42 protein-coding genes, 3 tRNA genes and 5 pseudogenes (1 of these 50 running past the window's edge) are annotated in these 57,671 nt (G+C 35.8%); 23 read left to right on the plus strand and 27 right to left on the minus strand.

All coding sequences use genetic code 11. From position 1 onward, the window contains the following. The first annotated feature begins 3 nt into the window (after positions 1-3). A pseudogene (locus JCM17102_RS26180) lies at positions 4-349 on the plus strand (lipocalin-like domain-containing protein). Between the two features lie 220 nt (positions 350-569). Here JCM17102_RS26180 and spt read toward each other — a convergent pair. After that, complete coding sequence (gene spt, locus JCM17102_RS04370) at positions 570-1,754, minus strand: serine palmitoyltransferase (protein WP_025074142.1); 1,185 nt, start codon at positions 1,752-1,754, stop codon at positions 570-572. Positions 1,755-1,972: 218 nt separating this feature from the next. Between spt and JCM17102_RS04375 the strand changes: the two genes are divergently transcribed. The 4 genes and pseudogenes from JCM17102_RS04375 to JCM17102_RS04390 all read left to right on the plus strand — a co-directional run bounded on the left by JCM17102_RS04375 (position 1,973) and on the right by JCM17102_RS04390 (position 7,200). Next, positions 1,973-2,998: a diacylglycerol/lipid kinase family protein gene (locus tag JCM17102_RS04375; RefSeq protein WP_025074143.1), complete on the plus strand. Its 1,026-nt coding sequence runs from the start codon at positions 1,973-1,975 to the stop codon at positions 2,996-2,998. Between the two features lie 109 nt (positions 2,999-3,107). Continuing rightward, positions 3,108-4,873: pseudogene (aspS, locus tag JCM17102_RS26185) on the plus strand (aspartate--tRNA ligase). A gap of 3 nt (positions 4,874-4,876) precedes the next feature. Continuing rightward, positions 4,877-6,814, plus strand: a complete 1,938-nt coding sequence (locus tag JCM17102_RS04385) for an LTA synthase family protein (RefSeq protein ID WP_025074144.1) — start codon at positions 4,877-4,879, stop codon at positions 6,812-6,814. Beyond that, complete coding sequence (locus JCM17102_RS04390) at positions 6,811-7,200, plus strand: GtrA family protein (RefSeq protein WP_025074145.1); 390 nt, start codon at positions 6,811-6,813, stop codon at positions 7,198-7,200. The genes JCM17102_RS04385 and JCM17102_RS04390 overlap by 4 nt, the downstream gene beginning before the upstream one ends. 9 nt (positions 7,201-7,209) lie before the next feature. On the opposite strand, the gene JCM17102_RS04395 is transcribed toward JCM17102_RS04390, so the two are convergent. The 3 genes from JCM17102_RS04395 to JCM17102_RS04405 are packed head-to-tail and all read right to left on the minus strand — an operon-like array spanning position 7,210 to position 9,779. Continuing rightward, positions 7,210-8,094 carry a carbon-nitrogen hydrolase gene (locus JCM17102_RS04395; protein WP_025074146.1) on the minus strand — a complete coding sequence of 295 codons (885 nt, stop codon included), beginning with the start codon at positions 8,092-8,094 and terminating at the stop codon, positions 7,210-7,212. Between the two features lie 8 nt (positions 8,095-8,102). Then, a complete protein-coding gene (locus JCM17102_RS04400; RefSeq protein ID WP_025074147.1) occupies positions 8,103-9,218 on the minus strand; it encodes an agmatine deiminase family protein in 1,116 nt (371 codons plus the stop codon). Positions 9,219-9,236: 18 nt separating this feature from the next. After that, positions 9,237-9,779, minus strand: coding sequence for a ferredoxin domain-containing protein (locus JCM17102_RS04405; protein WP_025074148.1), 543 nt, complete (start codon positions 9,777-9,779; stop codon positions 9,237-9,239). An 85-nt stretch (positions 9,780-9,864) separates the two neighbouring features. Here JCM17102_RS04405 and JCM17102_RS04410 point away from each other — a divergent pair, with 85 nt between their 5' ends. From JCM17102_RS04410 to JCM17102_RS04430, 4 genes are all read left to right on the plus strand, one after another. Continuing rightward, the gene (locus JCM17102_RS04410) at positions 9,865-10,485 is read left to right on the plus strand and encodes an ABC transporter ATP-binding protein (protein ID WP_025074149.1); all 621 of its coding nucleotides are present in this window, start codon (positions 9,865-9,867) and stop codon (positions 10,483-10,485) included. A 12-nt stretch (positions 10,486-10,497) separates the two neighbouring features. Further along, complete coding sequence (locus tag JCM17102_RS04415; RefSeq protein ID WP_025074150.1) at positions 10,498-11,292, plus strand: ABC transporter permease; 795 nt, start codon at positions 10,498-10,500, stop codon at positions 11,290-11,292. Continuing rightward, positions 11,289-11,561 (plus strand): hypothetical protein, encoded by a 273-nt coding sequence (locus tag JCM17102_RS04420; protein WP_025074151.1) that lies wholly within the window; start codon positions 11,289-11,291, stop codon positions 11,559-11,561. Before JCM17102_RS04415 ends, JCM17102_RS04420 begins: the two co-directional genes overlap by 4 nt. Before the next feature lie 756 nt (positions 11,562-12,317). Next, on the plus strand, positions 12,318-12,698 hold the full coding sequence (locus JCM17102_RS04430) for a VOC family protein (RefSeq protein WP_025074153.1): 381 nt from the start codon (positions 12,318-12,320) through the stop codon (positions 12,696-12,698). Between the two features lie 4 nt (positions 12,699-12,702). Here the strand turns inward: JCM17102_RS04430 and JCM17102_RS04435 are convergent, their stop codons facing one another. Continuing rightward, on the minus strand, positions 12,703-13,119 hold the full coding sequence (locus JCM17102_RS04435) for a DUF4891 domain-containing protein (protein ID WP_025074154.1): 417 nt from the start codon (positions 13,117-13,119) through the stop codon (positions 12,703-12,705). Between the two features lie 106 nt (positions 13,120-13,225). On the opposite strand from JCM17102_RS04435, the gene JCM17102_RS04440 reads away from it, so the two are divergent. The 5 genes and pseudogenes from JCM17102_RS04440 to JCM17102_RS04460 all read left to right on the plus strand — a co-directional run bounded on the left by JCM17102_RS04440 (position 13,226) and on the right by JCM17102_RS04460 (position 21,114). Beyond that, positions 13,226-14,320 (plus strand): Nif3-like dinuclear metal center hexameric protein, encoded by a 1,095-nt coding sequence (locus tag JCM17102_RS04440; protein WP_025074155.1) that lies wholly within the window; start codon positions 13,226-13,228, stop codon positions 14,318-14,320. 4 nt (positions 14,321-14,324) lie between these two features. Further along, a pseudogene (locus JCM17102_RS26190) lies at positions 14,325-15,160 on the plus strand (zinc ribbon domain-containing protein). A 139-nt stretch (positions 15,161-15,299) separates the two neighbouring features. Then, positions 15,300-16,697: an efflux transporter outer membrane subunit gene (locus JCM17102_RS04450; RefSeq protein WP_025074156.1), complete on the plus strand. Its 1,398-nt coding sequence runs from the start codon at positions 15,300-15,302 to the stop codon at positions 16,695-16,697. 35 nt (positions 16,698-16,732) lie between these two features. After that, a complete protein-coding gene (locus JCM17102_RS04455) occupies positions 16,733-17,866 on the plus strand; it encodes an efflux RND transporter periplasmic adaptor subunit (protein ID WP_025074157.1) in 1,134 nt (377 codons plus the stop codon). Between the two features lie 125 nt (positions 17,867-17,991). Next, positions 17,992-21,114 carry an efflux RND transporter permease subunit gene (locus JCM17102_RS04460; RefSeq protein ID WP_025074158.1) on the plus strand — a complete coding sequence of 1,041 codons (3,123 nt, stop codon included), beginning with the start codon at positions 17,992-17,994 and terminating at the stop codon, positions 21,112-21,114. Positions 21,115-21,210: 96 nt separating this feature from the next. Here the strand turns inward: JCM17102_RS04460 and JCM17102_RS04465 are convergent, their stop codons facing one another. Beyond that, positions 21,211-21,660 (minus strand): type I restriction enzyme HsdR N-terminal domain-containing protein, encoded by a 450-nt coding sequence (locus JCM17102_RS04465; protein WP_025074159.1) that lies wholly within the window; start codon positions 21,658-21,660, stop codon positions 21,211-21,213. Between the two features lie 63 nt (positions 21,661-21,723). Between JCM17102_RS04465 and JCM17102_RS04470 the strand changes: the two genes are divergently transcribed. The 5 genes from JCM17102_RS04470 to JCM17102_RS04490 all read left to right on the plus strand — a co-directional run bounded on the left by JCM17102_RS04470 (position 21,724) and on the right by JCM17102_RS04490 (position 26,987). After that, on the plus strand, positions 21,724-22,500 hold the full coding sequence (locus JCM17102_RS04470) for an AMP nucleosidase (RefSeq protein ID WP_025074160.1): 777 nt from the start codon (positions 21,724-21,726) through the stop codon (positions 22,498-22,500). 27 nt (positions 22,501-22,527) lie between these two features. Beyond that, entirely contained in the window at positions 22,528-23,547 is a 1,020-nt protein-coding gene (gene holA, locus JCM17102_RS04475; RefSeq protein ID WP_025074161.1) for a DNA polymerase III subunit delta, read from the plus strand. A gap of 1,217 nt (positions 23,548-24,764) precedes the next feature. Beyond that, on the plus strand, positions 24,765-25,235 hold the full coding sequence (locus JCM17102_RS04480) for a helix-turn-helix domain-containing protein (RefSeq protein WP_025074162.1): 471 nt from the start codon (positions 24,765-24,767) through the stop codon (positions 25,233-25,235). A 76-nt stretch (positions 25,236-25,311) separates the two neighbouring features. After that, entirely contained in the window at positions 25,312-26,088 is a 777-nt protein-coding gene (locus JCM17102_RS04485) for a dihydroorotate dehydrogenase electron transfer subunit (RefSeq protein ID WP_025074163.1), read from the plus strand. Further along, complete coding sequence (locus JCM17102_RS04490; RefSeq protein WP_025074164.1) at positions 26,076-26,987, plus strand: dihydroorotate dehydrogenase; 912 nt, start codon at positions 26,076-26,078, stop codon at positions 26,985-26,987. Before JCM17102_RS04485 ends, JCM17102_RS04490 begins: the two co-directional genes overlap by 13 nt. Before the next feature lie 217 nt (positions 26,988-27,204). On the opposite strand, the gene trmD is transcribed toward JCM17102_RS04490, so the two are convergent. After that, positions 27,205-27,882, minus strand: a complete 678-nt coding sequence (gene trmD, locus JCM17102_RS04495; protein ID WP_025074165.1) for a tRNA (guanosine(37)-N1)-methyltransferase TrmD — start codon at positions 27,880-27,882, stop codon at positions 27,205-27,207. A 74-nt stretch (positions 27,883-27,956) separates the two neighbouring features. Between trmD and ligA the strand changes: the two genes are divergently transcribed. Together ligA and dapA are read left to right on the plus strand one after the other, a co-directional pair. Continuing rightward, a complete protein-coding gene (gene ligA, locus JCM17102_RS04500; RefSeq protein WP_025074166.1) occupies positions 27,957-29,957 on the plus strand; it encodes an NAD-dependent DNA ligase LigA in 2,001 nt (666 codons plus the stop codon). 59 nt (positions 29,958-30,016) lie between these two features. Then, positions 30,017-30,911, plus strand: a pseudogene (dapA, locus tag JCM17102_RS26195) (4-hydroxy-tetrahydrodipicolinate synthase). Positions 30,912-31,398: 487 nt separating this feature from the next. On the opposite strand, the gene JCM17102_RS04510 reads toward dapA, so the two are convergent. The 6 genes from JCM17102_RS04510 to JCM17102_RS04535 all read right to left on the minus strand — a co-directional run bounded on the left by JCM17102_RS04510 (position 31,399) and on the right by JCM17102_RS04535 (position 38,922). Then, positions 31,399-31,472, minus strand: a tRNA-Arg gene (locus JCM17102_RS04510). Between the two features lie 22 nt (positions 31,473-31,494). Continuing rightward, positions 31,495-31,568, minus strand: a tRNA-Arg gene (locus JCM17102_RS04515). Positions 31,569-31,587: 19 nt separating this feature from the next. Continuing rightward, positions 31,588-31,661: transfer RNA gene (locus JCM17102_RS04520), tRNA-Arg, on the minus strand. Positions 31,662-31,739: 78 nt separating this feature from the next. Next, positions 31,740-34,046: a patatin-like phospholipase family protein gene (locus tag JCM17102_RS04525; RefSeq protein WP_025074167.1), complete on the minus strand. Its 2,307-nt coding sequence runs from the start codon at positions 34,044-34,046 to the stop codon at positions 31,740-31,742. Positions 34,047-34,207: 161 nt separating this feature from the next. Beyond that, complete coding sequence (gene htpG / locus JCM17102_RS04530; protein ID WP_025074168.1) at positions 34,208-36,253, minus strand: molecular chaperone HtpG; 2,046 nt, start codon at positions 36,251-36,253, stop codon at positions 34,208-34,210. Between the two features lie 140 nt (positions 36,254-36,393). Continuing rightward, positions 36,394-38,922: an ATP-dependent Clp protease ATP-binding subunit gene (locus tag JCM17102_RS04535; RefSeq protein WP_025074169.1), complete on the minus strand. Its 2,529-nt coding sequence runs from the start codon at positions 38,920-38,922 to the stop codon at positions 36,394-36,396. A gap of 406 nt (positions 38,923-39,328) precedes the next feature. Here JCM17102_RS04535 and gyrA point away from each other — a divergent pair. Both gyrA and JCM17102_RS04545 read left to right on the plus strand, forming a co-directional pair. Beyond that, positions 39,329-41,898 (plus strand): annotated as a pseudogene (gene gyrA / locus JCM17102_RS26200) (DNA gyrase subunit A). A gap of 32 nt (positions 41,899-41,930) precedes the next feature. Next, entirely contained in the window at positions 41,931-43,148 is a 1,218-nt protein-coding gene (locus JCM17102_RS04545; RefSeq protein ID WP_025074170.1) for a tetratricopeptide repeat protein, read from the plus strand. 181 nt (positions 43,149-43,329) lie between these two features. Here the strand turns inward: JCM17102_RS04545 and JCM17102_RS04550 are convergent, their stop codons facing one another. The 14 genes from JCM17102_RS04550 to ftsY all read right to left on the minus strand — a co-directional run. Continuing rightward, the gene (locus JCM17102_RS04550; protein WP_025074171.1) at positions 43,330-44,448 is read right to left on the minus strand and encodes a universal stress protein; all 1,119 of its coding nucleotides are present in this window, start codon (positions 44,446-44,448) and stop codon (positions 43,330-43,332) included. A 76-nt stretch (positions 44,449-44,524) separates the two neighbouring features. Then, a complete protein-coding gene (locus JCM17102_RS04555) occupies positions 44,525-44,815 on the minus strand; it encodes a hypothetical protein (protein WP_025074172.1) in 291 nt (96 codons plus the stop codon). 125 nt (positions 44,816-44,940) lie between these two features. Beyond that, positions 44,941-45,768 carry a tetratricopeptide repeat protein gene (locus JCM17102_RS04560; protein WP_025074173.1) on the minus strand — a complete coding sequence of 276 codons (828 nt, stop codon included), beginning with the start codon at positions 45,766-45,768 and terminating at the stop codon, positions 44,941-44,943. An 18-nt stretch (positions 45,769-45,786) separates the two neighbouring features. Continuing rightward, on the minus strand, positions 45,787-47,601 hold the full coding sequence (locus JCM17102_RS04565; protein WP_025074174.1) for a BatD family protein: 1,815 nt from the start codon (positions 47,599-47,601) through the stop codon (positions 45,787-45,789). Between the two features lie 32 nt (positions 47,602-47,633). Beyond that, the gene (locus tag JCM17102_RS04570; protein WP_025074175.1) at positions 47,634-48,356 is read right to left on the minus strand and encodes a tetratricopeptide repeat protein; all 723 of its coding nucleotides are present in this window, start codon (positions 48,354-48,356) and stop codon (positions 47,634-47,636) included. An 8-nt stretch (positions 48,357-48,364) separates the two neighbouring features. Further along, the gene (locus JCM17102_RS04575) at positions 48,365-49,396 is read right to left on the minus strand and encodes a VWA domain-containing protein (protein ID WP_025074176.1); all 1,032 of its coding nucleotides are present in this window, start codon (positions 49,394-49,396) and stop codon (positions 48,365-48,367) included. 47 nt (positions 49,397-49,443) lie between these two features. Beyond that, positions 49,444-50,427 carry a vWA domain-containing protein gene (locus tag JCM17102_RS04580; protein WP_025074177.1) on the minus strand — a complete coding sequence of 328 codons (984 nt, stop codon included), beginning with the start codon at positions 50,425-50,427 and terminating at the stop codon, positions 49,444-49,446. Between the two features lie 50 nt (positions 50,428-50,477). Further along, complete coding sequence (locus JCM17102_RS04585) at positions 50,478-51,554, minus strand: BatD family protein (RefSeq protein ID WP_025074178.1); 1,077 nt, start codon at positions 51,552-51,554, stop codon at positions 50,478-50,480. Positions 51,555-51,565: 11 nt separating this feature from the next. Next, positions 51,566-52,435: a DUF58 domain-containing protein gene (locus JCM17102_RS04590; protein ID WP_025074179.1), complete on the minus strand. Its 870-nt coding sequence runs from the start codon at positions 52,433-52,435 to the stop codon at positions 51,566-51,568. An 80-nt stretch (positions 52,436-52,515) separates the two neighbouring features. Further along, a complete protein-coding gene (locus JCM17102_RS04595; RefSeq protein ID WP_025074180.1) occupies positions 52,516-53,511 on the minus strand; it encodes an AAA family ATPase in 996 nt (331 codons plus the stop codon). Positions 53,512-53,747: 236 nt separating this feature from the next. Next, positions 53,748-55,133 (minus strand): HU family DNA-binding protein, encoded by a 1,386-nt coding sequence (locus tag JCM17102_RS04600; protein WP_025074181.1) that lies wholly within the window; start codon positions 55,131-55,133, stop codon positions 53,748-53,750. Between the two features lie 12 nt (positions 55,134-55,145). Beyond that, a complete protein-coding gene (locus JCM17102_RS04605; protein WP_025074182.1) occupies positions 55,146-55,418 on the minus strand; it encodes an HU family DNA-binding protein in 273 nt (90 codons plus the stop codon). Continuing rightward, a complete protein-coding gene (gene rimO / locus JCM17102_RS04610; RefSeq protein WP_025074183.1) occupies positions 55,411-56,721 on the minus strand; it encodes a 30S ribosomal protein S12 methylthiotransferase RimO in 1,311 nt (436 codons plus the stop codon). Before rimO ends, JCM17102_RS04605 begins: the two co-directional genes overlap by 8 nt. After that, a protein-coding gene (gene ftsY / locus JCM17102_RS04615) for a signal recognition particle-docking protein FtsY (protein ID WP_025074184.1) crosses the window boundary here: on the minus strand, positions 56,718-57,671 show its 3' portion. 6 nt of this gene lie beyond the right edge of the window; 954 of the gene's 960 nt are visible here — the last part of the coding sequence; its start codon lies off the right edge, out of view; its stop codon occupies positions 56,718-56,720. The genes rimO and ftsY overlap by 4 nt, the downstream gene beginning before the upstream one ends.

Consider the following 57,671-nt stretch of genomic DNA (forward strand, 5'->3'; position numbering starts at 1 on the left):
AGTATGAAAAAGAAAATGTTAGGAGTGGTTATGCTTTTAGGTATATTAACTGCATGTGGAGGTAATTCAATGTCTGTAGTAGGAGCATGTAGAATCGGTTCCAGGTATGGAAGGAAAAGTACAAGGTGTTAAAATAGAAAAGGGAGGAAATGCTTCTTCTATCAATATGGCTACACTAGTCTATGAAAGCTGGAAACAAAATGGTGATCAGTTGGTTTTAACAGGAAAAAGTATTGGAAACGGACAGACGATTGAATTTGCTGATACATTGGAAATTATAAAGTTGAGTGCTGACTCTTTAATTTTGAATAATGGAAAAATGACGTTCCACTATGCGAAACAGAAATAAGAATTAGATTTAGAGTCTATTTAAATTTTCTATAATGATAATTTTATAATGGTCAATTTGACCATTTCCTCTGTCGAATCGAATAGTAGTCTATGAAAAAGATAGAAGACTTGAGACTTTGCCGAAAAATTAAGAGAAAAGCTTACAGGAAGTAAAACTTTTCTCTTAATTTATAAAAAAGGGACATTTACTAAATATCCTTATTTAATATAATTATAAATTACAAAATATCTAATGTTTTAAAAGCTTTTGTCAGTTTTTCTACTGCACTATCAATTTGTTCTTTGGTATGCGTTGCCATCAATGCCACACGTACTAATGTATCTTGTGGTGCACATGCTGGTGGAATTACTGGATTGATAAATACGCCTTCATCAAAAGCTAATTTAGTTACCATGAAAGTTTTGTCCGTATCACGTACATAAAGAGGAATAATAGGAGATTCAGTAGCACCGATCTCAAAACCCGCTTCACGAAAACACTTTAATGCATAGTTAGTTGCTTCCCATAGAGCTTCAAGCCTCTCTGGTTCATTCTGGATGATATGCAAAGCTTCCAAAGCTGCGGCAGTAGCAGCTGGAGTATTGGATGCACTGAAAATGTAAGTACGTGCATTATGACGCAGCCAATTAATAATAGATTCATCAGCAGCAATGAAGCCACCAATAGAAGCCAATGACTTGCTAAAAGTACCCATAATAAGGTCTATTTCATCTGTCAAACCGAAATGATCACAAACACCACGTCCTTGCTTTCCGAATACTCCTAAACCATGGGCTTCATCTACCATGATTGTTGCGTTATATTTATGCTTTAAGCGTACTATTTCGGGTAAATTTGCCAAATCACCTTCCATAGAGAACACACCATCAACTACAATCAGTTTAACAGAATCCGGATTACACTTTTGAAGTTGCTTTTCCAAATCTGCCATGTCATTATGTTTGTACTTTAATTGCTGTGAAAAAGAGAGACGACGACCATCTACGATAGATGCATGGTCACGATCATCACAGATAATGTAATCGTTACGATCCGTCAAACAAGAGATAACTCCGGAATTGACAGTGAAGCCTGTTGAAAAACAAAGAGCTTCATCTTTACCAACGAATGCTGCGAGTTCTTTCTCTAACTGAACATGAAGGTCTAGTGTACCATTCAGGAAACGTGAACCAGCACAACCGGAACCGTATTTATGCATGGCATTAATGCCTGCCTCAATTACTCTTTCATCTCCTGTAAGGCCAGTGTAAGCATTAGAACCGAACATTAAAACTTTATGTCCGCCCATTTCTACTTCTGTTCCCTGTTTCCCTTCGATCTCACGGAAATATGGGTAAACGCCTTTTGCCATAAATTGTTGCGGCAAATTGTACTTAGCTAACTTCTCTTGTAATAATCCCATGAATTAAATTTATTATGCCAATACTCAGACCATTCTCGATGGTCTCACATCCTTTTTTCTTAACAAGTGTTTAAAACAGGGGGCAAAGATAACAAATTTTGTTTTTACCTGTTCTTTTTAAGAGAAAAAAGTTGCTCTTATGCGATTAGAAACCTCCAATAGATTAAAATTTAATATATTTGTATTACTTTTGTCGTCTACAATCGACAAAAATTAGCATGAACGAAAGAATGAAGAAAATAATATTCGTCGTTAATCCGATCTCAGGAACCCAGAGCAAAGAATTAATTCTTAGCTTATTGGATGAGAAAATAGACAAGACGAGATACACTTGGGAAGTGGTGTATACAAAAAGAGCCGGTCATGCAGTGCAAATAGCCGCTAAAGCCGCCGAAGAAAAAGCCGATATAGTAGTAGCCATCGGAGGGGATGGAACAATTAATGAAATAGCTCGTTCATTAGTCCATACAGACACTGCTTTAGGAATTATTCCATGTGGTTCTGGAAATGGGTTGGCACGACATCTGCATATACCATTAGAACCTAAAAAAGCATTAGATATACTTAATGAAGGTTGTCTGAATGTAATAGATTATGGCAAAATTAATAATACAGATTTTTTCTGTACTTGTGGAGTAGGGTTTGATGCTTTTGTAAGTCTGAAGTTTGCTCATGCTGGAAAACGCGGATTATTGACTTATTTAGAAAAGACGTTGCAAGAAAGTCTTAAATATCAGCCGGAAACATATGAATTAGAAACTGAAAATGGAGTAGCTAAATATAAAGCTTTTCTGATTGCCTGTGGAAATGCTTCACAATATGGGAATAATGCTTATATTGCTCCGCAAGCTACGTTAACAGACGGATTGTTGGATGTGACAATTCTTGAACCCTTTACTGTATTGGATGTACCTTCACTTGCTTTCCAATTATTTAATAAGACGATTGACCAGAATAGTCGTATTAAGACTTTTCGCTGTAAAAAGCTCTGTATCCGTCGTGCAGCTCCTGGAGTCGTACATTTTGATGGAGACCCGATGGAAACCGGAACAGAGGTGAATATCGAATTGATTCAGAGAGGGCTTCATGTCGTAGTTCCATATGTTGAAGAAAAAGACCCGGCGAATGTCCTTCAGAAAGCACAAGAATATGTTAATGGAATAAAGTTGATGAATGAAGTGATCGTAGACAATATAACAGATAAGAACAAGAAAATATTTAAAAAACTGACCAAGAAAGGGTGAGAATTTTATCAATTACTAACTACTAATTACAAATTATTACGTACTTTTGCAGAGTTTTGGTCGATCCAGAATGTGAATGTGAATGATAATTGTTTAAATATTAAAATATATGTTCAGAACACACACATGTGGAGAACTGAGAATCTCCGATGTTAATAAACAAATCACGCTGTCCGGATGGGTACAGCGTAGCCGTAAAATGGGAGGAATGACTTTTATTGATCTACGGGATCGTTACGGTATCACCCAATTGGTATTTAATGAAGAAATTAACGCTGAACTTTGTGAACGTGCTAACAAGTTGGGACGTGAATTCGTTATTCAGGTCACAGGTACAGTAAATGAACGTTTTAGCAAAAATGCAAATATTCCTACCGGAGATGTTGAAATCATTGTCAATACACTAAATGTACTGAATACTGCATTGACTCCTCCATTTACTATTGAAGATAATACGGACGGAGGGGATGATATCCGCATGAAATATCGTTATCTGGATTTACGTCGTAATGCTGTTCGTTCTAATTTAGAATTGCGCCATAAAATGACTATCGAGGTTCGCAAATATCTGGATAGTCTGGGATTTATTGAAGTAGAAACTCCTGTATTGATTGGATCTACTCCGGAAGGTGCACGCGACTTTGTAGTGCCTTCACGCATGAATCCCGGACAATTCTATGCACTTCCGCAATCTCCACAGACTTTAAAACAATTATTGATGGTTTCTGGCTTCGACCGCTACTTTCAAATTGCAAAATGTTTCCGTGATGAAGATTTACGTGCGGATCGTCAGCCTGAATTTACACAGATCGACTGTGAAATGAGTTTCGTGGAACAGGAAGATATTATCAATACTTTTGAAGGAATGGCAAAACATCTCTTCAAAACTTTGCGTGGTGTTGAATTGGCTGAACCATTTCAACGTATGTCTTGGTCCGATGCTATGAAATATTATGGTAGCGATAAACCTGATTTGCGTTTCGGAATGAAGTTTGTCGAACTGATGGATATTATGAAGGGATATGGTTTCTCAGTATTCGACAATGCTGCTTATATTGGTGGAATTTGTGCAGAAGGTGCTGCAACTTATACTCGTAAACAATTAGATGCTTTGACTGAATTTGTAAAGAGGCCACAGATTGGTGCCAAGGGTTTAGTCTATGCACGTATAGAAGCAGACGGTACCGTAAAATCAAGCGTAGACAAATTCTACACTCAAGCGGTTTTGCAGCAAATGAAAGAAGCATTCGGAGCTAAACCGGGTGATTTGATTCTAATTTTGTCAGGTGATGATATAATGAAGACGCGTAAACAGTTGAATGAGCTTCGTTTGGAAATGGGTTCTCAATTAGGATTACGTGACAAAAACAAGTTTACTTGTTTGTGGGTGGTTGATTTCCCAATGTTTGAATGGAGCGAAGAAGAAGGACGTTTGATGGCTATGCATCATCCATTTACTCATCCGAAAGAGGAAGATATTCCATTGTTGGATACAGATCCCGCTGCTGTACGTGCAGATGCATACGATATGGTAGTAAACGGTGTAGAAGTAGGTGGTGGCTCAATTCGTATACACGATGCAAAATTACAAGCAAAAATGTTTGAAATACTAGGCTTCACTCCTGAAAAGGCTGAAGCACAGTTTGGTTTTCTGATGAATGCTTTCAAGTATGGTGCTCCTCCTCATGGTGGTTTGGCCTATGGACTTGATCGTTGGGTATCTCTTTTCGCAGGATTAGATTCTATCCGCGACTGTATAGCCTTCCCAAAAACAATTCAGGACGCGACGTTATGTTAGATGCTCCGTCTGCTATTGACCAGTCCCAACTTGACGAATTAAATCTGATTGTTGAAATGAAAGAAAATAGTAACTAAACGATGAATAAATATCGTTATCTTTATAATACCACCCTGTCACTTTTAAGCAATCTATTATTAGTGATGGGGTGCTTTATTCTTTGTCGTATTATATTTTTAGCAGAAAATTGGAATGCTTTTTCCGATTTAACAGCACGAAGAATTTGGAGGATGTTCGAAGGTGGATTTCTTTTTGATACTTCTGCTATTTTGTATACTAATCTCCTGTATATTTTTCTAATGTTGATCCCTCTTCATTATAAGGAAAATATCATCTATCAGAAAATTACTAAAGGCATTTTTATTGTAACAAATTTAATCGTAATCATCATGAATCTGATGGATACGGTTTATTTCCAATATACACATCGGAGAACTACGGCATCCGTATTTAGCGAGTTTAAAAATGAAGGAAATCTAGGAGGTATTTTGGGAACAGAGCTATTAAATCATTGGTATTTGACATTGTTAGCTGTAGCTTTCGGTTATGCATTATTTAAACTTTACTGCAAGCCTAGAGTAATGAAAGTAAGCCATCTGCCTGTATACTATACAGTTAACCTAATAATTTTAGGAGTAGCTGTTTATTTATGTGTCGGTGGTATGCGTGGTGGCTTTACAGGTATGGTGCGTCCCATTACAATCAGCAACGCCAATAAGTATGTAGATCGTCCCATAGAAACGGGGATTGTATTAAATACACCGTTTTCTATATATCGTACTTTGGGTAAGAAGCCATTTATAGTGCCTCAATATTTTGATAAGGAAAAATTGGAAACAATCTATTCTCCAATACATCTGCCCAAGGATAGTACCCAATTTCGTCCACTCAATGTAGTAGTCTTTATATTGGAGAGTTTTGGTAAAGAAAACAGTGGTTTCTTAAATGAGGATTTAGATAATGGAACTTATAAAGGCTACATGCCTTTTCTAGATTCTATCATGTCTGAAGGTTTGACTTTTAAATATTCATTCTCTAATGGAATGAAGAGTATTGACGGTATGCCTTCTGTATTATCAGGGATACCAATGTTTGTTGAACCGTTTTTCTTGACTCCGGCTTCCTTGAATACAGTATCCAGCATAGGAGGGGAGTTAAAAAAGAAAGGTTATTATACTGCCTTTTTCCACGGTGCAGATAATGGTTCGATGGGGTTTGAAGCTTTTGCGCGGACTGTTGGGTATACTAATTATTATGGACGTACTGAGTATAATGAAGCAAATCCGGGGAACAAAGATTTTGATGGTCATTGGGGAATTTGGGACGAAAAGTTTTTTCAATTCTTTGCCAATGCCTTGTCTACTTTCCAACAACCTTTTGCTGCTGCTTTATTCAGTTTATCTTCTCATCACCCGTTTGCAGTGCCAACAGAGTACGAGGGTATTTTTCCAAAAGGAAATAAGGCAATTCGGCAATGTATAGGATATACTGACAATGCGTTGAAACTATTTTTTGAAAAAGTATCTAAAGAGCCATGGTATAAAAATACATTATTTGTATTTACAGCCGATCACACCAACTCCCAAGAACGTCCTGAATATGAAACTGAAAGTGGTCTTTTCTCTGTTCCAATCGTCTTTTACCAACCGGGAACCGATTTGAAAGGATATCGGAAAGAAGTGATTGCGCAACAGATTGATATTATGCCTACTGTATTGGGATATTTAGGTTATGATAAACCATATATTTCGTTTGGATGTGATTTATTGAATACTCAACCGGAGGATACTTATGCTGTAAACTATATCAATGGTATTTATCAATTTTTCAAAGGTGAGTATTTATTGCATTTTGATGGTCAGAAATCAATTGCCATGTATGCATTTAAAACAGATAAGTTATTAGAGCACAATTTATTGGGAGAAGTTGCCGGTCAGCAGCAAATGGAGGATGAGCTTAAAGCAATCATTCAACAATACATGACATGTATGAACAATGATAAATTGGTAATAAAATGAAAGAATCAATACGTATATTTCGCTTCATAATAATCGGTACAATGAATGCTTTGATAATGGCATTAGTTGTATGGCTAATGATGGAAAGTCTATCATTCGAGGGGGATTATCTGGTTGCGAATATAACTGCGTATGTGATAGCTCAGATTCATAATTTTATTTGGTGTAAATACTGGATATTCCCAACAGAAAAAAGGAAGAACAATATTTGGAAACAAATACTGTTCTTCTGTTCTGCTTTCGGGATAGCATACACTGCCCAATTCCTTTTTCTCATTCTTTTAGTAGAAGGGTTGGATGTCAATGAGTATCTTGCCCAATTTCTCGGTTTATTTATCTATGGAGGAGTAAATTTTGTGGTTAATAAGAAGATAACTTTCAAATAGAAAGTATCTCTAGTCCAGAAAGCGTTTTGTAAGCCCCTCGAATTCATCAATTCGTCGATCACGTAGAAAAGGCCACCAACGACGGACATTTTCTGAACGTTCCATATCAATTTCAACAACCATATTTTCAGCATGATCATTGCCCGCTTGTGCTAAAAATTCTCCTTGCGGTCCTGCTACAAAACTATTTCCCCAGAATAAAATACCATTGGTCTGACCTGAAGGATCAGGTTCATGTCCTACACGATTGACTGAGATAACAGGAAGACCATTTGCAACGGCATGGGCACGTTGGGAAATAATCCACGCATTAAGTTGGCGAGCCTTTTCATTATCAGTATCATTACTTTCCCAACCAATAGCAGTAGGATAAATCAAAAGCTCAGCACCGTTCAAAGCCATCAAACGAGCTGCTTCGGGATACCATTGATCCCAACATACCAATACTCCAAGCTTTCCTAATGAAGTTTGAATAGGTTTGAAGCCTATATCCCCTGGAGTAAAATAGAACTTTTCGTAATAGGCAGGATCATCCGGAATATGCATCTTACGATATTTTCCGGCTATACTACCATCGCGGTCAAATACTACAGCGGTATTATGATATAATCCCGGTGCCCGTTTTTCGAAAAGAGAAGTGACAAGAACAACTTTGTTAGCAGCAGCCAGTTCTGAATAGAAACCTGTTGAAGGACCAGGGATAGGCTCAGCAAGGTCAAATAAGTTTGGATTTTCAGTCTGGCAAAAATAAAGAGAGTTGTGTAGTTCCTGAAGTACAATCAATTGTGCACCATGAATAGCACAAGCTTCTATACTTTTTGCCAAATTCATTAAATTAGCTTTTATATCCGCAGTATTGGATTGTTGAATTAATCCTACTTTTATTTTTCTCATATACGATTTTATTTGATGACTCCTAAAGGATATTGCATAGTGACACAATGTAGAGATCCATGCTGTTTGATGAGAGCACGGCAATCTATTCCTATAATTTCGTGTTTGGGAAATGCCTGTTGTAACACTTCCCTCGCTTTATGATCATTTTCCGGCTGATCATAGGTAGGATAAAGAATAACTTCATTCATGATCAGAAAGTTTGCATAAGTAGCAGGCAGACGTTCGCCATCTTCTTCTATTTTATTCACCATCGGCAACGCCAGCAATCTGTAAGGTTCACCGGCTAATGTACGAAAAGTTTTTAGTTGTTCTTCCATGTCATGAAGAGATTTATAATGCTCATCTTCGCTATTGTCACATTTTACGTATGCAATAGTATTGGGAGAACAAAAACGTGCCAATGTATCAATATGACTGTCCGTATCGTCACCGGCAAGATAGCCATGATCTAACCATAAGATTCTTTGTAAATGAAAGGTTGATTTCAAATATTCTTCAATTTCTACTTGATTCAGTCGTTTATTTCTGTTGGGAGACAGTAAGCATTCTGAGGTAGTCAATAATGTTCCCATTCCATCACTTTCAATGGATCCTCCTTCTAATACAAAATCGAGGTGATTAACATAGCCTCCTTTTAATGCCCCAGCTTCTAGAGCATGCCGAGTAATTTGGTTATCTAACCCAGATGCATATTTCAATCCCCATCCGTTAAAAGCAAAGTCTAGCAAGGAAGGATTACCCTCATCAATCATAGTGATCGCCCCATGATCTCGTGCCCATGTATCATTGGTTTCACATTTAAGAAAACGGACGTTGTCCATATTGACTGTTGCCTCAATCTGATCTCTTACAGCCTTAGGTTCCGGAGTAACGATTAGTAAAATCTCACGTTTCGCGATCTCTTGAGCAATGTTTAAGAAACATTCTTGTACTTCATTCAACATGTACGCCCAATCAGTACCAGCATGAGGCCATGTTAGTTGAATACCACTTTGCTGATGCCATTCAGCAGGCAGATGAGGTGCCCTTACCTCTACTTGTTCGGTAATAATCTTGCCAAAATTTAATTGTAAATCCTTCTCCGAACCACCGGAACGGGGGAGCCCAACAATGATTCCCATTCGTATGTTGTTATTTTATTATTTATTATTCTCTTGTTTAGGTTTCCGATCAAAGAACGGATTCTTGGACGATGCACTTACTGGAATTGCCATAACCGTTTTACAGTTTTTCAACCAATTCAAACGTTGAGCAGCTAATCCTGCAGAAAACATGACACGGGTATCAACTCGCATATCAGCTGCTGTTGCACAAGCAGAACCTATTGCAATTCCTACATCGATACTATTTATGGTACAAGGAACTCCTTCTGTACGGCTGGTACAAGTTGTAAATCCGCAATATCCGCAATTTAATCCTTGTGCTTGTTCACGTGTACCTATTAATATAACACATTCAGCGTTCAGGATGTTGTCAGCATCACGGAGAAAAAATTTCATTCCATGTTCTTCTACCATAGCTATCATAGTGTCTGACAGTTGTTTAATTTCTTCGTCAGTAATTAAAGCTACTTCAATAATATCAATACCCTTTCCTTTTGGAGCCGTACGGGCAGCAGTCATCATTTGGCGTGCAACCTGTAAAATATGCTCATGACGGGCATCTCTTTCGTTTAGTATCATAACTTTATTGAATTAATTAGTGAGGCAAAGATAACGTTTTTCAAGAAAATACTACCTTTGCCGGAAAGAAAGAATTAAAAACGTCATGTTACATATTAACAATGCTTGTGTTGCTTTTGGATCAGAAATTCTTTTTTCCAGATTTAATCTACATTTGGAAAAGGGAAAGACTGCCTGCATCGTTGGACAATCCGGCTGTGGAAAAACATCGATATTGAATGCAGTTATGGGATTTGTACCATTAAAGGAGGGCACTATCAAAGTGGGGGAAACATTGTTAGGTAAATCAACGATTGACATCATCCGTCGGCAAATTGCATGGATTCCTCAAGAATTGGCACTTCCATTTGAATGGGTGAAAGAAATGGTAGCTTTACCTTTTGATTTAAAAGTAAATCGTTCTATTCCTTTTTCGGAAAAACGATTGTTTGCTTGCTTTAATGAGTTAGGATTGGAATATGAATTGTATTTTAAGAGGGTAAATGAAGTTTCGGGAGGACAACGGCAGCGAATAATGCTGGCTGTTGCTGCAATGCTTAACAAGCCACTGATTATTATTGATGAACCTACTTCAGCGTTAGATGCTGACTCAACAGACAGAGTTTTAACCTTTTTTCGTCAGCAAGCGGAAAAAGGAGCCGCTGTACTAGCTGTATCACATGATAAAGATTTCGCATCAGGTTGTCATTATGTAATAGAATTATAAAAAGAATTATTCGTGGGAACTATCGATATCACATACTTTAATTTATTTATAGGTTTGCTTCTGCTTGCCATTCCTTTTTTTTATCTCTGGAAGTTCAAGACTGGACTACTAAAACCTGCAATGATTGGAACATTACGAATGATTATTCAATTGTTCTTCATTGGTATGTATCTGAAATATCTTTTTTTATGGAACAATCCTTGGATTAATTCTCTTTGGGTGATTGTTATGATCTTTGTAGCAGGGCAAACTGCGTTGGTACGTACTCAATTAAAAAGAAAAATCTTACTTATTCCTCTTTCTGTAGGTTTTCTCTGTAGTGTTATACTCGTAGGAATGTATTTTATAGGTATTGTACTCCAACTAAACAATGTTTTCAGCGCTCAATATTTTATTCCGATATCTGGAATCTTGATGGGAAATATGTTATCTAGTAATGTAATTGCACTTAATACCTATTATAGTGGACTGAAGCGCGAACAACAACTATACCGTTATTTATTAGGAAATGGAGCAACACGACAAGAGGCCCAGGCACCGTTCATCCGCCAGGCTATTATTAAATCATTCAGTCCTTTAATAGCAAATATTGCAGTAATGGGATTGGTAGCTCTTCCTGGAACCATGATAGGGCAGATATTGGGGGGAAGTAGTCCTAATGTGGCTATTAAATATCAGATGATGATTATGGTGATTACTTTTACTGCATCCATGCTTTCATTAATGATTACCATATCATTAGCATCACGTAGATCATTTGATGCATACGGAAAACTATTAGATGTAACAAAAGAACCAAGGAAATGACAAATGTTGATCAGATTTTCCAAAAAATAGCAGAAATATCTATTCCAAGATTCTTCATTACAGTAGAATTTTCGACAGTGGGTAAAGATATGCCGAAACATTTGGATGCATTTTTATGGGAGAAATATGAATTAATCCTTCATGGAGCAAATGGACGGAAATTTATATATAGAGAAGGAGATTGGCGGATGATTCTTACTTTTTTCCCTACAGATCGCGTTGTAGATGAACATTATGCCTTAAAAAATAAGGTGCAGATAAAAAAATAAGAAGAAATTCCTAGAACTCTTGAGCTCAGTCTGATACAAGCTCGTTAAACTTTTCATTAACTCTTATGTCGCAATCGCAGTAAATGCAATTACCTCCCATATTCTTCAGCTTATTTCCGAGTCCGGTTTTCCGTATCCATATTTTCACTGTATTATAAGTGATGAACAGAAGTATTAATAGATTAGTTCTTCTCTTCCTATAACAAACTTTATTTTCTTTAATAGTAAAGTAGTTTTTTATCCATTGCAATCTATAAACGGAACTTTCATTTGTATAAACGCAAGTTCCGTTTATGTAAACGCAAGTTCCGTTTATACAACTGCAACTTTTGTTTATAGTTTATTCCTAATAAAAAATAATTTCTCTATCAGAAGAAAAGAAGTTAGGTATTAAAGGAGAGAAAGTTTGTTAATAATAGAATGGATGTTTACTATTAAGGAGTTTAAAAGTTATCTGTCGTCCATATAATAAAAGAGGATGATAGCAGGAACCGGCAAAGGTGATAGGTGATAGATGAGGTGATAGATAAAATAACAACCTATCACCACTCCAAAACACGATATACAGCGAGTTTCCGAAGGTTGGTGATAGGTTGATAGAGAAATTGATGTTTTATCTTAGGAGGAAGAAATCAAATAATATTCGCATGAATTCTTCTGATAATTACTTTGCTGTAACGATTTTGACATACATCAATGTCATTTTTAGTTTCTTTCTTTATCTTTGCAGAAAATAAATTGTAATATAATAAAGCTATGAAAATTAATCATATTGCTCTATGGACCAATCAATTAGAAGAACTTCGTGAATTCTATACTAAATATTTCGATGGTCGTACAAACGAAAAATATATAAATCCCCAAAAAGGTTTTGAATCCTATTTTATGCGTTTCGAAGAAGGAGCTGCGTTAGAAATAATGCGGAAAATAAATATTACCGAACCGGATAGCGTATTACATATTGGATTGGCACATTTTTCTTTTTCTGTAGGTAGTAAAGAAGCTGTTATAGAATTTATAGAACGCTTCCGTAAAGATGGATATACTATTGCAAGCGAACCTCGTACTACTGGAGATGGCTTTTTTGAGGGAAGTATTCTTGATCCGGACAATAACTTAGTGGAAATTACCATTTAGTATATTACTGCATTATCTTTTTTTCTCTATCTCCCCATAGACAACGAAGTTGAACAATTTGCTCTCCAGGTTTTATATAACCACCTTCAAACATTATTGGGGGAACCATGAATTTGGCAAGATAATGACGTATGTACTTATTTACACCTGGTGTTTGCTCTTTAACAAACTCCAGGAGATCGACTTTACCGTTTTCGTGAATAAACACTTTTGCTTTGATTGTGCGAAAAGCATATTCTTTGGCATATTTATATTTTGCTTTATCAATCCAAAATATAGCTGTCACTTTTATAGTATCGTCTATAGCAGTTTTTGCGTCGTTAGCATTTTTAATAATAGCCTCGTTAAGACTTTCTTTTTGCTTTAACTGACAGGAAACAATCAAAAAGATCATGAGAAAGAAAGCTAGAATTGTTTTCATTGCGTTCAATTATTAAAGATATGCGACGAATTTACTAAAAAAACGATAACAAAAAGCATTCTTTCTTCTTTTTTCTCTATATTTGCATCCAAATTTTCTACAAATAATGAAAATTAAAGAAATAGTATGCGCCCTTGAACAATTCGCGCCTCTGCCATTGCAAGATGGATTCGATAATGCCGGCTTGCAAATAGGATTGACAGATGCGGAAGCTGCAGGGGCTTTGTTGTGTCTTGACGTTACTGAAGCTGTGTTAGATGAAGCTATTGCGCTAGGATACAATCTGGTGATTTCGCATCATCCGCTTATTTTTAAAGGATATAAATCCATTACTGGAAAGGATTATGTTGAACGTTGTATTTTGAAAGCGATAAAAAACGATATCGTTATCTATTCGGCACACACTAATCTTGATAATGCCCAAGGCGGGGTAAACTTTAAAATAGCTGAGAAAATTGGTTTGAAGAATATACGTATTCTTGAGCCTAGAGAAAACTGTCTAATGAAGTTAGTAACCTTTGTGCCTTTTGCACAAGCAGAAGCTGTCAGACAAGCATTGTTTTCCGTAGGTTGTGGAAACGTAGGTAACTATGATTCATGTAGTTACAATCTGAATGGAGAAGGAACATTTCGTGCAAAAGAAGGAACGCATCCTTTCTGTGGCACTATTGGAGAGTTGCATAGGGAAGGGGAAGTACGAATAGAAACAATCTTGCCTTCATTTAAGAAGGCAGAAGCAATAAAGGTATTATTGATGGCTCATCCATATGAGGAACCTGTTTTTGATTTGTATCCACTACAGAATGATTGGAAGCAAGCTGGAGCCGGAATTGTAGGTGAGTTGGAAGAGTCTGAAACAGAACTTGATTTTTTAAGACGTATCAAGAAAACTTTTGAAGTAAGCTGCCTTCGTCATAATAAGCTGACAGGTAGAGAAGTACAGAAAGTTGCACTATGTGGAGGAGCGGGAGCATTTTTATTGTCTCAAGCTATTCATTCAGGTGCAGATGTATTTATCACAGGCGAAATTAAATATCATGATTATTTTGGTCAGGAAGGAAACATTCTTATGGCAGAAATAGGTCATTATGAGAGTGAACAATATACAAAAGAAATTTTTTATTCCATAATCCGGGATTTATTTCCTAATTTTGCATTCCAATTGAGTAAAGTAAATACGAATCCCATAAAATATTTATAGTAAAATGGCTAGAGAAGCAAAAAAAAGAACCAAGTGAATTGACAGTAGAGCAGAAACTTAAAACTCTGTTCCAACTTCAAACAATGTTATCTAAGATTGATGAAATCAAAACTTTGAGAGGTGAGCTTCCGTTGGAAGTGCAAGACTTGGAAGATGAAATTGAAGGTTTGAGTACTCGTATTGAGAAAATCAAAGCAGAGGTAGATGAACTGAAAAGTGCAATTGCAGGCAAGAGAGTGGAGATTGAAACAGCAAAAGCTTCAGTAGAAAAATATAAATCACAGCAAGACAATGTTCGTAACAATCGTGAATATGACTTTCTAACAAAAGAAATTGAATTCCAAACTTTGGAAATAGAACTCTGTGAGAAGAGGATCAAAGAATTCACTGCTGAAAGAGAAGAAAAGGAAGCAGAAGTTGACGAAAAACGAACATATTCTTGAAGAAAGACAAAAGGATCTTGAAGGGAAAAAAGGTGAACTTGATGAAATCATTTCTGAAACAAAACAAGAAGAAGAAAAACTGAGAGACAAAGCTAAGGAATTGGAAACTAAGATCGAACCACGTCTATTACAGTCATTCAAGCGTATCCGTAAGAACTCTCGCAATGGATTAGGTATTGTATACGTACAGCGTGATGCTTGTGGAGGTTGTTTTAATAAGATTCCGCCTCAGAGACAGTTGGATATCCGTTCTCGTAAGAAAGTAATTGTTTGTGAATATTGTGGACGTATTATGATTGACCCAGAATTGGCTGGAGTACAAGCTGGGCATAAGGCAACAGAAGAAGCTCCGGTTACTACAACCAAAAGAGCTATCAGAAGAAAATCAGCTGAGTAAAAAGCACCGTATTTGATGAAATTTTTCGAAGCCTCGCAATCTGCGAGGCTTTTTTTGTATCCTTTTCTTAACATTTCCAATATAAACAAAGCAAACCGGCAATTGTTATCATTTCATTTCATAAAAACCTGAACTGAATATGAATGAACGAGTGTGGAGTATATCACTCCTTTTGTTTCTCTCAACTGTAGTAGCTTTTGCACAAACTACAAACCGCAATTTGAAGGCCCCTCTTCCCAACGAATGGGAGGAAAGTGGAGAGGTTTTTCAACAAATACTCCCTGTAAATGATCATTGGTGGAAATCTTTTCAAGACACAAAACTTGATTCCCTTATTGCAGTGGCAATAGACCGTAATTATTCCGTAGCTATGGCAATTGACCGTATTGCTGCTGCACGTGCTAATCTTTGGATGGAACGTGGAAATTTCTTTCCTTCTATTGCTCTAAATACCGGATGGACAAGACAGGAAACGAGTGGAAATACCTCTACTTTGCCTCAATCGGCAGATCATTATTATGATGCTTCTCTCAGCATGAGCTGGGAAATCGATGTTTTTGGCAGTATCCGTAAACGAGTAAAAGCGCAAAAAGAAAATTTTGCTGCTAGCAAGGAAGAGTATACAGGAGTTATGATTTCTTTAGCAGCCGAAGTCGCTTCCTCTTATATCAATTTACGCGAATTACAACAGGAACTTGAAGTAGTTAAAAAGAACAGTGCTTCCCAAGAAGAAGTTCTAAAAATAACTGAAGTACGATTTAATACCGGACTTGTAGCAAAATTGGACGTAGCACAAGCAAAATCTGTTTTGTATAGCACCAAAGCTTCAATTCCACAATTGGAAGCAGGAATTAATCAGTATATTACATCATTAGCAGTATTGCTGGGTATGTATCCTCAGGATGTCCGTCCAATTCTGGAACCTGTAGGCAAATTACCCGACTATATGGAACCGATAGGAATAGGCATGCCTGTAGATTTATTAATGCGAAGACCTGACGTAAGAAGTGCAGAGAGAACTGTAAATGCACAAGCTGCATTATTGGGAGCCTCCAAATCTGATTGGTTACCAAAGTTTTTTTTAAAAGGCTCATTTGGCTATGCTGCACGTGATTTAAATGATTTAATGAAAAGTAAAAGCATGACTTACGAAATTGCTCCGGCGTTGAGTTGGACAATCTTTAGCGGAGGGCAATTAGTAAATGCTACAAGATTAGCGAAAGCACAATTGGATGAATCAATTAACCAGTTCAACCAAACAGTATTGACAGCAGTACAGGAAGTGGATAATGCCATGAATTCTTATAAAAACTCTATCAAACAGATTGTTGCATTACGAGAAGTTCGAAATCAAGGTATTGAAACATTAAAATTATCATTAGATCTTTATAAACAGGGACTTTCGCCTTTTCAGAATGTACTTGATGCACAACGTTCTTTATTATCATACGAGAATCAGTTGGTTCAAGCTCAAGGAAGTTCATTGCTACAATTGATAGCACTTTATAAAGCCTTGGGAGGTGGTTGGGGAGAATAAAAGAATCTTTATAAATAAAATATAACCTAGCAAATATGAAAAAACTAATGTATATCTTTCTTATATTGCCGATATTGATCGGTTGTAAGGAGAAAAAGAGTGTAAGATCAATAGAAGAGATGCCGACTCCAGCTGTCAGTGTAGCGAAACCAATCGTGAAGGACATTACTCTGACAAAAAATTACCCTGGTTATTTAGCAACGGAAAAAACAGTAAACCTTGTAGCCAGAGTAAATGGTACGTTACAATCTATTTCTTATTCTCCAGGAGGAAGGGTGAAACAAGGACAGTTATTATTTGTCATAGAACCAACATTATATAAAGATAAAGTGGCTCAGGCAGAAGCTGAACTTAATACAGCTCAGGCTCAATTGGAATATGCCCGTAATAATTATAGTCGTATGAAAGAGGCTATTAAAAGTGACGCAGTGAGTCAAATACAAGTTCTTCAAGCAGAATCATCTGTAGCAGAGGGAGTTGCAGCAGTAAATAATGCAGAAGCAGCATTGAGCACTGCTCGTACAAATTTAGGATATTGCTATGTTCATGCTCCGTTTAACGGAACAATTAGTAAAGCGAGCGTAGACGTAGGAAGCTACGTAGGAGGTGCATTGCAACCTGTCACATTAGCTACTATCTATAAAGATAATCAGATGTACGCCTATTTTAATGTTGCCGACAATCAATGGTTGGATATGTCAATGAATAGTCAGTCAACAGAGCGAAATCTTCCACAGAAAATAATGGTTCAATTGGGGAAAGAAGGTACAGAATCTTATCCGGCTACTCTGGATTATTTATCTCCAAATGTAGATTTGAATACAGGAACATTAATGGTTCGTGCCAATTTTGACAATCCTCAGGGAGTGCTGAAAAGTGGATTATATGTCAGTATAACTCTACCTTATAAAGAAGCTAAAAACGCGATTTTAGTAAATGAAGCCTCGATTGGTACCGATCAGTTAGGCAAGTTCTTATATGCTGTTAATGATTCGAATATTGTACATTATCGACATATTGAGGTTGGACAATTAATTAATGATACACTACGACAAGTTTTGGAAGGTTTCTCACCTCAGGAACGTTATGTTACTGAAGCTCTGATGAAGGTTAGGGATGGCATGAAGATAAAGGCAATTTCCAATTCGCTCCCAGAAAAAGAGAAATAAGGATAGCCTTGTTGATCATAATTATTTCTTCAGAGGTTATTAATGAATTATATATTAACAGAAGTGACTTAAACTCCCCCTTTTCATGAAAGGGCTGTAAAAAGGCTTCGTAAACTCATAATAATATGTTCTCTAAATTTTTCATAAACCGACCGATTTTTGCTACTGTACTTGCACTGCTCATAGTGGTAGCTGGTTTGGTTACTCTAAATATATTGCCTGTGGCACAGTTCCCAGACATTACACCGCCTACAGTACAGGTATCTGCAGTTTATCCCGGAGCAAATGCTGAAACGGTAGCTCAAACGGTGGGTCTTCCGATAGAGCAACAGGTTAATGGAGTGGATGGAATGCTTTATATGTCTTCCAATTCTTCATCTTCAGGGGCTTACTCATTGACTATTACGTTTGCCGTTGGTACAGATATCGATATGGCAACTGTACAGGTACAGAACCGAGTAAGTGTAGCCCAATCATCTTTGCCCGAACCTGTTGTTGTTCAAGGGGTAACGGTACAGAAGCAATCCTCAAATATCGTTATGTTTTTAACGATGACTTCTCAAGATTCTCTTTATAACAGTTTATATCTTACCAATTATGCAAAATTGAATCTGGTAGATCAATTATCTCGTGTCCCTGGTGTTGGAGCTGTCAATGTAATGGGAGCTGGGGATTATTCAATGCGTATATGGCTCGATCCTGAAGCTATGCGAATTCGAAACATCTCACCAGAACAGGTTTATCAAGCTATTCAATCTCAAAATGTGGAAGTATCTGCCGGCTACATTGGCCAACCGATCGGAGAGGATAATAAAAATGCTTTTCAATATACACTGAATGTGCAAGGAAGACTTAGCTCTCCCGAACAATTCGGTAATATTATTATTCGTCGAGAAAAGGAGGGAGCAATGCTTCGATTGAAGGATATAGCTCGTATTGATTTAGGTTCTGCATCTTACAGTGTAGTATCACGACTGAAAGGAAGACCTACGGCAGCTATTGCTATTTATCAACAACCGGGTTCCAATTCATTGGACGTATCCAAAGGAGTAAAAGCCAAAATGGGAGAATTGGCAGAGAATTTTCCAACAGGCATATCTTACAGTGTAACGTTGGATACAACAGATGTTATCCATGCTTCTATAGATGAAGTGATGATTACATTTCTGGAAACAACTTTATTAGTAATACTTGTTATATTCTTGTTTTTACAGAATTGGAGAGCAGTGATTATTCCATGTATTACAATTCCAGTTTCATTGATTGGTACACTAGCTGTCATGGCTGCATTTGGTTTCTCTATTAATACACTAACATTATTTGGATTGATATTAGCAGTAGCCATTGTGGTAGATGACGCCATTGTGGTAGTTGAAAACTCTTCGAGACTGTTAGAAACAGGACAATATTCACCACGTGAGGCTGTTACAAAAGCAATGGGAGAGATTACCGGACCTATTGTCGGAGTGGTATTAGTGCTACTTGCCGTTTTTATTCCAACAATGTTGATTAGTGGTATCTCTGGTCAGTTATACAAGCAATTTGCACTAACAATTGCTGCTTCCACTGTATTAAGTGGTTTTAATTCATTGACATTAACCCCGGCCCTCTGTGCTTTATTTCTCGAGAAGAGTAAACCTTCCAACTTCTTTATATATAAAGGATTCAATAAAGCTTATGATAAAACTCAGGGTGCATATGACAGAATTGTTAAATGGTTACTTGGACGACCAGGTATAGCTCTTTTATCATATGCTATTCTGACTATTATAGCTGTTTTACTTTTCATGCGTTGGCCATCTACTTTTATTCCGGATGAAGATGACGGGTATTTCATAGCTGTTGTTCAACTTCCGCCAGCTGCAAGTTTGGAACGTACACAGGCTGTTGGGAATAAGATTAATGCAATATTAGATTCATATCCGGAAGTGGAAAATTATATTGGTATTTCAGGTTTTTCTGTTATGGGAGGCGGAGAACAAAGTAATTCGGCTACATATTTCGTAATATTGAAGAATTGGAGTGAAAGAAAGGGAAAAGATCACACTGCAGCAGCGGTAGTCAATCGTTTCAATGGTGAAGCATATATGACGATACAAGCAGCAGAAGTGTTTGCTATGGTCCCTCCGGCTATTCCCGGATTAGGTGCATCCGGAGGTTTACAACTTCAATTAGAAGACCGGAAGAATCTGGGGCCAACTGAAATGCAACAGGGGATTAATACCTTGTTGGCTTCTTACCATTCCAAACCAGCTTTAGCTTCTGTTTCTAGTCAGTATCAAGCAAATGTACCACAATATTTTCTAAATATAGACCGTGATAAAGTACAATTTATGGGGATTGCCTTGAATGAAGTATTTTCTACATTGGGTTATTATATGGGAGCAGCTTATGTAAATGACTTTGTGGAATTCGGGCATATTTATCAGGTTAAAATAGAAGCTCGTGACCAAGCACAAAGAGTTATTGATGACGTATTGAAGTTAAGTGTACCCAACGCAACAGGAGAGATGGTACCATTTTCTTCTTTTACAAAAGTAGAAGAACAATTGGGACAAGATCAGATCAACCGGTATAATATGTATTCTACTGCTACTTTGACTTGTAATGTAGCTCCTGGAAGTAGTTCTGGACAAGCGATTCAAGAAATGGAGGCTCTATTTAAAGAACAGTTAGGGAATGAGTTCGGTTATGAATGGACTTCAGTTGCTTATCAGGAAACACAAGCAGGGAATACCACAACAATTGTCTTAATAATGGCATTAATTGTTGCATTCTTGGTTTTAGCTGCTCAATATGAGAGTTGGACGAGTCCAATAGCAGCTGTCATTGGATTACCAGTTGCCTTACTAGGTGCTATGATAGGTTGTTCGATTATGGGCACTCCAGTCAGCGTCTATACTCAAATTGGTATTATCTTGCTTGTAGCACTTTCGGCAAAAAATGGTATATTAATTGTTGAATTTGCCCGCGATTTTCGTGCCGAAGGTAACTCTATTCGTGAGGCTGCATACGAAGCTGGACATGTTCGGTTGCGTCCAATATTAATGACTTCATTTGCCTTTGTATTAGGAGTAATGCCATTGCTTTTCGCTACAGGAGCAGGTGCTCAAAGTCGCATTGCATTGGGGGCTGCTGTTGTATTCGGTATGGCTATGAATACTTTACTCGCTACTATTTACATTCCTAATTTCTATGAATTAATGCAGAAATTGCAGGAGAAATTCAGCAAGAAAAAGGATAAATAAGCTACTGACACTATTCAGTCTGGATAGTGTCTGTATATAGTTGGGATGATGACACTATAAAAATAATATAGCGTCATCATCTTTTTTAAAAGAATATCATAGTAAATTATAATCAGGAATATCTCTGAGAAAAGTATAACTTTGTTGTTCGTAATCCATCTGACAACAATAATGTTGCATCCCGTTACTAACAATCAGGTAGTCTACTTTCAGTACCATATTATATCGTGTAATTTGGTTAAATACAGCTTGTGTTATCTCAATGTGTGGAGCTTTGTATTCAATAATCATTCGGGCAGACAGATCTCTCCGGAACAACACTGTGTCACAACGTTTGGTAGTACCGTTTAGCTTGACTATTACTTCATTAGCCAAAAGTGCAGTCGGATATCCTTTATGTGCAATAAGAAAATGAACGAAGTGTTGTCGTACCCATTCTTCCGGAGTAAGAGCGACATATCGTTTACGAATCACATCAAAAATTACATTTTTTCCGTTTCGTACATTTATTTTAGTGTCGAATGCTGGTAGGTTTAACGATAACATTTATTATTTTTGTAAGTTAAATAATGGTTTCTATCATTGGAACCACAAATTTAATAGATAATTATGAAAACAAAAGAAGAAATCGTAGCTAATTGGCTACCCCGTTACACAAAACGTAACCTGGAGGATTTTGGAGAGTATATTCTGCTGACTAATTTCAACAAGTATGTAGAAATTTTTGCAAACTTGTTTAATGTACCCATTTTAGGTAGAGATGCTAATATGACTTCTGCCAGTGCTGAAGGTATCACAATGATCAATTTCGGAATGGGAAGCCCTAATGCCGCTATTATTATGGATTTATTAGGTGCTATTCGTCCAAAAGCTTGTCTCTTTCTAGGGAAATGTGGAGGTATTGATAAAAAAAATCAGATTGGTGATTTAATTCTTCCTATTGCTGCTATTCGTGGCGAAGGAACTTCTAATGACTATTTTCCCCCTGAAGTGCCAGCTTTACCAGCATTTATGTTACAACGTGCCGTTTCATCAGCTATCCGAGACTATGCCCGCGACTATTGGACAGGGACTGTATATACTACCAACCGACGTATCTGGGAACATGACGATACTTTTAAAGACTATTTGAAGAAAACTCGTGCAATGGCAGTCGATATGGAAACGGCTACATTATTTAGTTGTGGTTTTGCTAATCATATACCTACTGGTGCATTATTATTAGTGTCTGACCAACCAATGACTCCGGATGGAGTAAAAACAGATAAAAGTGATAACATAGTCACCAAAAATTATGTAGAAGAACACGTTGAGATTGGTATTGCTTCTCTTCGTATGATTATTGATGAAAAGAAAACTGTAAAACACTTGAAATATGACTGGTAACCAGCCTTTCTAAGGTGAATATATTATATGGCAAAGCAAGAATTGACCTGTGATGACATTCTTAGGGAGTTAAAAGCCCAACAATATCGTCCGATTTATTATTTAATGGGAGAAGAATCGTATTATATCGACGTGATTGCCGATTATATTACGGATAACGTATTGAACGAAACGGAAAAGGAGTTTAACCTAACTGTTGTATATGGATCGGATGTAGATGTAGCTGCTATAATAAATGCTGCAAAACGCTATCCGATGATGTCTGAACATCAGGTAGTAGTAGTGAAAGAAGCACAAGCTGTCCGTAATATGGAAGAATTGTCATACTATCTTCAGAAACCACTACATTCTACAATCCTAGTGATATGCCATAAACATGGCGCATTAGATCGCAGAAAAAAACTGGCTGCAGAAGTCGAAAAAGTAGGCATTTTGTTTGAATCTAAAAAGATTAAAGATGCACAGTTGCCTGTTTTTATTTCTTCGTATATGAAACGAAAAGGAGTAGACATGGAACCTAAAGCAACTGCCATGCTTGCTGATTTTGTGGGTTCAGATTTAAGCCGTTTAACAGGAGAATTAGACAAGTTAATAATAACATTGCCCATAGGACAAAAGCGTATAACTCCTGAGCAAATAGAAAAGAATATAGGTATCAGCAAAGACTATAATAATTTTGAATTGCGAAGTGCTCTTATAGAAAAAGATATTCTTAAAGCAAATAAGATAATAAAATATTTTGAAGAAAATCCGAAAACTAATCCTATTCAAATGACTTTATCTTTGCTGTTTAGCTTCTTTTCCAATCTAATGTTAGCTTATTATGCACCAGATAAATCAGAGCAGGGAATTGCAAATATGTTAGGCTTAAAAACTCCATGGCAAGCACGAGATTATATGGCTGCAATGCGGAAATATAGTGGAGTAAAAACCATGCAAGTAGTTGGTGAAATACGGTATGCCGATGCAAAATCAAAAGGAGTTCAAAATAGTTTAATGACAGACGGAGATATTCTTCGTGAATTAGTGTTTAAGATTTTACACTAAAGAAATAATATTATTATTATGGAATAAGGCATATACTTTTACTATAATTATAGAGAGTGTATACCTTATTTTTATATCTTAGATTCTACTTCTTATTTTTGATGAAATTTCTTCTTTCTTAGATGAAAAACTTTACAAAATAGTGATTATCAATTTATGATCTTCAATATAAATATAACAATGGTAGACTAGAATTTTTTATCCTTTTCAAAATTCTCTTTTTGAGTATTTTAAAGTCTATTTTTCTCTTATATTCGAAATCACACTCTTTTAGAAAAATAAACAATCTACTTTATTATATATAGATTACAGATCTGATTGAAATATTTTCGATATAATTAAAATTTTAGAAAAAACTCTCTTGATCTCTCTTTTGATATTTGTCATTTTGACAGTTTATACAGTGTTCTGATTGATTCTGGTACTATTTTTCTAGTTTGATTAAATTAGAATAGATACAATATGCGTATAAGATATTGAATATCAAAATATTATCGCGAAATTAGACTCCCTAGAATCTAAAAATTATAAAGATTCGATGAAAAGGGTGAAAATATTGCAAGGATTTGCCTATTTTCAGAATGAATGTTGATATTGAAATATAGCAGAAATTCCAAAATAGATTAGTAAATATAGAATTCTTTCATTGATTTTATTGCAATTGCAACTATCTTTATTTACAGATGTATTTATAATTATTCATTTGTGTATTGCATGTGTATATAAACAGTTTACAATAATATATTGCTAGATGTGATATACATTAATACACAGGATGATTTACAGATGTTATTTGTAAGGCAGAAGTGTAATAGGAGAGGATTAACACTTTTGTTGTACGTAGTTAATAAACTATTTATTAATGGATTACTTCATTTATATGAAGAATAAGTATAAAATACTTTTTATGTTGTTATATATATTTGTGAATATGGTCATTATATTAACTGTAATAGTGATTATATTATTGATAATCAGTTTATTATAATGTTTTATTAAACTGATAATGAGCGATAAGTTAATGCTGATATAGTATTATGTACAAAAGTTTAATTCACAGTTGTACAATGAGGAGGATATATGTAATATTAATATTTTATATCTGTAATTTGCTTTTGTGAAATCTATTTTTTACTTTTGTATACTTATTATATTGATATATATATTTGTGAAATCAGCATATAATACGTATAATTGTAACTAGAGTTAATAATAGTATGGAGCTAAAAGATAGGATTAGATTAATAATGGAAAGAGAAAAAGTTCCTCCCAGAGTTTTTGCTGAAACAATTGGTGTGCAACAATCTACTCTTTCTCATATTTTGAATGATAGGAATAAACCTAGCCTGGAAGTCGTGATGAAAGTTCATCAAACTTATAATTATGTAAATTTGGAGTGGCTACTTTATGGTAAAGGTGAAATGGTAGCTATTTCAAATGATCAAGGATCAATTAATTCAAATGGTGATTATCAGCCTTCATTATTTGACGAGAATCCATTAAATTCACTCCAAAGGACAATTGCTACGGAAAATCGCAAGGAAATGCCATTAGAAAATAAAGAAATTATCCCAAAAGAGATTGTAAAACAAGAGATTAGATATGTAGAAAAGCCTACTAGAAAAATTACTGAAATAAGAATCTTCTTTGATGATAACACCTATGAAACGTTTAGACCTGAAAAATAATTGGTAAAAACGGTGGTTTGAGCAAATTCCTGTATCTTTGCAACGGAAATATGAATTTATACTTTTATATCCATACATGAAAAAATTTATTTTAGATCTGACGGTCACTGAGAATATCAGATTACATACTAATTATGTATTACTGAAATTGACTTCTCGGTCATTACTGCCCGAAATGTTACCGGGACAGTTTGCTGAACTTCGAGTGGACGGTTCACCTACTACATTTTTGCGTCGTCCCATTTCTATTAACTTTGTGGATAAACAACGGAATGAGATCTGGTTCCTTATCCAATTGGTTGGAGATGGTACAAAGCGTTTAGCAGAAGTAAACAAGGATGAGGTTATCAATGTAATACTTCCCTTAGGTAATGCTTATACAATGCCGCAAAATCCATCAGATAAGTTGTTATTAGTAGGTGGAGGTGTCGGTACTGCTCCTATGTTATATTTAGGTGAACAATTAGTTCAAAATGGTCATAAACCGACTTTCCTTTTAGGAGCTCGTAGCGATAAGGACTTGTTGCAATTAGAAGAGTTCGCAAAATACGGTGATGTTTATACTACAACAGAAGATGGTAGCCATGGAGAAAAAGGATATGTTACCCAACATTCAATATTGAACAAAATACATTTTGAACAAATATATACTTGCGGCCCGAAGCCAATGATGGTAGCTGTTGCAAAATATGCTAAAAGTAATCAGATAGAATGCGAAGTATCTTTGGAAAACACTATGGCTTGTGGTATTGGAGCTTGCCTTTGTTGTGTGGAGAATACGACAGAAGGTCACTTGTGTGTATGTAAAGAGGGTCCTGTTTTTAATATAAATAAACTACTATGGCAGATTTAAGTGTAAACATTGGTAAATTACAAATGAAGAACCCGGTAATGACTGCATCCGGTACATTTGGATATGGTGAAGAGTTCTCTGACTTCATTGATATAGCGCGAATAGGTGGTATTATTGTAAAAGGGACTACTCTTCACAAACGTGAAGGAAATCCATATCCACGTATGGCTGAAACTCCATCTGGAATGTTAAACGCTGTGGGACTGCAGAATAAGGGAGTAGATTACTTTGTTGAGCACATATATCCTCGTATAAAAGACATTCAAACGAATATGATTGTAAACGTTTCTGGATCTGCTATTGAAGATTATGTGAAAACAGCGGAAATTATTAATGAACTTGACAAAATTCCTGCCATAGAGTTAAACATCTCATGTCCTAATGTGAAACAAGGAGGAATGGCTTTTGGTGTGTCAGCAAAAGGTGCTGCTGAAGTAGTAAAAGCTGTGCGTTCTGCTTACAAAAAGACACTTATCGTAAAACTCTCTCCAAACGTTACTGATATAACAGAAATTGCTCGCGCAGTCGAAGAAAGTGGAGCTGATAGCGTGTCATTAATCAATACACTATTGGGTATGGCTATAGATGCTGAGCGTAGACGCCCTATTTTATCAACTATAACAGGAGGTATGTCAGGAGCTGCTGTAAAACCGATTGCTTTGCGTATGGTTTGGCAAGTTTCAAAAGTAGTAAATATTCCAGTCATAGGATTAGGAGGAATTATGAATTGGAAAGATGCGGTTGAGTTTATACTTGCAGGAGCATCTGCCATCCAAATTGGTACAGCAAATTTCATAGATCCTACAGTTGCAATGAAAGTTGAAGATGGTATAAATAATTACCTAGACAGATACGGATGTAAGTCTATAAAGGAAATTATTGGTGCGCTTGAGGTATAACTAAGAATATATAATAACCATTCGCATCAATTTTGAAAGAAAAATGTTATTCCCTACTTTAAAATATTAAGATGAGATATATTTTATAAGATTAAGAATCTGAAATATATTTGAGATACGAAAAGTAAGAAAGTATATAGATAATTAAATAATAGACAAATAAAACTCCGGTAAAAAAGAGCCTTTTTTTACCGGAGTTTTTACTTACATTTGAATTTTATTCTTCTAGTAAGTCTGGACGAAGTTTTTTAGTACGCTCCAAAGATTGTTGTAACTCCCATTCTTTGATTTTTGCTTCATGGCCGGACAATAAGATATCAGGAACTTTCCAGCCTTTATAATCAGCAGGACGTGTATATACAGGTGCCGCTAACAGATTATCCTGAAATGAATCGGAAAGGGCCGATTGTTCATCCGAAATAACCCCCGGAATGATACGTATAATTGCATCTGCCATAACTGCTGCAGCTAATTCACCTCCTGTCAGCACATAATCTCCTATGCTAATTTCTTTTGTGATTAGATGTTCCCGGATTCGGTAGTCTATACCTTTAAAATGGCCACAAAGAATAATAAGATTTTGAACAAGAGAAAGACTATTAGCCATTGGCTGGTCAAACAATTCTCCATCCGGAGTAGTAAAAATCACTTCGTCATAATCTCGCTCGGCTTTTAAGGAGTTGATGCAACGTTCAATGGGTTCAATTTTCATCACCATTCCTGCAAAACCGCCAAAAGGATAATCATCTACGCGTCTATACTTATCTTCTGTATAATCGCGAAGGTTGTGGATATGGATTTCTGCAAGTCCTTTATTCTGAGCCCTTTTCATGATGGAACAATTAAAAAAACCTTCAATCATTTCAGGCAAAACTGTTATTATATCTATGCGCATAATCTTTAATTTTTCGCAAAAGTACAAATATTCAAAGAGAAACCTGTATTTTTGCCTTAAACAATCGAAGAAATATGGACATTAAAAAGAAAATAGAAGAATTACGTGCTGAACTTCATCAGCATAATTATAATTATTATGTATTGAATACTCCGGAAATTTCAGATAAGGAATTTGACGATATGATGCGAGAACTTCAAGATATGGAGCAGGCATATCCGGAATTTAGAGATGAAAATTCGCCAACAATGCGTGTAGGCAGCGATTTAAATAAGAATTTTACCCAGGTAACTCACAAATACCCGATGCTATCATTAGCTAATACCTACTCGGAAACTGAAGTGACTGATTTCTATGAACGCGTTAGTAAAGCTTTAAATGAAGATTTTGAAATTTGTTGTGAGATGAAATATGATGGAACATCTATTTCGTTATCGTATGAGGATGGAAAACTAATCCGAGCAGTCACACGTGGAGATGGAGAAAAGGGTGATGATGTGACTGATAATGTCAAGACAATCCGTTCTATTCCTCTTGTATTGCATGGTAATAATTATCCTTCTTCTTTTGAGATCAGAGGGGAAATACTTATGCCTTGGGTCGTATTTGAAGAACTAAATCGCGAAAAAGAAGCGCGTGAAGAACCACTTTTTGCCAATCCTAGAAATGCAGCGTCTGGAACACTTAAATTACAGAATTCTTCTATTGTAGCATCTCGTAAATTAGATGCTTACCTATATTATCTATTGGGAGAAAACTTACCTTGTGACGGACATTATGAAAACCTCCAGGAAGCTGCTAAATGGGGATTTAAGATTTCTGGAATAATGCGCAAGTGTCAAACATTACAAGAAATATTCGATTTTATCAATTATTGGGATGTAGAGCGCAAAAATTTGCCAGTTGCTACAGATGGTATCGTTTTAAAGGTGAACAGCCTGAAACAGCAAAAAAATTTAGGTTTTACAGCAAAGTCTCCTAGATGGGCGATTGCCTATAAGTTCCAAGCAGAACGTGCCCTTACTCGTCTGAATAAGGTAACTTACCAAGTAGGTAGAACAGGTGCTGTTACTCCTGTTGCGAATTTAGACCCTGTTCAACTTTCTGGAACGATTGTGAAACGTGCCTCTTTACATAATGCTGATATCATCGAAGGACTCGATCTACACATAGGAGATATGGTTTACGTGGAAAAAGGTGGTGAAATTATTCCTAAGATTACAGGTGTAGATAAAGATGCACGTAGTTTCATGCTTGGGGAAAAAGTGAAGTTTATTACTAATTGCCCTGAATGTGGTAGCAAATTGATCAGATATGAAGGTGAAGCTGCACACTATTGTCCGAATGAAACGTCATGTCCTCCCCAAATTAAAGGTAAAATTGAGCATTTTATCAGTCGTAAAGCGATGAATATCGATGGCCTAGGACCTGAAACAGTCGATATGTTCTATCGTTTGGGCCTGATCCATAATACTGCAGATTTGTATGAATTGACAGTAGCTCAAATTAGGGAATTGGATCGAATGGGAGAAAAATCGGCAGAGAATATTATTACAGGGATTGCACAAAGTAAAGAAATACCTTTTGAACGTGTCATATTTGCTTTGGGTATTCGCTTTGTTGGAGAAACTGTTGCTAAAAAGATTGCAAAGTCGTTTGAGAATATTGATGAACTGCAAAATGCTGATCTTGAGAAACTGATAAGTATCGATGAAATCGGGGAAAAAATAGCCCAAAGCATTCTTTCTTATTTTGCTAATGAGTCGAATCGTGAGTTAGTTGGCAGACTTAATAAAGCAGGTTTACAGTTATATCGTACAGAAGAAGATTTAAGTGGATACACAGATAAGTTGTCAGGTAAATCCATTGTGATTAGCGGAGTCTTTACTTACCATTCTCGTGACGAATATAAAGAGCTCATTGAAAAAAATGGAGGAAAGAACGTCGGAAGTATTTCTGCGAAAACTAGTTTTATTCTTGCAGGTGAAAATATGGGACCTGCAAAATTAGAAAAAGCTCAAAAACTTGGAATAACCATCGTAAGCGAAGACGATTTTCTGAAACTTATATCATAAAATATCAAAAATATTCGTACTTTTGTGCCTGAAATTATTAGAGATTATAATTAAAAACCATGATACAGACAAAATTGAAAGGAATGGGGGTAGCGCTGATTACTCCTTTCAAAGAGGATGAGAGCGTTGATTATGATGCTTTGATGCGTTTAGTAGACTATCTATTGCAAAATAATGCGGATTTCTTGTGTGTGCTGGGTACTACAGCTGAAACACCAACACTTACTGAAGAGGAGAAGAAAACCGTAAAAAAAAATGGTGATAGACCGTGTAAATGGAAGAATTCCTATTATACTAGGCGTAGGTGGAAATAATACACGTGCTGTAGTAGAAACATTAAAAAATGATGATTTTACAGGAGTAGATGCCATATTGTCTGTTGTCCCATATTATAATAAACCTTCTCAAGAAGGTATTTACCAGCATTATAAAGCAATTGCTGAAGCTACAGAACTACCGATTGTACTATATAATGTACCCGGACGTACTGGAGTAAACATGACTGCTGAAACAACTTTACGTATTGCTCGTGACTTTAATAATGTTATTGCCATCAAAGAGGCTTCTGGTAATATCACTCAAATGGATGATATCATTAAAAATAAACCAGACAACTTTGATGTAATTTCTGGGGATGATGGTATAACTTTCCCTCTGATTACATTAGGAGCTGTTGGAGTAATTTCGGTAATAGGTAATGCTTTCCCACGTGAATTTAGCCGTATGACACGTTTGGCACTTCATGGAGATTTTGCAAATGCACTGACTATACATCATAGATTTACAGAGTTATTCAATCTTCTGTTTGTAGACGGTAATCCTGCTGGTGTGAAATCAATGTTAAATGCGATGGGAATGATTGAGAATAAACTTCGACTCCCCCTAGTTCCAACACGAATTACTACCTTTGAAGCTATACGGAAAGTTTTGAATGAACTGAATATAAAATGTTAGTAAAAAGATCTATTTAAATTATAAAAGACCACATATGGAGATTAAATCTTTAATATGTGGTTATTTTTATTTTATCAGCCTTTGATTTAATTCCCCTCAAGATCTAAATGTTTGTTGTCAAACACTCTTATATTTTTAAAAAAGATCGAAGAGATTTAAGATAAACTACCCACAGATTATTTCGACCGCTTGATTGAACGAGAAATAACAATAAATCTGAACCTGTTCGATCTACTATGTCTTAATAAAAAGAATAATCTTTTTTAGAAAAAGCACTAGATTAGACTCTCCAATTTTTTCGATGAAATGGGCTAATAATAAGATAAGATTGAATTATAATTCCTTCCTACTACAAACAATTTTGTAGGATAGATTTCATGAAAAATATATCAGTTGCTTGGATAGTGATCCCTTAATATTTGAAGCAAAAATATAGGGAATAAAAATGAAAGAGACTATCTCTTATTATATTGAGACAGTCCCTTTGTGATCGCGACAGGATTCAAACCTGTAACCGGCTGATCCGTAGTCAGCTACTCTATTCAGTTGAGCTACGCGACCATTAATTTATAATATAAAAGAGTGACCGCGACAGGATTCAAACCTGTAACCGGCTGATCCGTAGTCAGCTACTCTATTCAGTTGAGCTACGCGGCCATTCTGCTAATTCGAAAAGTGATCGCGACAGGATTCAAACCTGTAACCGGCTGATCCGTAGTCAGCTACTCTATTCAGTTGAGCTACGCGACCGTTATTTCGTTTTAACGGGTGCAAAGATACGTACTTTTCCCGAACTAGCAAGTGTTTCACAAACTTTTTTTGATAAAATTATTCGATGAATCGGTAATTAAACAGTTGCCAGCCGATACTTAACCCGACATTCCACTCCCTTTTCGGTGAACTATAATGATTTACATATGCAGAGATATCCCCAAAGGGTAATTGACAAACCACTGAAATTTCTCCCAAATATTCAAACCTAGAAAAAGCTTTTCCATAATATGCTTTATTTAAAGAGTTTCTTTCAATTGGATAAATAGGCATAAAACCATAAAATTCACCTCTAAGATGAAACATCTGGTTTAATCTATAAATGGGACGAATACCAGCTCCAACAAATTGATTAGCACGGAATGCTTCATTATAGGTTAGTTTACTATGCAATGTAGGTGAAAATTCACCTGCTTGCATCATTGTTGCAGTATAATTCTCAGAGAAGTTCTTAGAAGCATACAATGCTTTTAGATACCAGCCTAATGTCCAGTGTTCACTCATTGTGTGGTATTTCTCTTTCATGTATGATAATTGTAACCATGAATGATGCTCCTTGTCACCATTCTTATTTCCATTCGTAGCTCCTTCACCCAGATAGAAACGCTCTTTTCCTATGAATATTTGCGCTATAAGAGCTTCACTATATCCACTGGTAGCATATTGTCTTGAATTTAAAGTACTTCCATTAAAACTAATAGAACCACCTAATAAGTCATAACGACTTTTATCAAATTTATCTTTCCCGAAATCTATAACATTTTTCTGAAAGTATTTATCTTCTATTTTCCCAATTCCAAATCCAAATTCAGCTCTCTTACTGGAAAGGAATGGAAGCCCTACCTGAAGCTTTAAGAAACGCTCATCCTTTTGGTTGAATGCGGGGTTGTTATCCTTAGAGAATAGTTTGTTCTTTTTAAAATAATCAAATGTACTAATAGACGCAATAAAACGATATGAAGTCGGAATGGCTGTAGAAAAGTTTATTTTTGCCATAAACTGTACATTGTTGTACACTTTTCCCAATTGCCCATCTAAAAGAAACTCTTTAGCATAATAATTCAAATCCTGATAACCAAGCCCAAGATAGATTTGATTAGAATTAGAAGTTGAGATATTACCACCTAATCTAACAGCAAAACTATTTTCCGCCTTAACCTTTAAATGCAAATCATAAGTATCATCACTAGAATTATAGACGGCATGAGGAATGATTTCAGAAATCATATTGTCCGATAAGAGTCGAAAATAGCCTTGTTTCAAATCTTCATAGGTAAATTCCTTATCATCTGAACGATGAAACTCTTTCTTTATATAAACTTGTTGTTGTGCATTAGCTCCATCAATTATGATATTCTTGAATCGGAGTTCCGGAAAATTGCTACGATATACCATTCTACGCAAACGTATATTGTCTTTATTAACTCTTCGATGGATACGGCTTTTAATAGAATCCATCATACTGATTGTCCGATTATAGCCTATATCATGTAATTCATTTATACGCTGAAAATCCATCAAACTAACATTGTCATAATTAAAATTCATTAAAATTCCCATAGAATCAGGTATAGAATAGTCCGTTTTCTGCATAACCATATTTTCAATCTGACTCATAAGATCATTTTCCTTAGGTTTGGTAGGATTAGTGGATACAACACTTCCAATAATGATATCAGGATGAAAATCATCTCTCATGACATCGGTTGGGAAATTATTATAAATCCCTCCATCATAAGCCAGCACATTGTCTATTTCTATAGGTTTAAACATAAAAGGAAAACTCATAGAAGCCCGGACAGCATCTCCCAGATCACCTTCCCGCATTACTAATTGTTTCTTATTGTATACATCCGAGGCAACACAACGGAAAGGAACAAATAACTTGTCAAAGTCCCCTTCACAAGCAGCAGTAGCACGCGCAAATAAATCTACAAAAACAAGATTCATCTGTATTGGATTAACTACACTAGTAGGCAAAAACTGAGGTTTCAAGTTCTTCAATGAATCTTTAAATGAGAAACGAATATTAAAAAAATCAGGGGTAGGAAGATTTTTCTTGAAGTGATAGACATATTTCTCTTCTATCTGTCCAGAATACCAACGTTTAAAATCTTCTGATTTGAGTAACTCAACCATATCATCCGGAGAATATCCCATTGCATAAAGAGAACCAATGATAGCTCCCATAGATGTACCTGTGATATAGTCAATTGGAATATTGTTCTCTTCTAGGGCACGAATAATACCGATGTGCGTCAATCCTTTAGCACCACCACCACTTAATACAAGTCCCACTTTTTGGGCATAAATAGTCGGTATGAATACCCATAAAGTAATGAACACTAAAAGAAATTTTTTCATAACCCGAATTAAACAATTGAAATCTGTTTTCATTAAGTCTTCAAATATATACAATACTTTCCAATAAATCGATATTTTTTTATTCGTTTTTTAGGATGAAAAAAGAGCATACAACGTATTTTACGCTGAATGCTCTTCTTCGAAGAATAAAAGGGTATATATTAAATCAGCTCAATACTACGTTTTACGAAGTTATTCAGCGCTTCACCTTTCAACATATTATTCTGTAATAAAGCCAGATCAATAAGCTGACGGATCACTTTATTATTGCTAGCATACGTTGCAAATATATCTTCTTTTTTACTCTTCAGATCATCCCATTGCTTATCTAAGTCATTCAACTCATCCTTTTCAGCAGTAGAAATATCTTCATCCTTCTTTCCTTTCTGCTTATCTTTCAACTCATTACGATGTTTATTGATATTATCCATTTCTGTCTGCAAAGGAGTTACCTCAGCCTGACAAGCTGCCTCTTCTTCACTAAGTACCTCTTTTACCAACTTATGATCTGAATTAAGAATCAGATTAAACATATCTGGCATTTCTCCATAAAAACTCATTCCAGCTTGGATATTTGCCATTTCTTTCATACGACGCATATATTCACTTTGAGTAATCATAACCGGAGCTGCATTCTCACCCAATGCTTGTGTCATAACATTGAATTCAACTTTATCCATTTTAGGCAATTGACTCTTGAAAGCAGTAGTAAGTGCATCTTGTTTAGATACTTCCAATACATCACCTTTTTTATCTTCCTTGACTATAAGGTTATCAATTACATCACCATCTACACGCGTAAAACGCGATTTCTCAAACTTCTGTTCAAGCATACTAATCATTGCTACATCCAATTGTCCGTCCATAAGCAAAACATTATAGCCTTTATTGATAGCTGCTTCTATATAGCTATATTGCTCATCCTTATTATTAGCATACAAATAAATGAGATTTCCGTCTTTATCTGTCTGATTATCTTTAATAAGAGTTTGATATTCTTCAAATGTATAATGTTTATTATCTGTATCGGTGAAAAGGGCGAATTTTTGTGCTTTCTCATAAAAATCTTCCTGAGTCAGCATACCATAGTTGATAAATATTTTCAAATCATTCCACTTTTCTTCAAACTGCTTACGATCATTTTTAAAGATAGATTGCAAACGGTCTGAAACCTTCTTCGTAATATAAGTCGAAATCTTCTTCACATTCGAATCGCTTTGCAAATAAGAACGGGAAACATTCAGTGGAATATCCGGAGAATCTATAACTCCATGCAATAAAGTCAAGAAGTCTGGTACAATACCCTCTACTGAATCTGTTACATAAACCTGGTTGCAATATAACTGAATCTTATTTTTATTTAGTTCAATATTGCTCTTTACTTTAGGGAAATAGAGAATACCAGTTAGATGGAACGGGTAGTCTACATTTAAGTGTATCCAGAAGAGAGGTTCATCAGACATCGGATATAGCTTACGGTAGAATGATTTATAGTCCTCATCAGACAATTCACTAGGTTTAAGAGTCCACAAAGGAGTTGTATCATTTATGATATTGTCTTCTGAAGTTTCTACCTGCTTTCCATCTTTCCACTCTTTCTTTTTACCAAAAGCAATAGGTACAGGAAGGAAGCTGCAATATTTCTTTAAAAGGCCATCAATTCGTACCTCTTCAAGGAATTCCTTACAATCATCATCAATATACAAAATGATGTCCGAACCACGACTTTCCTTGTCTACTTCTTCTATTGTAAACTCAGGGCTTCCATCACAAGTCCATTTTATAGCCTGTGCACCATCCCGATATGATTTAGTAATGATTTCTACTTTCTTTGCAACCATAAACGCTGAATAAAAACCTAGTCCAAAGTGACCAATAATAGCGTTTGCATCATTCTTATATTTCTCTAGAAAGTCATTAGCACCGGAGAAAGCAATCTGGTTGATATATTTTTCAATTTCTTCGGCTGTCAAACCAATACCACGGTCAGATATAGTAATGGTATCTTTTCCCAATTCAACATGAATGGTCAAATCACCTAATTCGCCTTGATATTCACCAATAGAAGCAAGTGTATTCAACTTTTGAGTAGCATCTACTGCATTAGACACTAATTCACGAAGAAAGATTTCATGATCGCTGTACAAAAACTTTTTGATGATAGGGAAGATGTTCTCTGTTGTAACCCCAATATTACCTTTTTGCATAATGATGTATATTTTTAGTTTATCTATTAATTAAAACTTATGAATGTTTGTTCAGAGAAAGACAAAAAAAATGCCAGACCCTAAAGTCTGACATTCTGACATATTGAAAATTTATTTTTCCTTAGAAATACTATATTAAATTAACAAGTAATAGACTTCATTTCTAATTCACTCTTTTCACTATTGAGAGAAACTTGAATCGTATCTCCCTCTTTTAGTGTAGAAGAGATAATCAGTTCGGATAATCCATCCTCCAGATAAGTTTGAATTGCACGCTTCAACGGACGAGCTCCATATTGTACATCATATCCTTTACTAGCTATAAACTCTTTTGCCTTATCTTCGATAATTAGTTTATAACCAATTGATTCAATTCGATTATAGAGACCTTTTAGTTCAATTTCAATAATTTTTGTAATCGCTTCCAAAGAAAGCTGATCAAAAGTAATGATTTCATCGACACGATTCAAAAATTCGGGTGCGAATGATTTATTTAAAGCTTTTTGAATTACGCTTCGTGAGAACTCTCGATCGTCCAAACGGCTTTGTGTTGCAAAGCCAACACCTCTTCCGAACTCTTTTAACTGACGTGTTCCAATATTAGAAGTCATAATAATGATTGTATTCTTAAAGTCTACCATTCTGCCATAACTGTCAGTCAAACGTCCTTCATCCATTACCTGCAACAGGATATTAAACACATCTGAATGTGCTTTTTCTATCTCATCGAGCAATATGATAGAATAAGGTTTACGACGTACTTTTTCCGTCAATTGTCCACCTTCCTCATATCCGACATATCCCGGAGGAGCTCCAACCAAGCGTGATACAGTAAATTTTTCCATATATTCACTCATATCAATGCGAATCAGTGCATCAGAAGAACCGAACATGTATTTAGCCAATTCCTTCGCAAGATGTGTCTTACCAACACCTGTTGGCCCCAGGAACATGAAAGTTCCGATAGGTTTATTAGGGTCTTTCAGTCCTACACGGCTTCTTAAAATAGCTTTAGACAATTTCTCAATAGCCGTATCTTGTGCAATAACCTTCGACTGCAAATCTTCTTTCATTCCGGCCAATTTAATCCCTTCAGCCTGAGCCATTCGCTGTACAGGAATACCGGACATCATTGAGATAACGTTTGCAATTTCCTCTGCATCAACCGTTTGTCTATTTTCTTTCAAACTAGCTTCCCATTCCTTTTTCATCACATCCAACTGAAGAGAAAGCTCTTTTTCCTTATCCCGGAAACTAGCAGCAAGTTCAAAGTTTTGAGATTTTACAGCATCATTTTTCTTGTTTTTTGCTTCTTCAATTAGTTTTTCCTGATCTTCAATCTCTTTCGGAACATTTACATTGGTAAGATGTACACGTGAACCCGCTTCATCCAGAGCATCAATGGCCTTATCAGGAAAATTACGGTCTGTAATATAACGATCAGTCAGCTTGACACAAGTTTCTAAAGCTTCTTCTGTATAATACACATTGTGATGATCTTCATATTTATCCTTAATATTACGTAGAATCTGAAGAGTCTCTTCAGCCGTAGTTGGCTCTACCATAACTTTTTGGAAACGACGTTCTAAGGCACCATCTTTTTCAATATTCTTACGATACTCATCAAGAGTAGTGGCACCAATACATTGTATTTCTCCCCGTGCTAATGCCGGTTTCAGCATATTAGCCGCATCCATAGAACCTGCCGCAGAACCTGCCCCTACAATGGTGTGTATTTCGTCGATAAACAAAATTACATTCGGATTTCTCTGTAATTCATTGAGAATGGAACGAATCCGTTCCTCAAATTGTCCACGATATTTTGTTCCTGCTACTACCGCAGTCATATCAAGAGCCACGACTCGCTTATCAAACAGAATACGGGAAACTTTCTTCTGAATGATTCTTAAAGCTAGTCCTTCGACTATAGCAGACTTTCCTACACCCGGTTCTCCTATAAGAATCGGATTGTTTTTCTTACGCCGACTTAATATTTGTGCTAAGCGTTCAATTTCTTTCTCTCTACCAACTACAGGATCCAATCGACCTTCTTCTGCCGCTTTAGTCATATCCGTACCGAAATTATCAAGTACAGGTGTATCATTAGACGGCTTTTTAGAAGCAGTTTGTGCCTGTTGCTGGCGATTGTCAGCATTACTTCTGCCACCTGAACGGGAAGACATTTCTTCTTCGTCATCATCGTCTTCCGGAAAACCCATTCCAGCATTGATGTCCGGTTGTAATGTCGCCTGTTCCAATACTTTTGCGTAATTTACATTATTCGCTTCAAGTACGGTTGCTGCCATATTATTCTTTTCTCTTAATATTGCCAGCAGAACATGTTCTGTATCAGCTATGTTACTTTTCATACCTCGGGCTTCTAAAATACACATTTTTAATATCTTTGCCGCATCATTTGACAACGACACCTCCGCATCCGGCAATAACATATCATCAGCATCTGCCTTTAGCTGAACTTCAATCTGCTGCTTTATTGCAACTAGATTGGTGTTGAGTTTTGACAATATCTCGATAGCTTTTCCTTCACCGTCGCGAAGCATTCCCAGAAGCAGGTGTTCAGGGCCTATATACCTACTTCTCAACCGATTAGCTTCTTCTTTACTATAGACGATAATGTCGGAAACTCTTTGTGAGAATTGATTATTCATACTTCTTCCTTTTTTTCTTCTAAGGGGTTATTTACTCGCAAATATACGTATTTAATCAAGTTTGTGTCGCATATTTGCTTTATTTCTTATATCTACAAATGGTATGCCACAAAATTATGTATATATGCTATTATATATTAAGGTATAACAAATTCCCATCTATTTTTATTATTAATATAGGTTTTTCAGGCATATATTTATTATTATTCTCTTTTTATTCTTATGTATTAAAGTTTATTATAGTGATCATATTAAATATGAAGTAAGAAAGGAACAATGGAAAAATTTAAAGATGTCAGTTGGAAACAAATAAAAGTAACATAAAAGTTTTTGTATATCAAGGAAAAGTAGTACTTTAGCGTGGTTTTTCATGGACCAAAGAATGTATAATTAATAATCATTTTAAATGCTTGAACAAGACAGAATTATAAAGATTAACATCGAGGAGGAAATGAAGTCATCATACATTGACTACTCCATGTCGGTCATTGTTTCACGTGCCCTTCCTGATGTTAGAGATGGATTTAAACCAGTCCACCGTAGAATTTTATACGGAATGATGGAACTGGGTAATACTTCAGACAAACCTTATAAAAAATCAGCCAGAATTGTGGGTGAAGTATTAGGTAAATACCACCCACATGGAGACTCTTCCGTTTATTTTGCGATGGTACGTATGGCACAGGAATGGGCTATGCGTTATCCTTTGGTAGATGGACAAGGAAATTTTGGCTCTGTAGATGGTGATAGCCCTGCAGCTATGCGTTATACAGAGGCCCGTCTCAATAAGTTGGGTGAAGCTATGATGGACGACTTGTATAAGGAAACCGTCGATTTCGAACCTAACTTTGATAATACGTTGGTTGAACCTAAAGTTATGCCAACACGTATTCCTAATCTTTTGGTAAATGGTGCATCTGGCATTGCTGTAGGTATGGCTACTAATATGCTCCTCATAATCTTTCAGAAGTTATTGATGCATGCGATGCATATATTGATAATCCGGAAATCGCAGTTGAAGAATTGATGAACTATGTCAAAGCTCCGGATTTCCCAACAGGGGGATATATATATGGTGTAAGTGGAGTGCGTGAAGCATACCTGACAGGTCGTGGACGTGTAGTTATGCGTGCAAAGGCAGAAATTGAATCTGGACAAACACATGATAAGATTGTAGTAACAGAAATTCCTTATAATGTCAATAAGGCAGAACTGATCAAATATATCGCTGATCTTGTAAATGATAAGAGAATCGAAGGTATCTCAAATGCCAACGATGAATCCGATCGTGAAGGTATGCGTATTGTGATTGATGTAAAACGTGACGCTAATGCAAGTGTTGTGCTGAACAAGTTGTATAAAATGACAGCTTTGCAGACTTCTTTTGGTGTTAATAACGTAGCTTTAGTTAATGGACGTCCTAAGATCTTAAATCTCAGAGATTTGATTAAATACTTTGTAGAACATAGACATGAGGTCGTTATTCGTCGCACGCAATTTGATCTGCGTAAGGCAAAAGAACGTGCTCATATCCTTGAAGGTTTAATTATTGCTTCTGACAATATCGACGAGGTAATCCGTATAATCCGTGCTGCAAAAACTCCTAATGATGCAATTACAGGACTGATTGAGAGATTCAATTTGACAGAAATACAATCACGTGCAATTGTAGAAATGCGTTTACGTCAGCTGACAGGTTTGTTGCAAGATCAGCTTCATGCAGAATATGAAGAAGTAATGAAGCAAATTGCATACTTGGAAAGCATTTTAGCTGATGACGAAGTGTGTCGTAAAGTGATGAAAGATGAATTGCTGGAAGTTAGAGCAAAATATGGTGATGAACGCCGTTCTGAAATCGTTTATTCTTCAGAAGAGTTCAATCCGGAGGATTTCTATGCTGATGATCAAATGATTATCACAATATCTCATATGGGATATATAAAACGTACACCATTAACAGAATTCCGTACGCAAAATCGTGGTGGAGTAGGCTCTAAGGGAACCGAAACCCGTGATGAAGACTTTGTAGAACATATCTATCCAGCTACCATGCACAATACGATGATGTTCTTTACTCAGAAAGGTAAATGCTATTGGTTGAAAGTTTATGAAATTCCTGAAGGTACGAAGAACTCCAAAGGACGTGCTATCCAAAATCTATTAAATATTGATTCTGACGATAATGTAACAGCATATTTACGTGTGAAGAATTTGGAAGATCCGGAATTTATCAATAGTCATTATGTATTGTTCTGTACAAAGAAAGGTGTCATCAAGAAAACATTGCTTGAGCAATATTCTCGTCCTCGTCAGAATGGCGTTAATGCCATCACAATACGTGAAGATGATAGTGTTATTGAAGTTCGTATGACGAATGGTAATAATGAAATTATCATAGCTAATCGTAATGGACGCGCTATTCGTTTCCATGAGGCTGCAGTTCGTGTAATGGGGCGTACAGCAACAGGTGTACGTGGTATTACATTAGATAATGACAACCAAGATGAAGTAGTCGGAATGATCTGTATTAAGGATTTGGAAACAGAAACAGTAATGGTTGTTTCTGAACAAGGGTATGGTAAACGTTCTGAAATCGAAGATTATCGTAAGACTAATCGCGGTGGCAAAGGTGTCAAAACCATGAATATTACCGAAAAAACAGGTAAATTAGTAACTATTAAGTCTGTAACAGATGAGAACGACTTGATGATTATTAATAAATCTGGTATCACTATTCGTTTGAAAGTAGCAGATTTCCGTATTATGGGACGTGCTACTCAAGGTGTTCGCTTGATTAATCTTGAAAAACGTAATGATCAAATAGGCTCAGTATGTAAGGTTATGACAGAAAGTCTTGAGGACGAAGTGCCTGTAGAAGAAACTGAAGGAACTATTATCAATAATTCGAATATAGATTCTTCTGATGAAGATACAGACATCAATGGTAACGAGAATATAAACGAAATAGAGGAATAGACATAATATTAATAATTAATCAAACAACAATTATGAAAAGAGTATTATTTTCAATGGTTTTATTAATGACTGTCAGCTTCTCATTTGCTCAGATGAAGATCGTAAAAGAAGCAAAAAGAGCAGCTACTGATGTAAACCCTGATTTAAGAAAAGCAGAACAGTTGATCAGTGAAGCAATCAAAAATCCTGAAACTAAGGATCTTGCTGAGACATGGGACATTGCTGGAGATATTCAAAAACGTATTAATGCTGAGGAGACTAAGAATGCTTTTGTAACAAAAAAGCTTGATACTTTAAGAGCATATAATAGCATTCTTAAAATGTTTGAATATTTTGCAAAATGTGATGAGTTAGCACAAATACCTGATGAAAAGGGTAAAATTAAGAATAAATATAGAAAGGCGAATGCTGCTAGTTTGATAAATGAACGTTCTAATTTGATCAATGGAGGTGTATTTGTTTTTAATAAGGATCAAAATAAAGAAGCTTTAAAGTTCTTTGCAACATACGTAGAATCAGCTTCTTACCCTATGTTAGCAGATCAAGAAATCGCAAAAAAAGATTCTTCTTTGTCACTGATCGCATATTATGCAACGTTAGCTGCTGATAGAATAGGCGATAAGGACGCGATTATTAAATATGCGCCTATTGCTATAGATGACGTAGATAATGGTAAATTTGCAATGCAATTACTTTCAGATGCTTACAAAGCAAAAGGAGATACAGCTGCATGGGTTAAATCATTAGAACAAGGTATTACGAAATTTCCAGGAAATGATTATTTCTTTGCTAATCTGATTGATTATTATAGCAATGCTAACCAACTTTCAAAAGCAATGGAATTTGCTGATAAAATGTTATCTACAGATGCAAATAATAAAATGTATTTGTATGTAAAAGCATATCTTTATCATAACATGAAAGATTATGATAACGCTATTGAATACTTTAAGAAAGCTATTGCTGTTGATCCTAATTATGTAGAAGCATATTCTAATATAGGGCTAGCATACTTGATGAAAGCTCAAGAATTTATTGAAAAAGCAACGACTGATATCAATGATCCTAAATATGCTGAAAATCAAGCTACCTTAAAGAAATTCTATGAAGAAGCTAAACCCTTCTATGAAAAAGCTAGAGCTTTAAAACCTGATCAAAAAGATTTGTGGTTGCAAGGTCTTTATCGTGTTTACTACAACTTGAATATGGGACCTGAGTTTGAGGAAATCGATAAGTTAATGAATAAATAAATAATATCTTATTCAGAATTATAAAGCCTCCCAAAGAAATTTTATTTTGGGAGGCTTTATTTTTATGTGAATTAAGAATTATGAGTAGAAGGGATGAAGTTATATTTATTCTTTTCTATATTGTATTAAACATAATAGTGATTATTCCTTGAAAATAAGTCCCGTTTTCCATCTTGTATAATCATCTGATCACAAGCAGCGGAGTATCAGAATGGAAAAGCATTTTTCGTGCAATACCAGGATTAAATAATCGGGCAAATATATTTCTTTTATAAGATGTCATTGTTATTATATCTATCTGATGATCTTTGATGTATTGATCAAGTCCTTTTAAAAGATTATCATTCATAACAACATCATAGTGTATCTCAAGTCCAGGATATTGTTTATGAAAATATTCCTTTATACCAGCAAGCTTTATTTCATTCCAAGTATCTTTTGATTCAGCTAAATGTATAAACGACACAGAAAAATGAAATGCTTTCCAAGCATTAAAGAATGTCTCAAAAGCAATCAAATCTCTCTGATCAAAATTGGTTAGGAATGCTATTCGTTTGGCATCATTGAATTGTTTAAATGGAGTATTTTCAGGAATTGCCAATACTGCTGTACGACTTCGTTCAATAACTTCAGCGGTAACACTACCAATAAGATCAATATCTTTCTGGTTTTTACCCCTTGTGCCCATTATGATAACTTTGGGATGTTGTTCTTTTACATATCTTAAAATTTCTTCTTCTGGAATGCCCTCACGCAATATACAAGTATATTTAATATTAGGAAATTCTCCAGATGCAATTTTTTTCTTTATCTTATCTGATAGTATTTCAAGATCTGAATGTACCTTTTGGATGATTATTTTTACAGATTCTTCATCTCCAATCTGATAATTGAAAACATCACCATATGGTAATGAAGATGCATATATTGGAGTGAAATAAACATGCAAAAGAATTACTTCAGAATCCTCTACATTTGCTAATTTAAATCCAAATTCACATGCTTTTATCGAATAATCTGAAAAATCGACAGGAATCAATATTTTATTTGATTGCTTTTCAATTTTAGGGTCCTTCTCTCCCACTATACTTTCAGCTAACCATGTAGAACTTTCTGTTATTTTTAACACACGTGGTAAATCACTCTCTTTAATTCTTAAACGCACACCTGAAGATACAACTGGCTGAATTTGGTTCACATTGTGAATGTACGTTTCTATACCTTCATTTTCAAGGACATTCTTCAATATCTGAGCTTTCGTATATGTCAGAATGGCTAGAGTTACTAATTTATCTTCCATAAATAATACATTTTTAAGGTAAACAAAAAAGAAATCCCAATTGTTTCGACGCAATTGGGATCCATACTGATATATTTTAAACTTGCACAGGTTCGGTAGCTTGCTCTTTTTGCATTCTCAAATTCAATTCATCTAGAATTTTTAAGGCCCGATCGAGAACGGTCGTATCATCTAACATTACAAGCCCACCATCCGGACCAGGCTCAAGATGTATTCCGACACTTTTTCCTTCCTTGAAATTATGGCCTCCGAAAAAGTTACGCACTGTATCTACATGCAAACCTAGTTCATCTGCTATTCTATGCATGCTACCGCTAGGCAATGAATCTTTAATCTTACGAAGTTCATTAAATGTTATTGTTCTCATGTCTCGTAAATTTAATGGTTAATATTATGTGACTCATTTATCACGCTATAAACATAAGCAAAAAAAAGATAAAACAAATTATTTGCTTATCTTTTTTTCTAGAATTGATAAATTCTCTTAACGTTTTAGATTACTTCAATAGTGTTAGCCGGTACCCAGCCTACTTTACCATCTTCTAATCGTATTTCTTTCCATTCTTTCATAGAATTATCTTTGATATTAACTTTTCGTCCTTCATGAAGAATAAAAAGACTAGTGCCACTTTCGCTTGGTGTACTACGAACAGTGACACTAGGATTCACGACAATTGCATCATCTCTATTTACTAAACGTTCTTTTTGTTCTGAAGCAAAGAGATTTGAACATACAGTAATAATTAAAAAAAATATCCCGAAAATAAAGCCAAGCTTTTTCCATAAAATCTGTTTGGAAAAGATAAAAAAGTAGAGAGCAACAATTAAGAGAATAAAAGAAACAATCCCCCAAGTAGCCCACGCATCAACACTCATACTATTGATAAGTGTCTTAGTCCATGAAACAAAGAATATTTCTGGAACAGCTTCAACTTTATCTACGGTTTTCGCACGCGCAATTTCCAAATTAGCACGAATATCACTATTTCCTGGCTGTAAAAGTAAAGCACGTTCGTAATTTAATATAGCTTTAGCTATCTCATCAATTTTATAATAACTGTTTCCTAAATTATAATAAACTTCAGCTGATTCTCCATTTTTCAATAAGTCCTCATATATCTGTATAGCCAACGCAAAGTCATTCTTAATGTATGCGGAATCTCCCTCTGCTTTGGTAGCATTCTCTATTTGTGTATTTGAAAACGTAGTAGAATGAATAGAATCAACTCCAACTACCTGCAGAGTATCAGTAGATAATGAGTCTTGCCCAAAGCAAACTATCGATATTGACAATAGTACGAAAAATAATATTTTTTTCATGATACAAATTCTTCTGGATTAATGTTTTATTGAATTTTCCATTTTGCTTATTACTTCCACAGAAGATAAATATACTTTATCCATCGCCTGATTCTCATCTCCCGGAGCAAAGCGAGCAAATTCACACTCATTCAAGGCATTTAGGAATTCCTTAATTAGTTCTTCATTTACTCCATGATTTCTCAGTTTTTCTTCAATATTATCTTTTGATAAACGAGAAACTGGAATATTTAGTTTGTCGCTAATATAACCCCACAATGTTTTCAAAACTTCATCGTAGAAAGCATCCTTCTTATTTTCTGATAATAATTTACCGGCCAACTTCATACGTTTAGTTGCTACCTTATTTGCCTTCTTCGTACGCATCTTTGCAACATTTGCATTTTCACTAGCTTGTTTACGATAAACAATAATGAAAATAATAAAAGCAAAAGCAGGAATGATATAGAATAACCAATATGTCATAGAACCATAAATGAAACTTCCTTTCGGATGGAAAGTTACTTCATTTTGCTTTATATAACGTATATCTTCTCCTAGTACCTTCAGATCTTCTTTATTAGTAAAGTTAGCGATTACTTGGTCTGCATTACCCGCACCTTTCTCTACATTTACTACATACTCTTCTGTTTTCAAAGTCTTATACGACTTAGAACGAATATCAAAATAGCTAAAGGTCACACCTGGTATTTTATAGCTCCCAGCATGTCTTGGAATTGCTAGATATTCTATGATTTTACTTCCCGTAAGTCCTTCACGAGTTAATCTGACTTGATTATCAACTTTAGGATCATATACTTCAAAATCATCCGGGAATTTGATTTTTGGTTCTGATATCAGTTTAAGATTTCCAGTACCAGAAATCACTAATTTGACAGTGACTGCATCATTGGTTTTTACCTCCTTACTATTAATCGAAGAAGAAATAGTAAATTCTCCTACTCCACCTGAAAAACCTGCAGGTTTACCTTCTGGAAGAGGGCTCACATTTACTGCAATCTTAGGAGTAGCAATCGTTTTTCTTATATCTACAACATTACTTCCACCATTAAAAAAGGCGTCAAATGGATCATCAGATTGTACAGGCTTCCTAATTATCATTTGGAACTGAGCAGGATCTATAAAAAGCTTGCCAGACTGTTGAGGAAAAAGTACAAATTGACGATAGACTGTGGTAAAATAATTACGACCATTTTCATGTTCTTGAGTCCATCTCGAGTCTCCTGTCATTTCAATCTCTTGAGAATGGAAACCCTTAAAATCAGGAAGTTTGGCATTCTCTAAACGTAGATTAGTCTCCCTAGTATATATTTTATATGCCAGGACAAATGCTTCCTGCTCAAACACTGTTGTTTTGCTAATAGTAGCTTTAATAAACAAATCTTGATTAGATACGCTTGTGCTGGAAGATCCTCCACCATTTTGACTACTACTACCAGCTTGATCTTGAGGTAAAACCTTTATTTTTACAGAGTTTGATACCATCTGATTACCCTCAGCGACAATTGAAGCTCCCGGAATTGTATATTCACCAACATTTGTTGCCATCAAAATATATGTAAACACAACAATACTTGAGGAAGTTACATTACCATTGATGATTTGTGTACTACTCTGTTTTGAACTGCTTGGTCCCATCAAGACATCAAACCCCTCCTTAATGGCCGGTATCTGGAACTCCTTTACATTTTGTGTAGTTACAGTAAAAGATAGTTTGAATTGCTCACCAACTACCACAACATCAGGAGCAGAAGCAGTAAACGTCACTTTATCTGCTAATGCCTGAGAGCCATATGCCATCAATGCTATCAATATAACAATCAGTTTTCTCATTGCTTATGAAATTTATATCATCAACTTTATTATTACCAATCTTTCTCCAAGCGACCTCCCTGAAGAACTTTCTGCTGTTTCTTTACTTTGTCCTGTACATCTTTTTCATCCTGCATTACTGAATTCAGCAATTGTTCTGCATTTTCCTTTGACATCTGATTATCTTTCTTATCAGACTTTGGCGGTTGTTGCTGATCTTTTTTATTATCTTGCTTTTGGTCATTTTGTTTATCTTTATTCTGATCCTGCTTTTGGTCTTGTTTCTGCTGTTGATCCTTATCCTTATCTTGATTCTGGTTTTGATCTTGATTTTGTTGTTGATCTTTCAGCATTTTTTGTGCAAGTGCCAAATTATATCGTGTTTCATTATCCGTAGGATTATTACGTAAAGACATTTTATATGCCTCTACAGCTTTAGCATAATCCTTACCAGATTGAAGGAGTACACCCATATTATGATAAATCTGAGCTAACTTAGTTTTATCCTTTTCAATGTTACTAGCAGCAGCATATTGCTCCATCGCATCTTTAAACTTTTGCTGCTGTGAAAGCGTATTACCTAAGTTATACATAGACACTGTAGATTTAGGATTTGCCTCCAGAGCCTTTCGGTAATTCACCTCCGCATCTACAAATACACTATCATTAAACAAACGATTTCCCTTACGGATATAGTCACGTTCTGCCTTTTGAGCCGAAGCCCCAACAGCTAACGACAGAAAGACAGCTAATAGAATATATTTACTTTTTGACATACGCATAACTACTTCTTATTATTAGAGAATAGATGAACGTTCTTAAACAACGGGTTTTTACGATCTAAAATTAATATTTCAGCCAATAACAATAGTAATATAATCCACGCTATTGCTTGGAACTGCTCATTATATTCTGTATATACCTTTGATTCTACGTCAGATTTAGCCATTTTATTTATTTCTTGGTTAATAGCTTTCTGAGCTGAATTAGTATTATCGACACGTACATAAATTCCTTTTCCATCTTTTGCTATTTCCTGACACATTGCTTCATTCAAGCGCGTAACAATTACATTACCTTCCCGGTCACGACGATAATCATTGGTCCCAACTTCTGGAATTGGTGCACCTTCAGGCATACCGACTCCCAAAACATTTACTTGAATACCTTTCTCAGCAGCAGCTTTAGCTGCTTCTACAGCTCCCCCCTCATGATTCTCACCATCTGTAATAACGATAATGGCACGTCCTACCCCTTCCTGAGGAGTAAAACTACGTGCGGCTAAGTTGATAGCTTCACCAATTGCTGTACCCTGCTTAGAAATCAATGATGGATTAATAGATTCCAAAAACATTTTCGCAGAAATATAATCACTAGTAATTGGTAATTGGGTAAAAGCATCTCCCGCAAATACAATCATACCGACTTTATCATTATCCAGTTCATCTACAAGCCTGGAGATTAATCGCTTTGCTTTTTCCAAACGACTTGGTTGTACATCTTCCGCCAACATTGAATTAGAAATATCTAATGCAATGATAACCTCTACTCCTTTCCGTTTCACAGTCTCCAATTTTGAGCCAAATTGAGGACGAGCCAATAATACAGAGAATAAACCAATAACTGCAAATAAAATCCAGAATTTTATATCTGGACGATATTTAGATACATCAGGCATTAGCTGAGCCAGCAACATTGGATCTCCGAATCGACGGATATTTCTCCGTCTCCTGTAATTAGAATACAAATAGAAAGCTGCTAAAAAGGGTAATAACAGCAATAAATATAAATATGCAGGTTCTTCAAATCGAAACATCTTCTTTTTATTTAACGATTTACAGATTACAATTGGTAAAACTTAGTTTATGGAATTCTCTTAAGTATTGAGTTACGCAATAAAACTTCCAACAACACACAAAGGAAAGCAGCTAGTGCGAACCATTGATATTCTTCGTCCCGCTTGCTATATTCTTTTACATTCAATTTTGTTTTCTCCAACTTATCAATTTCTTCATATACCTCTTGCAGTTTTGAGTTGCTCGTAGCACGGAAATAATTACCATCCGTAGTTCCAGCAATCTGTGTCAATGTCTTCTCATCAATTTCTACCGGCATATTAATATATTGTATTGTATTTCCGACAGGATATGGATAAGGAGCCAAACCATTTGTTCCAACACCAATGGTATAGACACGAATACCAAAACTTTTAGCTATTTCGGCTGCTGTTAAAGGAGAAATATCACCTTTATTATTAGTACCGTCCGTCAATAGAATGATTACTTTCGATTTAGCTTTGCTATCCTTCAAACGAGTGACAGCATTTGCAATTCCCATACCAACCGCTGTTCCATCTTCGATAAGACCGCATTTTATATTATGGATCATATCAAGTAACACAGCATGGTCTACAGTTAGCGGACACTGAGTAAAAGTCTCGCCGGCAAACAAAGTTATACCAACATTATCATTTGGACGACCATTAATAAATTCCGCAGCTACATCTTTTGCCGCCTCCAATCTATTAGGCTTTAAATCTTCAGCCAACATACTGGTAGATACGTCAATAGCTAACATGATATCAATTCCTTCTATCTCACTATTTTGCCATTTATTAGTAGTTTGCGGACGTGCAAGTACCAAAATAACCAGCACCAAAGCAATGATGTGCAGCAGAAATGGAGCATGCAGCAAATAATTCTTATAACTTTTAGAAGTATGAGCATATACTCTTGCATCCGAAATCTGAAGAGCTGCTTCACTTTTCTTTCGCTTCAGAATATACCATACTATATAAGGTATAAGCAATAATAGCAGAAACAAATATTCAATATTGGCAAAAACCATTTTATTTATATTTTAACAGTTTACTATTTAGTATTCAAGCAAGGTATCTTTTATGCAAAAAGCTCATATAGCTGTAAACCTATATATATAAAGGTACCAACCAATGCAGCTGACAATAATACAATTCCACAAATAAGGAATACTTTCGCATGCAAAGAACGTTTCTCAATGATAGTGATTTCCGTAGGCTGTGGCTTCTGATTCTCTTCTTCCGGTTGCTTAGTCTCATTAATGAAGTCAATGGCATTAACCAAATTCATGTCATTTTCGTTCATTAACGGATCATGTTTAGCAAATTTCACCAAATCGGCAGTCTGGAAAAGAAATCTCAAATCTGATATCGCATCCTTATCTTTGATTTCCAGTAATTTATCTATAATCTCAGATGATGTCATTTCAAGAGCATTGAATCCAAAACGGTCTCTAATATATGTACGAATTGCATCTGTTAGTTCTGTATAATACTCCTTCGGTTGTCCTTTTTGCCAAACTTTCTCGTTCTTGATACGCTCTATTTCCTGTAAAGCAGCCTGATGTGGTGGCAACTTAGGTTCAACCTTGATCTTTCGAATGATAGGCTTATTATCACGAATACGGATAATAAAATAAATTAATAGACCAAGAAGAGGAAATGCTATAAATGAGCAAGCAAGCAAGCCATACCAATCTTCCCATGCAAAAGGTGCTTTCATCACAGTTTTCTGACCGAAAAATTGATCTGGATGAAGAGTATCTACTGGCATTGAATAAACTTTCAATGCTAAAGCTTTCGATTTATAAACTTTCCCATCTACAGTGACAGGTATCGGTGGTATATAATACAAAGCCGAATCAAAAGATGTGATAGTGTATTCCTGAGTGATCAGCATACGTTGGCGATCATTCAGAAATTGTGTATCCGGTTTGGCTGTTTCCACAATTTCAATCCCTGGTACTATCGTATCTGTATAAGCCGGAAAGATTGCACGTTGCTTAGCGTCCATAGCTACTTGCAATTGCAACTTCGCCTGTTCACCAATCCATATCTGCAACGAATCGATTTTTGCTTCCACCGTAACAGATTGTGCAGCTACTCTACTTATACACAGTAGACATAATAATGCTATCAGAATATAATTTCTATTCATCTTTAGTTCCGTTAATTTCGTTTGGCAAATAAATTCAACAATGCCTTTACGTAATCCTCATCAGTTCTCACAGACACAGCATCCACATTACTTTTGGTAAATGTGTCATTCAATTCAGCTTGTTTCTGGATCCACCAGTCACGATGTGCACGGCGTACTGCCTTAGAAGAAGTATCAATCCATTGCTCATGTCCTGTTTCTGCATCTTTGATCCGCATTAACCCTACAGGAGGTAAATCACTGACTCTTCTATCATAAACTTGTAATGCCACAACATCATGTTTCCGGTTAGCAATGGTCATTGCATTTTTAAAGCTTTCCTGATCGATAAAGTCCGATAATATAAATGCAGTGCAACGTCTTTTCATTACATTAGTCAAATATTCCAATGCAAGACGAATATTCGTACGTCGACTTTCCGGATGAAAATCAAGTAGTTCACGAATAATATACAAAATATGCTTACGTCCTTTTTTAGGAGGAATAAACTTTTCGATTCTGTCTGAAAAGAAAATTACACCAATTTTATCATTATTCTGGATGGCTGAAAAAGCAAGAGTAGCAGCAATTTCCGTTACCATATCCTTTTTCAACTGTTTGACAGTACCAAATTCCAAACTTCCGGAAACATCAACCATTAACATAACTGTCAGTTCGCGTTCTTCTTCAAACACTTTCACATAAGGTTTGTTGAAGCGCGCTGTCACATTCCAGTCAATGTCACGTATATCATCACCAAATTGATACTCACGAACTTCCGAGAAAGACATACCTCTACCTTTGAAAGCCGAATGATATTGGCCTGCAAAGATATTGTTAGACAATCCACGTGTCTTGATCTCAATCTGACGAACCTTCTTTAATATTTCACTTGTTTCCATTCTAATAATTATACAGTAGTTAATAGTAAGTAGCCAAACAAATTTTAATGACTACTAATTGACTGTATTATAATCGAAAATTAAGGCACTTCAACCTTATTCAGAATTTTACTGATAATTTCGTCTGAAGTCATGTTATTAGCTTCTGCTTCATATGTCAATCCAATACGATGACGAAGAACATCATGGGCAACAGCGCGAACATCTTCTGGAATTACATAACCACGACGCTTGATGAAAGCGTATGTACGTGCAGCCAATGCCAGATTAATAGAAGCACGAGGTGATCCACCGAATCCGATCATATCTTTTAGTTCCTTTAGATCGTATTTCTCTGGGAAACGAGTTGCAAATACAATATCTACAATATAGCGCTCAATCTTTTCATCCAGATAAACCTGACGAACGACCTTACGTGCTTCAATGATTTCATCTGCTTTCAAGATTGGTCTTACATTGATTTTATCTCCATTAATATTCTGGCGGATAATCAGTTTTTCTTCTTCCAATTTTGGATAATCGATCACTACTTTCAGCATGAAACGGTCTACTTGTGCTTCAGGAAGCGGATAAGTACCTTCTTGTTCAATCGGATTCTGAGTTGCAAGTACCAAGAATGGTTCTGGCAATAAGAAAGTTTCTTTACCGATAGTTACTTGACGCTCCTGCATGGCTTCCAGCAAAGCACTCTGCACTTTGGCCGGAGCACGATTGATTTCATCCGCTAAAACAAAATTAGCAAAGATGGGACCTCTTTGAACTTTAAAAGATTCGTCTTTCTGACTGTAAACCATAGTACCGATAACGTCGGCAGGTAATAAATCGGGCGTAAACTGAATACGGCTATATTTCGCATCTATTAAAGAAGCGAGTGTTTTGATAGCCAAAGTTTTTGCCAAACCAGGTACACCTTCGAGGAGAACGTGTCCGTCGGACAATAATCCGATAAGCAATGATTCAACCAAATGTTTCTGACCAACAATAATTTGGTCCATACCTGTCGTAAGATTGGTAACGAAAGCACTTTGTCTTTCAATCCGCTCATTCAACTCGCGGATATCAATTGATTCAGCCATAAATACTTAATATTTTATTATTTAAATTCCAATAATTAATATGTACCTTGCAATACTTAATTAGTTTTTTATTTTGCTTCCAAAAGTACGCCATATAATTAACGATTGCAACTAATTTTTATTAAAAAACAATGCGAAATCTTTAGATTAAGGTACTTTCATACGGTTTTGTATATCCATAACATTTCACCCGATCATATACTATTCATATAGATCGGGTGAAAGTAATTATCTTTTTATTTTTTTGTTAGCTCCGGTATCTTGATTTTTGTACCATATGGAACCGTATTCGGATTCTTTATAACGTTCGGATTGTGTTTTACAATATAAGGCCACATTCCTTTTGTTCCATAATACCGTAATGAAACTTTAGTCAAAGTTTCCCCTTCTTTAATTGTATGGGTAGTTTTTGTTCCGGTAATTGTATAGGATACAGAGTCCGAATATACAGGAGCTGAAGCCTGTTTCTGAGTTGCTTTACTTTCTGTTTTTACAGAAGTTTCCGGTTCTTTCTTCACGACAGGTTGTGATACCGTCACTTCCTCCGCCTCTGTTGTTACATTTGGAGTAACTACAATAATTGTATCTTTCTTTCCAATACTATCAAGTAACTGTGATTCAGGCTGTACGGGTTGAGTAGTCACAGGCATATCAATAGCTTCCTTATTAGGGGAAGAAGTGAAAATATCCGGATAATAAATGTATAAAACAGCACCTCCACATAATAATAAAACAATAATAATTATAGCTATTAAATATGGGACAGGAGATTTCTCCTTTTGAACTACCACTTTTGTAACAGCTTCCTGCCGAACAGTTTCCGGTTGTACCTTAGAAATTACCGGTTCCAAATTTGCTTTCTCAAGTTCCTGAGCTATGATTGTTTCAGCTGAAAGAACTTCTTGCTTTATATACTTAGATTCAGACTGCTGTTTAAATATAGTCTCTTCTTTCTCTTCCGGCTGTATAGTTGTCCTTTCTACTTCGGCAGTTTCAGGAGCTAGACTCTCCTCTCGCGATTCTTCTACAATTTCCTCTCGTACCACTTTATCTTTAATGACAGTTTCTTCTGCTTCAGAATCATTACCTACATTGTTCTCAATAATAATTTCTTTGGTAACCTGCACTTCTTGAGTTAGTACAGGTTGTTCATGGATTTCAGAAGTTTCTTGTATTTCTGTAATCTTATCTTTAGCTTGATCAATCCCATTCTTATTATTATCGCTCCCTTGTATTGCCGTTCCCTCTCCATTTTCATCTTCTTCTGTTTCTTCTTCAGCAGTATCTTCCAGCACTGTATTTTCATTCAGTACAACAGTTTCAAAATGCGAGAAAGGCTTATTGATCGTTTCTCTCAAGTTAGGATCCGGAGTAAATGACACCTTTGTATGTCCCTTTATCTGAAACCTTTCACCTGTATTCACATTAACACTTTCCCGACTATCTACATCAATAAGTTTGAAAGTACCCAATCCTTTGATTTTCACATACTTCTCAATCTCCAAGGCTTGTTCTATCAAAAGAAAAAACTCTTTGACAAACGCCTCGGCGTCTTTTTTGGTCATGCTATGTTTTGCAGCCAATAAGTCGGTAAGGTCTTGAATTGTTAGTCTTTCATTCATAATGGGAAATATTTATTTAAACTTATCTTTCAGGTTATTACTAGGCTTATAAGATAAAACCAATTTGGGAGGAATCAGCATACGCTGTTTGGTAGCAGGATTAATTGATATTCGTTCTGCTTTCTTTCTTACCTCAAAAGTGCCGAATCCCTGTATCGTAATACCATTTCCTTCCTCCAATCCTTGTATCATCTCAGACAATAAAGAACTTATCAATTCGGAAGTATCTTTAATAGTATATCCCAGTCTATCTGCCAGCTCTGATGTAAACTCCTTATTATTCATAGCTATTTATAATCTTTGCATATAAATCAAAATCATCTGCATCCATCACTTCTACCTGATAAAAACGTCCGATCTTTAACTCCTGTTCAGTAGAACTAATTAAAACTTCCGGATCGACTTCCGGTGAATCAAATTCGGTTCGTCCAATATAATAATCACCTTCTATCCGATCGATAATGACTTTCATTTGTTTGCCAATCTTTTCTGCACTCAATTCTGCAGAAATATTTTGTTGGATATCCATTAATTCATCCAATCGGTCTTGTTTGAGCTCTTGAGGAATAGAATCTTCATATTGTTGTGCAGCATAAGTACCTTCTTCTTCCGAATATGCAAAAGCTCCCATTCTGTCAAAGCGCACGTTGCGTACAAATTCTTTCAATTCTTTAAAGTCCTCTTCTGTCTCTCCGGGATGTCCTACCATTAAAGTTGTACGTAGATGTATACCTGGAACTTCTTTGCGGAATTGCTCTATCAGTTTATAAGTATCCTCTTTAGTTACCTGCCGACGCATCATCTTCAGCATATTGTCACTGATATGTTGCAAAGCGATATCCATGTATTTACATACATTATCCCGTTCCCGCATTACACGGAACAAGTCTGTAGGGAAATGTGCCGGATAAGCATAATGTAGACGAATCCATTCCACACCCGGTATTTCGGAAATACGCTCAATGAGTTCAGGCAGCATTTGCTTTTTGTACAAGTCTACACCATAATAAGTCAGTTCCTGTGCTATTACCTGAAACTCTTTCACCCCTTGAGATACCAGATATCTTACTTCGTCCAAAATTTCTTCCATTGGTTTAGAAACATGGCTTCCCGTAATAATAGGAATAGCACAATAAGAACATTTACGGTCGCATCCTTCTGATATTTTTAGATAAGCGTAATGTTTTGGAGTCGTCAAAGTGCGTTCAATATACAAATCTTCATGATATGTCTTTCCTAAGTCTTGCAAAAGCTCCTTCCAGTTAAATTTACCATAGAATTTGTCTACTTGCGGTATTTCAATAGCTAATTCGTTCAAATAACGTTCGGAAAGGCACCCCATCACAAATAATTGCTTTAAGTCGCCCTCCTCTTTCCTTTGTGCAAACTCAAGAATCATATTGATAGATTCCTCTTTTGCATCACCAATAAAGCCACATGTATTAATTACCGCAATTTCTCCGTCAGGATTTTCAGTATCATGAGTTACAGTATATCCTACCTCCTCCAATTGACGCATCAATTGTTCTGAATCAACTAAATTTTTAGAGCACCCTAAAGTTATAATGTCTATTTTTCTTCTTCTCATGCGTTCTCTCCAAACAGGGAATCAACAAATTCATTCTTGCGGAAAACTTGCAAGTCCTCCATACCTTCACCCAGTCCGATGTATTTTACAGGAATTTTGAATTGATCGGAAATACCGATAACAACTCCTCCTTTGGCTGTTCCATCCAGTTTGGTTATTGCCATGGCAGTTACTTCAGTTGCCAAAGTGAACTGTTTAGCTTGTTCAAAAGCATTCTGTCCAGTAGAACCGTCCAATACCAGCAACACTTCGTCAGGAGCAGTAGGTACAACCTTCTTCATTACATTTTTGATTTTAGTCAGCTCATTCATCAATCCCACTTTATTATGCAAACGTCCGGCAGTATCAATGATCACTACATCCGCATTATTAGATACAGCAGAACTGAGTGTATCAAAAGCTACAGAAGCAGGATCCGCGCCCATTTTCTGTTTAACTACAGGAACTCCGACCCGTTCTCCCCAGATCATCAATTGTTCCACAGCGGCAGCACGGAAAGTATCGGCAGCACCCAAATAAACAGATTTTCCCGCTTTTTTAAATTGATAAGCCAGTTTACCAATTGTTGTAGTTTTACCCACCCCATTAACTCCGACTACCATAATAACATACGGTTTCTTTTCAATTGGCAAATCAAAATCTGCCACATCATCCGAATTATTTTCGGTTAAAAGTGCAGCAATTTCATCACGCAATATATGATTCAACTCCTGAGTATTTACATATTTATCAGCAGCTGCACGTTTTTCAATCCTTTTGATTATGTTCAATGTAGTTTCTACACCTACATCGGAAGTAATCAATACTTCCTCCAGATTATCCAACACTTCATCGTCTACCTTTGACTTACCAGCCACAGCACGAGCAATTTTACTAAAAACGCTCTCTTTGGTTTTAGATAATCCTTTATCTAAAGTTTCCTTCTTTTCTTTTGAAAAAAAACTAAAAAA

Source organism: Bacteroides faecichinchillae JCM 17102, assembly GCF_000614145.1.
Taxonomy (GTDB): domain Bacteria; phylum Bacteroidota; class Bacteroidia; order Bacteroidales; family Bacteroidaceae; genus Bacteroides; species Bacteroides faecichinchillae.

Bases quoted from the DNA above. Each gene is read 5' to 3' on its own strand.
- spt (WP_025074142.1), bottom strand. From the start codon at position 1,754: ATGGGATTATTACAAGAGAAGTTAGCTAAGTACAATTTGCCGCAACAA.
- JCM17102_RS04375 (WP_025074143.1), top strand. From the start codon at position 1,973: ATGAACGAAAGAATGAAGAAAATAATATTCGTCGTTAATCCGATCTCA.
- JCM17102_RS04385 (WP_025074144.1), top strand. From the start codon at position 4,877: ATGAATAAATATCGTTATCTTTATAATACCACCCTGTCACTTTTAAGC.
- JCM17102_RS04390 (WP_025074145.1), top strand. From the start codon at position 6,811: ATGAAAGAATCAATACGTATATTTCGCTTCATAATAATCGGTACAATG.
- JCM17102_RS04395 (WP_025074146.1), bottom strand. From the start codon at position 8,094: ATGAGAAAAATAAAAGTAGGATTAATTCAACAATCCAATACTGCGGAT.
- JCM17102_RS04400 (WP_025074147.1), bottom strand. From the start codon at position 9,218: ATGGGAATCATTGTTGGGCTCCCCCGTTCCGGTGGTTCGGAGAAGGAT.
- JCM17102_RS04405 (WP_025074148.1), bottom strand. From the start codon at position 9,779: ATGATACTAAACGAAAGAGATGCCCGTCATGAGCATATTTTACAGGTT.
- JCM17102_RS04410 (WP_025074149.1), top strand. From the start codon at position 9,865: ATGTTACATATTAACAATGCTTGTGTTGCTTTTGGATCAGAAATTCTT.
- JCM17102_RS04420 (WP_025074151.1), top strand. From the start codon at position 11,289: ATGACAAATGTTGATCAGATTTTCCAAAAAATAGCAGAAATATCTATT.
- JCM17102_RS04430 (WP_025074153.1), top strand. From the start codon at position 12,318: ATGAAAATTAATCATATTGCTCTATGGACCAATCAATTAGAAGAACTT.
- JCM17102_RS04435 (WP_025074154.1), bottom strand. From the start codon at position 13,119: ATGAAAACAATTCTAGCTTTCTTTCTCATGATCTTTTTGATTGTTTCC.
- JCM17102_RS04440 (WP_025074155.1), top strand. From the start codon at position 13,226: ATGAAAATTAAAGAAATAGTATGCGCCCTTGAACAATTCGCGCCTCTG.
- JCM17102_RS04450 (WP_025074156.1), top strand. From the start codon at position 15,300: ATGAATGAACGAGTGTGGAGTATATCACTCCTTTTGTTTCTCTCAACT.
- JCM17102_RS04455 (WP_025074157.1), top strand. From the start codon at position 16,733: ATGAAAAAACTAATGTATATCTTTCTTATATTGCCGATATTGATCGGT.
- JCM17102_RS04460 (WP_025074158.1), top strand. From the start codon at position 17,992: ATGTTCTCTAAATTTTTCATAAACCGACCGATTTTTGCTACTGTACTT.
- JCM17102_RS04465 (WP_025074159.1), bottom strand. From the start codon at position 21,660: ATGTTATCGTTAAACCTACCAGCATTCGACACTAAAATAAATGTACGA.
- JCM17102_RS04470 (WP_025074160.1), top strand. From the start codon at position 21,724: ATGAAAACAAAAGAAGAAATCGTAGCTAATTGGCTACCCCGTTACACA.
- holA (WP_025074161.1), top strand. From the start codon at position 22,528: ATGGCAAAGCAAGAATTGACCTGTGATGACATTCTTAGGGAGTTAAAA.
- JCM17102_RS04480 (WP_025074162.1), top strand. From the start codon at position 24,765: ATGGAGCTAAAAGATAGGATTAGATTAATAATGGAAAGAGAAAAAGTT.
- JCM17102_RS04485 (WP_025074163.1), top strand. From the start codon at position 25,312: ATGAAAAAATTTATTTTAGATCTGACGGTCACTGAGAATATCAGATTA.
- JCM17102_RS04490 (WP_025074164.1), top strand. From the start codon at position 26,076: ATGGCAGATTTAAGTGTAAACATTGGTAAATTACAAATGAAGAACCCG.
- trmD (WP_025074165.1), bottom strand. From the start codon at position 27,882: ATGCGCATAGATATAATAACAGTTTTGCCTGAAATGATTGAAGGTTTT.
- ligA (WP_025074166.1), top strand. From the start codon at position 27,957: ATGGACATTAAAAAGAAAATAGAAGAATTACGTGCTGAACTTCATCAG.
- JCM17102_RS04525 (WP_025074167.1), bottom strand. From the start codon at position 34,046: ATGAAAAAATTTCTTTTAGTGTTCATTACTTTATGGGTATTCATACCG.
- htpG (WP_025074168.1), bottom strand. From the start codon at position 36,253: ATGCAAAAAGGTAATATTGGGGTTACAACAGAGAACATCTTCCCTATC.
- JCM17102_RS04535 (WP_025074169.1), bottom strand. From the start codon at position 38,922: ATGAATAATCAATTCTCACAAAGAGTTTCCGACATTATCGTCTATAGT.
- JCM17102_RS04545 (WP_025074170.1), top strand. From the start codon at position 41,931: ATGAAAAGAGTATTATTTTCAATGGTTTTATTAATGACTGTCAGCTTC.
- JCM17102_RS04550 (WP_025074171.1), bottom strand. From the start codon at position 44,448: ATGGAAGATAAATTAGTAACTCTAGCCATTCTGACATATACGAAAGCT.
- JCM17102_RS04555 (WP_025074172.1), bottom strand. From the start codon at position 44,815: ATGAGAACAATAACATTTAATGAACTTCGTAAGATTAAAGATTCATTG.
- JCM17102_RS04560 (WP_025074173.1), bottom strand. From the start codon at position 45,768: ATGAAAAAAATATTATTTTTCGTACTATTGTCAATATCGATAGTTTGC.
- JCM17102_RS04565 (WP_025074174.1), bottom strand. From the start codon at position 47,601: ATGAGAAAACTGATTGTTATATTGATAGCATTGATGGCATATGGCTCT.
- JCM17102_RS04570 (WP_025074175.1), bottom strand. From the start codon at position 48,356: ATGTCAAAAAGTAAATATATTCTATTAGCTGTCTTTCTGTCGTTAGCT.
- JCM17102_RS04575 (WP_025074176.1), bottom strand. From the start codon at position 49,396: ATGTTTCGATTTGAAGAACCTGCATATTTATATTTATTGCTGTTATTA.
- JCM17102_RS04580 (WP_025074177.1), bottom strand. From the start codon at position 50,427: ATGGTTTTTGCCAATATTGAATATTTGTTTCTGCTATTATTGCTTATA.
- JCM17102_RS04585 (WP_025074178.1), bottom strand. From the start codon at position 51,554: ATGAATAGAAATTATATTCTGATAGCATTATTATGTCTACTGTGTATA.
- JCM17102_RS04590 (WP_025074179.1), bottom strand. From the start codon at position 52,435: ATGGAAACAAGTGAAATATTAAAGAAGGTTCGTCAGATTGAGATCAAG.
- JCM17102_RS04595 (WP_025074180.1), bottom strand. From the start codon at position 53,511: ATGGCTGAATCAATTGATATCCGCGAGTTGAATGAGCGGATTGAAAGA.
- JCM17102_RS04600 (WP_025074181.1), bottom strand. From the start codon at position 55,133: ATGAATGAAAGACTAACAATTCAAGACCTTACCGACTTATTGGCTGCA.
- JCM17102_RS04605 (WP_025074182.1), bottom strand. From the start codon at position 55,418: ATGAATAATAAGGAGTTTACATCAGAGCTGGCAGATAGACTGGGATAT.
- rimO (WP_025074183.1), bottom strand. From the start codon at position 56,721: ATGAGAAGAAGAAAAATAGACATTATAACTTTAGGGTGCTCTAAAAAT.